This window comes from Pseudomonas sp. UF-293, assembly GCF_058245595.1.
The window spans coordinates 57,110-114,780 of the sequence record NZ_JBSICA010000007.1 but is presented as its reverse complement, the minus strand read 5'-3'; the positions used below and the strand labels follow the sequence as shown (position 1 = coordinate 114,780).

Genomic DNA, 57,671 nt, shown 5'->3' with positions numbered 1-57,671 from the left:
TGGCTAAGGGCGCCGGACAGGCCAAGAATCGTCAATGCCACAGGGGTCTAGCCTCTTTAGTCTGCATGCAGGCGCGATGCGCCTTGAAAATTGATGTGCCCTCGCGCGGAGCGAGTGACAGCTAAAGGGCGGGATTATAGCGTAAACATGACGGGAATTACCTTGTGCGAATTGCCACCTGCACGATTGGTCCGAATCAGCAGGTTGAACGACTCAATAGCCGTCCCTGCGCCAGTAAATACTCAGATTTGAATCGGTAATCTGCCGATAGACCGTGTAAGGCAGCGAAAGCGTATCGAACACGGCGGACAGCGGTAGATCGAGCAACACGAAGGGCGCCAGCATACCGGTAGGATCGGGCGGCGCATTCAAAGTGCAAAAATCAAAGGCCAGGCCACTGTAGATGCGCGGAATCGACTGGCAGTAGGTTTTCTTTCTGCGCAAGTCACGGGCAGCATCGGCGTCGTCCTGTAAAACGGTCGAGACACTGCCACAGCCTGAGAGAATCGAAGACATTAAACCCAGCGTCAGAATTTTTTTCAGGCTCAAGATTCGCCCTCCAAGATCGTCAGGCAAATTAGCATCGAGTCCGCGCAGGGCACAGTTCATGGCTTCTGGAGAAACTGTAAGACACGTCGCTGCGTTTTGTCCGTTACTGCCCGCAGACTCGGATCCGCAGGGGATCGAATCCATCGCAGGAAGCGGCCTGCTCGCGAACAGGCGTCACCCCGCGCTCGAGACCTCTTTCGGCAGACGCTGATCAATGACCCGATACAACGCACTGCCTGGCGGCCAGTTGCGCATGAACCGCGCGCGATCCCGGGCGTAGGCCGGGGCAAAGCTGCTGACAGAGCCGTGCTGGCACATCGAGTCGAGATCGATCAACGCCCAGCGATCCGTTTGCCAGAACAGGTTGTGGCCCTTGAAGTCGCCATGACTGATGCGCTCGGCGATCAACCGGGCAAACAGTTGGTCCAGTGCCTGCAACTCGGCTTCCGGTGCCTCGCCATTCGCCACGTAGGGCGTGAAGCGCTCGATGATGTCCGGCCCGGGCAGGTACTCGGTGATCAGATAGGCGCTGCGACGCAGCCACAAAAAACGCTTTTCCAGCACCGCCAGCGGTTTCGGCGTGGCGATCCCGAGGAAGGCCAGACGATTGCCTTCGCGCCACGAATGCCAGGCCCGACTCGGACGCCAGAAGCGCTTGAGCCAGTGGGCGAAGCCCTTGATGTTGTAGCGCTTGATTACCAGCGTGCGCCCTGCGGCCTGAACCCGGCCGACACTCGCGGCACCGCCGGTCTTGTACAGATGCCCCTGGTCAAGCAAGGCGTCGGCCTGTTCGAGCACCGGCAGCATGGCGGCTTCTTCTTCGCGCCGAACGGCGCGCAGGGCGAATGCGCCGCGCTGAACAGCAAACAAGGTGCAGTCGCGGCCGACCTTGATCAGATAATCCCTGAGTCGCCAGCTACGGACCTTGTCGATCTGCTTCTGCAAGGCCTCCAGAGGCAGCGCATGCTCGCTATTGCTCAACAGGTAATACACCAGCAATTCTTCGGTGAATGGCTCGAGTGACTTGGGCAACTGGGCGAAAAACACGCCGAGATTTTCCAGCACTTTCTGCCGGGACAATGGCTGCCCAGCCGTTTCCGCACGCACCCCGGCACCATCGATCAGATACAGCTGGCCGCCGTAACGCAGCAGATTGTCCAGGTGCAAGTCTTCCTGCCAGAGCCCTTTGCCGTGCAGCCTGCCAATGGCGTCGAGCGCTGCGGCCAGCACGGCAGTCTGCTCATCGGCCAACGCTGGCAGCGACTCGACTCTCGCCCAGGCATCACCAAGGCTTTCGGCATCTTCGAGAAATTCAAAGAGCAGCCAGCCGCCCTCGCCCTCTTCCAGCCCGTCAACCAACAGCAGCGGCGTGGTCAGGCCCTGCGCAGCGAGTAGCCGCACGCCATCCAGCTCACGCTGAAAATGCCGGGCAGCCTTGCTGCCGACCAACAACTTGGCCAGCACCGGCCGGCCGCGCCAGACCCCGGCGCCGACGTAGCGCTGCCCAGGCAGCACACGCAGCAGGCTCAGCAACTGCAAATCCGCAGCCCCGGCTGCATCCGCCAGAGTCACAGTCAGCGGCAACGAGGGTGAGCGCCCGGATCGGGCCAGTTCGGACAAGCGCATCAGCGGGTCTCCTTGTGGCTGCGCCGTGCCGTTAGCCGATCGAGCCAGCGGTCGAGCAGCGAACTGTCAGTCGGCTGATCAAGATAGGCCGCGAGCAACTGGCGCAAGTCCGCCTCGCTCCACTGCGGCGAGCGGCGCTGCAACGGCTCCAGATCCTTGACCCGATCACGCGCGCCGAACAGCAACGGCCGGGTCTTCTCCAGATCAATCAGTTGCGCCTCGAAACCGTCGCCGGTGGCGCGCAAAAAAATGTGTTTGGGATAAAAGCAGCCATGCACCTGACGCATGCCGTGCAGACGCCGCGCCAGCAATCCGCAAGCCTTGAGAATCGCCGAATGTTGCGCGGCGCTGAGTTGCGCCCAGCATTCAAGCAACGAATCCAGATCGCTCCAGCCGTCCAGTGCGCGGGTCAGCAAAATCGCGCGCACTTCCCCATCAACCTTGCGCTCACCAAAAAACGCGGCCTGCAATGCCGGGATGCCAAGCTTGCGATAGCGGCTGATATTGCGAAATTCCCGGGCGAAGCTCGGCTCGCCGAGCGGTGCATGCAAGGTGCGGGTCAGATAGTTGCTCTGGCGCTTGAGGTAATAGCCCTGGCCTTCCAGGTTCAGACGAAACACGCTGCTCCAGCCGCCGCCAGAAGTGTTGGGCTCATCCACTGCTTCCAGCTGTTTGGCCCACAGCGCGTCGAAAGTACCGAGACCGTGGTGTTCCAGCAGCGCACGGTCCTGCTCGGCAATGAAATCAGTCATTCACGTCCCTCAAAAAATCTCACCACGTGCCGAATCCGTTTCTTGTCGGCGACATCGAGCCGATCGCACTGGCGGTATTGCTTATAGAAACGCAGGCGCTGGGTATTGGACAGGTGATATTTGGCCAGCTTGTCGAGACAGGCCAGGTCCTTGGTGATCCGGTACTTCAGCCAGAAGCCGCGCCAGAACTCGCCGTTAGGGCAATCGATGAGAAAGATACGCGCCTGATCGTCAATCAACAGATTGCGCCATTTCAGGTCGTTATGGGTAAAGCGGTGATCATGCATTGTCCGGGTATAACCGGCCAACTGCCGGCTGACGCCGTCGACCCAGGCGCGATCCTTGAGTTTGGGATCCTTGCGCTCGGCCAGCGCCGACAGGTCTTCGGTGTTGGGCAATTCGCGGGTGATCATTGCACCACGGTCGTAAGCCGCGCCGCGCCGCTCCAGTCCCCAGGCGACCACCTCGGCGGTAGGGATGCCCCACTTGGCGAAGCGCTTGAGGTTCTGCCACTCCATCTTCACCCGCGGCTTGCCGAGGTAGCGGCGCAGGCCCTTACCGGCGCCGACGTAGCGCTTGACGTAATAGTTGACGCCGTCGCGCTGCACGCGAATTACCTCAGAGAGCGGGTCGCGGGTCAGGCGTTCGCCCTGCAAGGCAAATACGGCTTCGAGGCTGCCGAAATCTTCGGCGAGGCTGCTGTACTGCGGTTCAAGTGTCCAACCCGCCATCAGAGCGCATCCCCGTAACGCTGTTTACGTTCGTAGAGCTTGTCGGCCTTGCCTTGCAGCCAGCTCAGCAGCGGCGCCTCTTCTGTCAGAATCTGCCGCAGCGGTTGCTGGAAATAGCCCTTGAGGAAACGCAGTTTGTCGCGGCGGGTCAGGCCGATGTCCAGCGCGGAGAAATACAGCGCCGCCAGATCCTTGTTGCGCCAGCGTTGAGTGATCTTTGCGCGGGTCTGGGCTCGGTGCAGATCGATCACCGAGAGTTTGAAATCCTGCGGCGTGACCGGTTTGTCGGTGTGCAGCAGGAAGTGGCAAATGTAGCAGTCACGGTGATTGACCCCGGCGCGGTGCATCATGCCGGTCATCCGCGCGACCTCGGCAATCAGCGCGCGCTTGAGTGCTGGCTCCGGTGGCTGCCTGACCCAGTCAATGCTGAAGTCTTCGAGGCTGATGGTCGGCGCCAGCTCTTCGGTGACAATGAAAGAATGCTGATCCGCGGGATTGCTGCCCTTCTCACCATAGGCGACGGCAGTCATGGTCGGCACGCCGACTTCTTGCAGGCGCTGGATGGCTTTCCACTCTTGCCCGGCGCCGAGCACCGGCAGCTTGGCGGTCAGCAGGTTCTTGAAGATTTCGCCCCAGCCGATGCCACGGTGGATCTTGACGAAAAAGCCATGCCCGTCGACTTCCGTACGCAATGTCCGGCGCGCTTCCAGCTCGCGGTATACCTCGCCCTCCAAGCCTTCGACTGCGGCGAACGGGTCGCGTCCGGCCCAAAGGCTTTTGAACGGTTCAGCCAGCATCAACTTCATTAAGCGTGCTCCGCCAGAATCACATCCGCCGCGTGCTGCGGCATGCTGTAGAGGTCGGCCGTCTCGGCGAAGGCCAGACCGTTGCGGCTCCAGGCCGCACGTGCAGCGTCGTTGCTCAACATCTCGGTCAGGTATTGCGTCAGCTGCGCCTGCTCGAACGGCTCGTCCAGCACTCGCCCGGCATCGGCCTCGGCAATGTAATGGGCGTAACCGCAGACCGCGCTGACCAACACCGGCAAACCGGCCACCAGCGCTTCAAGCAGCACGGTGCCGGTGTTTTCGTTGTAGGCCGGGTGGATCAACAGATCGGCACCGAGCAGGAAACGCGGTATGTCGCTGCGCCCTTTGAGAAAGGTCACATTGTCGCCCAGGCCCAGTGTCGCACTCTGCATCTGGAACAATTTGGGGTCATCCTGGCCGATTACAAACAGCCGGGTGCGTTTGCGCAATTCGGCGGGCAACCCGGCTAGCGCTTTGAGGCTGCGATCGACACCCTTGGTCTTGAAGCCGGAGCCGATCTGCACCAGCAGCAGTTCGTCGTCCTTGAGATTGAATTCAGCGCGGAAACCGGCGCGGATCTCATCGGCATTCGCCGGACGCCGACGATCCTGGGCAATGCCCGGCGGCAGCAGGTGGAAACGCTCAAGCGGCGTGTCGTAGTACTTGATGAACAGTGGCTGCTGCACTTCGGAAATCATCAGCACTTCGGTCTTCGCGTCCTTGGCGAACACCGCACGCTCGTACTCGGCGAAATGGCGATAGCGGCCCCAGCGGCGATACAGCGAGTTGCGCAGGTTCTGCGCCTTGTCTTCGAAGCAGCCATCAGCCGCGTAGTACACGTCCAGGCCCGGCATCTTGTTGAAACCGATCAGGCGATCGACCGGACGTTTGGCCAGATCCGCTGCCATCCACGCGCTGAGTTTCTCGTTGCGACGGTGATTGAAGAACGCCTTGACCGGCGCCACCAGCACTTCGAAACCCGGCGGCACGTCGCCTTCCCAGATCAGCGTGTAGACGCGAATCCGATGGCCGCGCTTCTGGCATTCGAGGGCTATGCGCATGAAATCGCGCTGCAAGCCGCCGAACGGGAAATATTTGTACAGGACGAATGCCAATTGCATCAGCGCAGCTCCTCAGCCATTAACAACGTGCTCAGTCGGCTCGCGACACGCTCGGGGTTCACACGCGTGAAGCACAAAGGCTGCTCGCGTTTCAGGTCAAACTGACGGGCATCCTGCTCGGTCGGTTGATAGATACATTTTTTCTGCATGCAGGGCGCGCACGGGAAGTCGCTGGCCAGATGAATCTGCAACTTGCCGTAGGCGCCGGTGAGGCCCGGATTGGTCGGGCCGAACAGCGAGATGGTCGGCACGTCCAGCGCAGCGGCGAGATGGCCGAGTCCGGTATCCACCGCCACGCAAGCCTGCGCGCCGGCGAGAACTTTGCCAACGCCAGCCAGATTGAGTTTCGGCAGCACTTCGGCGTGTTTGAAGCCGGCCGCGATGCGTTCGGCGCGGGCCTTTTCCTGTGGGTTGCCCCACGGCAACTTCACGCCAACACCCAGGTAGCCGACCCGCTCGGTCAGCTCGCGCCAGTAGATTTCCGGCCAGTGCTTGGTGTCCCAAGTGGTGCCGTGGAGGAATACCACGTAGGCGTTCTTGCGCGGCAACTCGACCAGTCGCTCGACGTTGAGGCCGTAATCGCCAAGGCCTTTGGGCAGGTCGTAACCCAGGGCGATGGCGAATAACTGTCGTACGCGCTCGACGGCGTGTTGACCACGAGCGACGGCGAGTTTGCGATCGTAGAAGCGTGCAGCCATCGGCTCGCGAGCCGAGGTTTTATCGAGGCCGGCCACCGGGGCTTTGACGTAGCGGGTCAGCCAGGCACTTTTCAGCAGGCCTTGAGCGTCGATCACCAGATCGTATTTATTGGCGCGCACACTTTGCTTGAAGCGTTTCCACTCGCCGCTGGTGATAGTTTTCCACAGACTCTTGCGCCAGCGGCGGACCGCGACCGGAATCACTTTATCGACCGCCGGGTGCCAGCTCGGAATCTCGGCGAAACCCTCTTCCACCACCCAGTCGAACTTGATGCCCGGGATCGCGCGCGCAGCGTCGGTCAGCGCCGGCAACGCGTGAATCACGTCGCCCAGCGATGAAGTCTTGATCAGCAGTACCCGCAAGTTAATGAACCTCGACCACGGAGCCCTGCAACTTCTGCAAGGCATCGTTGACCGCGTCCGGCATCAACTGGCGCAGGCAGTTGTAATGGCCGAACCGGCAAGTACGATCGAAACACGGACTGCATTCGATGCCCAGACGCACGATCTCGACCTGCTCGGCCAGCGGCGGGGTGAAGCCCGGCGAGGTCGAGCCGTACACAGCGACCAGCGGACGATTCAGCGCCGCAGCGACATGCATCAGGCCGGAATCGTTGGACACCACGGAATCGGCACAGGACAGCAGGTCGATGGCCTCGGCCAGCGAGGTACCACCGCTGAGGTTGACCGACTCTTCGCGCAGGCCCGGGATCAGCCGGGCGCGAATGTCCTCGCCGACCGCGTGATCGTTTTTCGAGCCGAACAGCCACACCTGCCAGCCTTCGCGAATACGCGCTTCGGCGACCTTGGCGTAGTGCTCGGACGGCCAGCGCTTGGATTCGCCAAACTCGGCGCCGGGGCACAGGGCCAGGACCGGGCGGTCGAGGGTCAAACCGAATTTGGCCAGTGCCGCTTCGCGGGTCACCGGGTCGATTTGCAGACTCGGGCGCGGGTACGGCTTCGGCAATTCAGCGTTCGCTTCATAGGCCAACGCCATGAAACGCTCGATCATCAGCGGATAGCGTTCTTTGTCGAGGGTGCGCACGTCGTTGAGCAGACCGTAGCGGAATTCGCCGCGCCAGCCGGTGCGCTTGGGGATGCCGGCGAAAAACGGCACCAGTGCCGATTTCAGCGAATTGGGCAACAGGATCGCCTGATCGTACTGGCCGCGCAGGGACTTGCCGATGCGCCGGCGCGTCGCCAGTTCCAGCGCGCCATGGCCGAGCGGGAAGCTCAAGGCCTTGCGCACTTCGGGCATGCGCTCGAGGATCGGCCGGCTCCATTCGGGCGCCAGCACGTCGATTGCGCATTGCGGGTGGCGCTGTTTGAGACACTGAAACAGTGTCTGCGCCATCACCATGTCACCGACCCAACTGGGCCCAACGATCAGAATATTCATGTAGTTTCCAAAAACGAACCGGGGAGGCATTTACGCCTCCCCGCCTCGATAATTCTACAAACACTGTAGATCTACTGTGGGAGCGGGCTTGCCCGCGATGAGGTCTTCACATTCAACATTATTGTCGTCTGATACTCCGCTATCGCTGGCAAGCCAGCTCCCACAGGGTTTTGCATCTGTTTCAACATCTGCATTTCAGCGCAGATCACTGTGGGAGCGAGCCTGCTCGCGAATGGGCCAGTACATTCAAAACAAATGCTGACTGACACTCCACCTTCGCGAGCAGGCTCGCTCCCACCTGTTGAATCTCACTGCCTTCATTGGCGCCTTTCAGCTTAGCCCCAACTCCTTCCAGATCCGCAACACCTGTTGCCGCTCTTCGACAAACTGATCCCCGGTTATCACGCCTGCGTCTTTCTGCAAAGCCTGCCGATGGGCGGCGGAGCGGTAGGCCTTGTAGGCCTCGCGCAACAGACTGGCATCTTCGGCGGGCATCAGCCCTTCGTGCTCCAGCTCTTCCAGAATGCGGATGTTATCGGTCCAGCGCAGCAGCGGCGGATGGCTGTGCGACCACGCCAGGGCCGCGTATTGCACCATAAATTCAATATCGACGATACCTCCGGCGTCCTGCTTGAGGTCGAACGGCACGCCCGCGTCGAACGCATTCGCCGCCGTGCCGGCCGCGGTGCTGCGAGTGCCGAGGTTGTCGCGCATCTTCGTGCGCATCTCGCTAACTTCCTGTTGCAGTTTGGCCAGATCCCTCGGTTTGCCCAACACCTGCGCGCGGACTTTTTCGAAGGCCTGGCCAACATCCTGACTGCCCACCAGCACCCGCGCGCGCACCAGCGCCTGATGCTCCCATGTCCAGGCTTCATTTTCCTGATAGCGCGCGAATGCGCCGAGGGAACTCACCAGCAGCCCGGAAGCGCCGGAAGGACGCAGGCGCATATCCACTTCATACAGCTGGCCGGAGTTGGTCTGCGCCGTGAGCAGGTGAATGATCCGCTGCCCCAGGCGCGTGAAGAACTGCGCGCCATCGATGGATTTCGGCCCATCGGTTTCCGCCTGCGGATCGCCGTCATGGATGAACACCAGATCCAGGTCCGAACCATGCCCCAATTCGATACCACCGACTTTGCCATAACCGACAATGATGAAACCGGGATCGCACAGCGTGCCGTCGGTGCGCAGCGGCGTGCCGTACTTGGCCACAGTCTGCCGCCAGGCCAGGGCCAGCACTTGTTCGAGAATCGCCTCGGCCAGCCAGGTCAGATAATCGCTGACCTTCATCAGCGGCAGGCTGCCAGCGATTTCCGAAGCGGCGACACGCAAGCGGTGCGCCAGTTTGAAATGACGCAAGGCTTCCATTTGCTGCTCGAGGTCGTCCTCGGGAATGCGTGTCAGCCGCTCGCGCAACTCGGCCGCCAGTTCCGGCGCCAGCGGTGGCTTGAACAGCCGGCCTTCGTTGAGCAATTCGTCGAGCAGCAGCGGGAAACGCGTGATCTGCTCGGCAATCCACGGGCTCGCCGCACACAGGGTCAACAGGCGGCGCAGCGCACCGGGGTTTTCCGTGAGCAAAACCAGATACGCCGAGCGCCGCGCCACCGCTTCCACCAGCGGCAGCACGCGCTCGAGCACCAGATCAGGATTGTCATGCTCCACCGCCTGCGCGAGCAGTCGCGGAATAAATGCATCGAGACGCTCGCGCCCCAGCCGCTGCATCGCGCGCAATTGCGGACTGCCGCGCAAACCGGCCAGCGCCTTCAGCGCTTTGCCGGCATCGACGAAACCGCCCTCCTGCAACTGCCGGCACGCGGCCTCTTCGTCCTGTTCTTCCTCCCACAGCGGCAGCCATTCACCGCCAACCACCACTTCGCTTTCGCTGCCCTCATCCTCGTCGGGATCGGCGATCACCTGGGCGAAATGCCAGGCCACGCGCCCGCGCCAGTACATCAACTGTTCATGGAAGGCCGGCCAATCGGAGTAGCCAAGCATGAAAGCGATGCGCGCCTGATCCTGGGCGCTGTCCGGCAGCATTTGCGTCTGACGGTCGGCAATCGCTTGAATGGCATGTTCGGTGTAACGCAGAAACTCGTACCCTTCGCGCAACTCGCTGACCACCGCCGGCGGCAGATAGCCCTGCCCTTCCAGCGTGCTCAGCACCTTTAATAGAGGACGCTGTTGCAGGCTCAGGTCGCGGCCACCGTGGATCAACTGAAAGGCCTGAGCGATGAACTCGACCTCGCGGATGCCGCCGGAGCCGAGCTTGATGTTGTCGGCCATGCCCTTGCGCCGCACTTCCTGCTGGATCAGTTGCTTCATGGTGCGCAGTGCTTCGATCGCCGAAAAATCCAGGTAACGGCGGTAGACGAACGGCCGCAGCATGTCGAGCAACTGCGCGCCGGCGACCTGATCGCCAGCCACTACTCGCGCCTTGATCATCGCGTAGCGTTCCCAGTCGCGGCCCTGATCCTGGTAATACTGCTCCAGCGCGTTGAAGCTGAGCACCAGCGCACCGGACGATCCGTATGGGCGCAGGCGCATGTCAACGCGGAAAACGAAGCCGTCGACGGTCATCGGGTCGAGTGCCTTGATCAGACGCTGGCCGAGGCGAATGAAGAATTCCTGATTGTCCAGCGAGCGTTTCACGCCGACGGTTTCGCCGCCTTCGGGGTAGGCGAAGATCAGATCGATGTCGGAAGACAGATTCAGCTCGACCGCACCGAGCTTGCCCATGCCGAGGATGACCATCTGCTGCGGCTCACCGCTGCGCCGACCGGTCGGCGTGCCGAACTGCTCGCAATGACGGCTGTACAGCCATTGATAAGCCTGATCGATGGTCGCGTCAGCCATGTCCGAGAGGTCGCGGCAGGTCTGCACCAGATCGGCCTGGCGGGTCAGATCGCGCCAGATGATCCGCACCTGATGGCGTGCGCGCTGGCGGCGCAGGGCACGGCCAAGTTCGTCTTCGCTCTGCGCGTTGTTCGCGGCGGCGGCGATCTGTGCGCACAGTTCGCCGGGCGCAAACGCCCGATCAAGTTCGCCGGATGCCACCAGCGCCAGCAACATCAAAGGGTCACGAATGCTCTGTTCAATGACAAATTCGCTGGCGGCAGTGACGCGGGCGAATTGCGCCCAGCGCTCCGGCGTCCAGCTCGACAGGCCGTGATCGTCCTCGAGGGCGGCGACGGACGTACGGAACGACTGCTCGGATCGGCTGACCAACGGCAGGAGAATGGCGGGCAGTTCGGCAAGCACGGGCAGGGTCATGGTCTATCCTTGATCGGCGTATAAAGGGCCGCTTGTAGTGAATGATGAAAACCCGCTACGTGAAGGACTGTCGAACAAAAGTTAGAAATAGCTGAAATTTCTTCTTCTTTGGCATCCAGCATCAAACTTTCACCTTATTCGGATGGAAATCGACCCGCCTTAACGATTATTCTCACAACGCAGTCGGAGGCCACAAGCCTTTCATCTGTAGTTTTACTACTCGTCTATACATTCGAAAGGCTGAAATGCCGGAAGATTTGTAGTAAAACTACACGCCGCCGGAACAACCTGTCGGCAATCCAAGAATTTTAAATCGTCTGCCCACAAGGCCAGTCGCAAACTCAGGCAACCGATTCTGGAAGCCTTTCCGCCCTGGAGCAAGCCATGCAAGACCTCGATCCCGTCGAAACCCAGGAATGGCTGGACGCCCTGGAATCGGTTCTCGACAAAGAAGGCGAAGACCGTGCTCACTATCTGATGACCCGTATGGGCGAACTCGCGACCCGCAGCGGCTCGCAGCTCCCTTACGCGATCACCACGCCTTACCGCAACACGATCCCCGTTACCCACGAAGCACGCATGCCTGGCGACCTGTTCATGGAACGCCGCATTCGCTCGCTGGTACGCTGGAACGCGATGGCCATGGTAATGCGCACGAACCTGCGAGATTCGGACCTGGGTGGTCACATCTCCAGCTTCGCTTCCAGTGCGACCCTGTATGACATCGGCTTCAACTATTTCTTCCAGGCCCCGACCGACGAACACGGCGGCGACCTGATCTACTTCCAGGGCCACACCTCGCCAGGCGTTTACGCCCGTGCATTCATGGAAGGCCGCATCACCGAAGACCAGATGAACAACTTCCGTCAGGAAGTCGATGGTCAAGGCCTGTCTTCCTATCCGCACCCTTGGCTGATGCCTGACTTCTGGCAGTTCCCGACCGTATCGATGGGTCTGGGTCCGATCCAGGCGATCTACCAGGCGCGCTTCATGAAGTACCTGGAGCATCGCGGTTTCATCCAGCCGGGCAAACAGAAAGTCTGGTGCTTCCTGGGCGACGGCGAGTGCGACGAGCCGGAATCCCTGGGCGCGATCTCCCTGGCCGGCCGCGAGAAGCTGGACAACCTGATCTTCGTCATCAACTGCAACCTGCAGCGCCTCGACGGCCCGGTTCGCGGCAACGGCAAGATCATCCAGGAACTCGAAGGCGTGTTCCGTGGTGCTCAGTGGAACGTGACCAAAGTCATCTGGGGCCGTTTCTGGGACCCGCTGCTGGCCAAGGACGTCGACGGCATCCTGCAACGCCGCATGGACGAAGTCATCGACGGCGAGTACCAGAACTACAAAGCCAAAGACGGCGCGTTCGTTCGCGAGCACTTCTTCAACACGCCTGAACTCAAGGCAATGGTTGCCGATCTGTCCGACGACGAGATCTGGAAACTCAACCGTGGCGGCCACGACCCGTACAAGGTCTACGCGGCGTACCACGAAGCGGTCAACCACAAGGAACAACCGACCGTCATCCTCGCCAAGACCATCAAGGGTTATGGCACCGGTGCCGGCGAAGCGAAAAACACTGCGCACAACACCAAGAAAGTCGATGTCGACAGCCTGAAGTTGTTCCGCGACCGCTTCGACATCCCGGTCAAGGACGAAGAGCTGGAGAACCTGCCGTTCTTCAAGCCAGAGCCAAACAGCGCCGAAGGCCGCTACCTGGCCGAGCGTCGTGCCGCCCTGGGCGGTTTCGTGCCACAGCGCCGCGCGCAGAGCTTCAGCGTACCGACTCCGGATCTGGACACCCTCAAAGCCATCCTCGATGGCTCGGGCGACCGTGAAATTTCCACCACCATGGCTTTCGTGCGAATCCTCGCGCAACTGGTCAAGGACAAGGAAATCGGCCCGCGCATCGTTCCGATCATCCCGGACGAAGCCCGTACCTTCGGTATGGAAGGCATGTTCCGTCAGTTGGGTATCTACTCCTCGGTCGGCCAGCTCTACGAGCCAGTCGATAAAGACCAGGTGATGTTCTACAAGGAAGACCAGAAAGGTCAGATCCTTGAAGAAGGCATCAACGAAGCAGGCGCCATGAGCTCGTTCATCGCTGCCGGTACTTCGTACTCCAGCCACAACCAGCCGATGCTGCCGTTCTACATCTTCTACTCGATGTTCGGCTTCCAGCGTATCGGCGACCTGGCCTGGGCCGCTGGCGACAGCCGTACCCGTGGCTTCCTGATCGGCGGCACCGCCGGCCGTACCACCCTGAACGGTGAAGGCCTGCAGCACGAAGACGGTCACAGCCACCTGCTGGCCGCGACCATCCCGAACTGCCGCACCTACGATCCGACCTACGGCTACGAGCTGGCGGTGATCATTCAGGACGGCATGAAGAAGATGACCGAAGAGCAACAGGACATCTTCTACTACATCACCGTGATGAACGAGTCGTACCAGCAGCCAGCCATGCCGGCCGGTGCCGAAGAAGGCATCAAGAAAGGCATGTACCTGCTCGAGGAAGACACTCGCGATGCGGCGCATCACGTTCAGCTGATGGGCTCCGGTACCATCCTGCGCGAAGTGCGTGAAGCGGCGAAGATCCTGCGTGAAGAGTTCAACATCGGCGCTGACGTGTGGAGCGTTACCAGCTTCAACGAACTGCGTCGCGACGGCCTCGCCGTAGAGCGCAGCAACCGTCTCAAGCCTGGCCAGAAGCCGAAGCTGAGCTACGTCGAAGAGTGCCTGAACGGCCGCAAGGGTCCGGTCATTGCTTCTACCGACTACATGAAGCTGTTCGCCGAGCAGATCCGTCAGTGGGTACCGTCCAAGGAATTCAAGGTCCTGGGCACCGACGGTTTCGGCCGCAGCGACAGCCGCAAGAAACTGCGTCATTTCTTCGAAGTCGACCGTCATTTCGTGGTGTTGGCAGCCCTGGAAGCACTGGCTGACCGTGGTGATATCGAACCTAAAGTGGTGGCTGAAGCCATCACCAAGTTCGGCATCGACCCGGAAAAACGCAACCCACTGGACTGCTGAGGAGACATTTTGTGAGCGAACTCATTCGCGTACCTGACATCGGCAGCGGTGAAGGTGAAGTAATTGAACTGTTTGTGAAGGTCGGCGACCGCATCGAAGCCGACCAGAGCATCCTGACCCTGGAATCGGACAAGGCCAGCATGGAAGTGCCGGCCCCGAAAGCCGGCGTCATCAAAAGTCTGAAAGTGAAGCTGGGCGACCGTCTGAAAGAAGGCGACGAACTGCTCGAGCTGGAAGTCGAGGGCGCTGCTGAAGCGGCCCCTGCGCCGGCCGCTGCTCCTGCGAAAGCCGAAGAGAAACCGGCTGCCGCCCCTGCTGCTGCCGCGCCTGCCGCTGCCCCTGCTGCCGCTTCGGTTCAGCAAGTGCACGTGCCGGACATCGGTTCGTCGGGCAAGGCACAGATCATCGAAATCCAGGTCAAGGTCGGCGATAGCGTCGAAGCCGATCAATCGCTGATCACCCTGGAATCCGACAAGGCGAGCATGGAAATCCCGTCGCCTGCCGCTGGCGTGGTCAAGGCCATCAGCGTCAAGCTCAACGACGAAGTCGGCACTGGCGACCTGATTCTGGATCTGGAAGTGGCGGGTGCTGCGGCCCCGGCTGCCGCCGCTCCGGCTCAGGCTGCTGCGCCTGCTGCTGCCGCTGCGCCAGCCCCGGCTGCTGCTCCGGCTGCACCGGCCGCTGACAGCGTTCAGGACATCCATGTCCCGGACATCGGTTCGGCCGGCAAGGCGAAGATCATCGAAGTACTGGTCAAGGCCGGCGATACCGTCGAAGCCGATCAGTCGCTGATCACTCTGGAATCCGACAAGGCCAGCATGGAAATTCCATCGCCTGCCGCCGGCGTGGTCGAAAGCGTTTCGATCAAGCTGGATGATGAAGTCGGCACCGGCGACCTGATTCTCAAGCTCAAAGTCAAAGGCGCGACACCTGCTGCTGCCCCGGCTCCGGCTGCTGCACCAAGCGCGCCGGCACCTGCTGCTGCTGCTCCAGCCGCCGCTGCACCTGCTGCCGCTCCAGCCGCAGCGCCGGCTGCTACACCAGCGAAACCGGGCGCCAAAGTTCACGCCGGCCCTGCCGTGCGTCAACTGGCCCGTGAGTTCGGCGTCGAGCTTAGCGCCGTTGGCGCCAGCGGTCCGCACGGTCGCATCCTCAAGGAAGACGTGCAGGTTTACGTCAAGGCGATGATGCAGAAGGCCAAGGAAGCACCGGCCGCTGCTGGCGGCGCTACCGGTGGTGCGGGGATCCCGCCGATCCCGGTGGTCGATTTCAGCCGTTTCGGCGAAATCGAAGAAGTGCCGATGACTCGCCTGATGCAGGTCGGCGCTGCCAACCTGCACCGCAGCTGGCTGAACGTGCCACACGTCACGCAATTCGACTCGGCGGACATCACCGAGCTGGAGGCCTTCCGCGTTGCACAGAAAGCCGTGGCCGAGAAGGCTGGCGTCAAGTTGACCATCCTGCCGCTGCTGCTCAAGACCTGCGCGCATTTGCTCAAGGAGCTGCCGGACTTCAACAGTTCGCTGGCGCCAAGCGGCAAGGCAATTATCCGCAAGAAGTATGTGAACATCGGCTTCGCCGTCGACACTCCGGATGGCCTGCTGGTGCCGGTCATCAAGAACGTCGACCAGAAGAGCCTGCTGCAACTCGCTGCCGAAGCGGCTTCGCTGGCTGAAAAAGCCCGCACCAAGAAGCTGTCCTCGGACGAGATGCAAGGCGCCTGCTTCACCATTTCCAGCCTCGGCCACATTGGCGGCACCGGCTTCACGCCGATCGTCAACGCGCCGGAAGTGGCGATCCTCGGTGTGTCCAAAGCAACCATCCAGCCAGTCTGGGACGGCAAAGCGTTCCAGCCGAAGCTGATGTTGCCATTGTCGCTGTCCTACGATCACCGCGTGATCAACGGCGCGGCAGCCGCACGCTTTACCCAGCGTCTGGGCAGCCTGTTGGGCGACATCCGCACCATCCTGCTGTAACCCAAAAGGCCCTCCGGCAACGGAGGGCCTTTTGCTGCACCCTTTCGAGCGCCACACGCTCGTACCTCAACCCCGTCAATTGACGGGGCTTTTTTTTGCCTGAAATAAACCGGGCCGCGCCCCTTTCCTACAACCCGTGCTGACATCGGCCACAGGCCTGGTCCACTTAACGCCAATATTTTCCGCCGCCGGCCAACTAACCTCTGCTCAGGAAAGTTGCATCAACGCACCCCGCTTATTTAATTCTTGTTTATTCAAATCTCGAACGGAATCGATCATGTTCAAACCGACTATCGGCCCCATTGTGGGGCACACCACAACTAACGAAGTACGCATTTTCATTCGCGGCGAACAACAGGACAAAAAACGTGTATTCGCCGGAGTTCGTGCTCGCAAAGCCGGCGCGGAAAAATGGTCCAACAGCGTATTTGCACTTTTGAATCCGGCCAATGACATGTCGGGTGTACTGGTATTGCAGGATCTCGAAGCCGATTGTGAATACGAATACCAGGCCGGTTGCTTAAGCCCGATGAATCCGGTGCATACCATCGACACGGTGGTCGAGTTTCCATTGCAATGGCCGCGTCAGCTCTACCGCTTTCGCACCCGAACTGCGCATGGTAACCAGCCCCGAGGCTTCATCGTCGGTTCGTGCCGCTATCTGCGGATCACCGCAGGCATTGTTTCCCTGCCGCAACTGGGCGATCGGATCTTTGGCTCGATCAGTCAACTGATCGAAAACAGTCAGGTACCGGTCAGTGCGGTAATCATGACCGGCGATCAAGTTTATGTAGACGACTTGAATATCATTGCACCGGACCGCGAAGCCAAAGACATTCTGAAGAAGTATCGAACAGCATTCTCGCAACCGAATATTCAAAAACTGATGTCCAATACATCGACTTATATGATGCTGGACGATCATGAGATCGAAGATAACTGGCCCGCCAATGCCAAAGCTGCGGATATGGACTTATATCGCAACGCCATGGCGGCTTATGAACTTTATCAAGCCAGCCACAGCCCGGTTTATGCATGTAATGAGGAGGGCCAGATAGACCGGGATACCTTGAAGCATTACTGGTATCAGTTTGGCGACAGCGATATCGCCTGGTTCGTTACCGACAGTCGCACCCGGCGCAACCTGTCGAAGGATGACCGCCGCATTCTCGACATCGAGCAGGAACAGACGCTGCTGGAATGGCTGCTCCACACCCCGGCACGGGTGAAGTTCGTGGTGACCAGTGTGATGTTCTATCCCGATCGCAAACTCAATGGCGACGACGCCTGGAAGGCGTTCCCCGAACAGCGCCTGCGTCTGCTCGAAACCATTCGCACCCATCGGATCAAAAACGTCGTGTTCGTCTCCGGCGACGTCCATGGCTCGCTGACCAGTCGCTTGACTCACAGCGCAGATGCCGATTTCGAAGTGCGTACCATCGTGTCGTCACCGCTGCACAACAGCAAACTGTTGCCGTATGCCAAAGCCTCGACATTCATCCTCGATCAACCGTTGGCGCGTACTGCGGCCGGGGATTATCGGCACGAGCTGACCAGTGCCGTGGTGAGTCAGGACAATTTTGCTCATGTGGTCGTGGAGGCAGATCAGATATTGGTCAATTACCATGACCGCGATGGCAGGAAGCTGCAGTCGATCAGTATGAAGTTGCGCTGAAACACCCGAGGATCGCAGCCTTCGGCAGCTCCTACACCAGGCGCATTACCCTGTCGGGGCGGCGTGAAGCTGCGATCTTTTGCTCATTTCAGTCATGCACTGGAGAAATGTTCACTGCAGCCGACATATTCTTATAGCACTTGGCCTTCATCTCTCTTGTCAGTCGGTGCCGCAATGATGCAACCTTGCCGCAGCCAACAGACAAGAGGGCGAGAGCCCGGCGCATTCAGCATATTTCCAAGCGAGTTCCCTTCATGAAGAGCCAACCCGATGCCGCCAGCCGTATGGCGGCCGAGGTAGTGACGCAGTTGCCTGTGCCCTCGCGGCTCGGCATGCTGCGTTTCGAGCGCTTGAATGAAGCCAGTTGGGCGATGCTGTTTCTCGATCCCAACTGCGAGCGCCAGTTCGGCCAGCCGGCCGTCGAGCTCTGCGCTCTGGTCGGCTCGCCCTACGCCAGCCTGATGGAGCCCGAAGCGCGCTATCAACTGCACGACGCGATCCAGCAGCAGTTGAGCAAAGGCGCGCATTACGTGGTGCGCTACACCCTGCACACCGCCGCCGGCGCGTTGAACATCCTCGAGCTCGGCGAAGCCTACAAACAGCACAACCGGCATTTGCTGCGCGGCTACCTGCTGGCGGTCGACGAGGTGTTCGACGAAACCCAGGCGCTGCCATCGGTCGACCTGGAAACCCAGAATTCGCGCCTGCAAATCGCCCTTGAGCTGAACCAGCGTGCCCAGCAGGAACAACTGCAGCATCTGGAACGCGTGCGCGCCCAGCAGGATCTGATTCTGCTGCTCGCACGCCAGCGCTACAGCACGCACAACTCGCTGCAGGAAGCCGCCGAGCTGATCACCCGCTGCGCCTGCGACATCTACGAGATCGACTGCGCCAGCCTGTGGAACCTCGAAGGCCAGCGCTTGCTGCCGATCTCCGCCTATCATCGTGCGACCCAGGAATACCTGCTGCCGGAGCCGATCGATATCAGCGGCTTCCCCGATTACATGGAAGCGCTGCACAGCAGCCGCGCCATCGATGCGCACAATGCCATGCACGACCCGCGCACCCGCGAGATGGCCGAGGCGATGCGTCCGCGTGACGTTAATGCCATGCTCGACGCCAGCATTCGCGTCGACGGGCAAGTGGTCGGCGTGTTGTGTCTGGAACAGACCGGCGTGACCCGCGCCTGGCAGTCCGACGAAATCGCCTTTGCCGGTGAACTGGCCGACCAGTTCGCGCAAGTGATCAACAACCACAACCGTCGCACCGCCACCAGCGCCCTGCACCTGTTTCAGCGCGCGGTCGAGCAAAGCGCCAACGCCTTTTTGCTGGTCAACTGCGACGGTGTGGTCGAGTACGTCAACCCGAGCTTCACCGCGATCACTCAATACACCACCGAGGAAGTCCACGGTCAGCGCCTGTCGGAATTGCCAGCGCTGGAAAACCTCAGCGAGCTGCTATTCGACGCGCCCTCGGCGCTGGCCCAGAGCAATAGCTGGCAGGGTGAATTCAAGAGCCGCCGGAAAAACCTCGAACCCTACTGGGGGCAGTTGTCGATTTCCAAGGTCTATGGCGACAACCGTGAGCTGACGCATTACATCGGCATCTACGAAGACATCACCCAGACCAAACTGGCGCAGCAACGTATCGAGCGCCTGGCCTATACCGACAACCTGACCAACCTCGGCAATCGTCCGGCATTCATCCGCAATCTCGATGAGCGTTTTGCCCGTGACAGCGATGCGCCGATCAGTCTGTTGCTGGTCGACATCGACAACTTCAAGCGGATCAACGACAGCCTCGGCCACCAGACCGGCGACAAACTGTTGATCAGCCTCGCCCGGCGCCTGCGCAACAGCCTCAGCCCGAGTGGCAGCCTGGCACGTTTTGCCAGTAACGAATTCGCCGTGTTGCTCGACGACACCGATCTTGAAGCCGGGCAGCAGATTGCCAGTCAGTTGCTGATGACCCTCGACAAGCCGATGTTCGTCGACAACCAGCTGATCAGCGTCACCGGCTCCGTGGGCCTGGCCTGCGCGCCGCTGCACGGGCGCGACCCGCAGACCCTGATGCGCAACGCCGGCCTGGCGCTGCACAAGGCCAAGGCCAACGGCAAACACCAGTTGCAGGTGTTCACCGAAGCGCTGAACGCCGAAGCCAGCTACAAACTGTTTGTCGAGAACAACCTGCGCCGCGCCCTCACGCAGAACGAACTGGACGTGTTCTACCAGCCGAAACTGTGCCTGCGCAGTGGACGTCTGCTGGGTATGGAGGCGCTGTTGCGCTGGAACCACCCGGAGCGCGGCATGATCCGCCCAGACCAGTTCATCAGCGTCGCCGAAGAGACCGGCCTGATCATTCCGATCGGCAAGTGGATTGCCCGACAGGCGTGCCGCATGAGCAAGTCCCTGACCGCCGCCGGCCTGGGCAATCTGCAAGTGGCAATCAATCTGTCGCCGAAACAGTTCTCCGATCCGGATCTGGTCGCCTCGATCGCCAACATCCTCAAGGAAGAAGCGCTGCCGGCCAATCTGCTCGAACTGGAGCTGACCGAAGGCCTGTTGCTGGAAGCCACCGAAGACACGCATTTGCAGCTCGACCAGCTCAAGCGCCTCGGCCTGACCCTGGCCATGGATGACTTCGGCACCGGTTATTCATCGCTGAGCTATCTGAAGAAATTCCCGATCGACATCATCAAGATCGATCGCAGCTTCATCCATGAAATTCCGGACAACCAGGACGACATGGAAATCACCTCTGCAGTCATCGCCATGGCCCACAACCTCAAACTCAAGGTCGTCGCCGAAGGCATCGAAACCGCCGAGCAACTGGCGTTCCTGCGCCGGCATCGTTGCGACGTCGGCCAGGGTTATCTGTTCGACCGACCGATTCCGGGCGATGAGCTGATCAAAGCGCTCAAGCGCTACCCGCGCGGCCCGCTCTGTCTCTAACCCCGCTACCCCATTCTCGCCATAACATGCCGTCCCCTGTAGGAGCTGCCGAAGGCTGCGATCTTTTGATCTGGTTTTTAAAAAGCAAAATCAAAAGATCGCAGCCTTCGGCAGCTCCTACATTGGGTAGTGATTAACTCGGCATCATTCGGCACACTGGCGGTCTGACTTTTTACCTCCAACCTGACTGAGAGGAACGCTCATGGTTCTGCGCTCGGAAATTCTGGTGAACAAAAACGTGCTTCCAACCAAAGAACAAGCCCTGCCCGGCCGCGAAACCCCGATGACCCTGCCGGAAAAACACTTCGTCTTCGAAGACACCCCGCTGCTCGGTCCATTCTTTCAGGACGTCGACTTCGCGATTTTCGGTCTGGGTTGTTTCTGGGGCGCGGAACGACGCTTCTGGCAGCGCGAAGGCGTGGTCAGCACAGTCGTCGGTTACGCCGGCGGTTTCACCCCGAACCCCACGTATGAAGAAGTCTGCTCGGGCCTGACCGGCCACGCCGAAGTGGTATTGGTGGTGTATGACAAGGCCCAAGTCAGTTACGAAGAACTGCTGGCGATGTTCTGGGAACTGCACAACCCGACTCAGGGCATGCGTCAGGGCAACGACATCGGCACCCAGTACCGCTCGGTGATCTACGCGACCACCCCGGAGCAACTGGATGCGGCACTGAAGAGCAAAGACGTGTATCAGGCTGAACTGGCCAAGGCCGGTCTGGGTGAAATCAGCACCGAGATCGACCAGGCCCCGACCGTGTACTTTGCCGAGGCGTATCACCAGCAGTATCTGGCGAAGAACCCTGAAGGTTACTGCGGGATTGGCGGCACCGGCGTGTGCATGCCAGCGAGCCTGGCGGGTAACTGACCCTTTAAAGCAAAAGATCGCAGCCTTCGGCAGCTCCTACAGGAGATCAGTGATCGTCCGCACATTGGTGGACGACGCCGAACTGGGTAGGAGCTGCCGCAGGCTGCGATCTTTTGATCTTGCCGTTGATCAACTCTCGGCAATCAACCAGTCCATCTGCCACCCGCCCTGGGTCTGCCCCAGCTTCTTCGACAACCACGGCAGCAACTCACGCAATTCTTCCTCCAGCCCCCACGGCGGATTGGCGATCGCCAGCCCGGAACCGTTCAGGCTGTTCGGCGTGTCCAGCGGATGCACCAGCAGCTCCACACGCAGCAACTTCGGTGCACCCGTGCCTGCCAGGTCCTGATAGAAACGCCGCAGTGCACGCTGATCCTTGACCGGATACCAGATCGCAGCCACGGTCTGGCGCATGCGGCCGATGGCTTCTTTCATAGATGCCGCACAACGTTGCATCTCATCGAGCTGCTCGAACGGCGGATCGATCAGCATAACCGCGCGCTTCTCCTGCACCGGCAACATTGCCCGCGCCACATGCCAGCCCTCGCCCAGATGCACTTTCACCCGCCGATCGCCAGCCATGTTGTCCTTGAGCAGCACGCCGTCTTCCGGGTGTTTCTCGTTGAGCATCACGCGATCCTGCGGCCGCGTCAGACGCCGCGCCAGCTCCGGCGACCCCGGGTAATAGCGCAACTGGCCATCCGGGTTCATCTCGTGCAGCACCTTCATGTAGTCGGCAGTCAGCGCCGGCAGGTCCGGCTGATCCCACAACCGCGCAATGCCTTCCAGGTACTCGCCGGTACGATTGGCCTGATCGCCCTGCAAGTCATACAGGCCAATGCCGGCGTGCGTGTCGAGATAGGCAAACGGCTGCTCCTTGCGCGACATCAGGGCGATGAGGCGGGTCAAGGTCAGGTGTTTGAACACATCGGCGTGATTGCCGGCATGGAAGGCGTGACGATAATTCATGGCTGCTCCTGCGAGGGCCGCAAAGTTTACCTTTTACCGGGCGGCAAGTCAGGGGTTCGCAGCCGAGCGGGCCTCAACATCAAAAGATCGCAGCCTTCGGCAGCTCCTACACGGGATAGGCGCTCACTCTGCCGAAGGCTGCGATCTTTTGATCTTCAGGCGGGCAAGCTGCGCAGGCGCTTGCCGATGACGTCCAGCACATCACAGCCATCGCGCAGTGGAATCGCGCACAGCAATGCAAAGTCGCTGAGGATCACGGAGTCGCATTCGATCGAGCCGCGCATGCACATGTTTTCCAGGACCTGGACCACGGCGCGGATGCGATAGTTGGCAGCGTCCATGAGGATGTCGAGGGGCACGTGGGTGTCGATGAACAGGCTGGGCATGTCGCTGCAATTGCCGGTGAGGGCCATGAAGCGGTTGTCGGGGTGAGGGGTGATTTTTTCGTAGGGTGAATCAGTATGCATATTGGTCATTTTCCGGGTCCCATGATTGATAAATGTGAGCCGCCATCACACCTTCCTACGGGTTAGGGTGGCAGCTGTGCGCAGGAGTAGGAACCGAGCAATCATGGACCTCGGCCACGCCGAAGCGTGCCCCACGCACAGCCGCCGCGACGATCTTACGGACTTGAACCAAGTGCCGCAAAAAGCCAACGAACTGTAACGTCATGAATGCGGGAATCCTTCACCCTGCCACCGCTCTCGTAGTGACAACGAAAAGACTATCCCTGCAACCCACCGCGCACCAGTTCATGAAAACCGCCGCAATTCGAAGGAAACGTCCGAAGCGTTTGCCCCGAAATTTCACTCTGCCTCTGCCAGCAAAAACTCCAGAAGCGCCGATCGTGACGAATCTTCCGACATCGATAATTTGAAAAACTGCCCGACCTTGCAGCGCAGGACCGTCTCGGGAAACGCCTCGAACACGGCCGGCTGCTCCTCGCTCAGCCACTGCAGAACATTGGCGATGCGTACGCTCGCATCAGTCTGCGCCAACAGCGATTGCGGCACGCTCCACCACGGAAAAACTCGCCCCGAAACCAGCGCACGGCCCCCGATTTCAATGGCTTGGCCATTGATCAGGGCTCGCGAAACGACCGGCAGCAATTGCGCGGAAATGACCTCATCAGACTGCAAAAGAGGCAGCAAAAAACGACCATCCCAAAAGCGCAAAAACACCGCTTTACCGTCCGGCATCAACACCTGAGTGAGGCTGCGAAAATGCTCGACCAGCACTTCCAGATCCGCCGAAGACACCACCAACCATCCCCAATCCCGGGATTCTGTTTCCGCCACCCAATGTAAAAACTCACTGCCTTCAGCGACAATTCCCACATAGGGCATCACCGCGTCCCACTCGGCATAAATGGTCTCGGCCCAGACCGGATGAGCTGTGCCCCGCCAGGCCTGGAAAGCATCGGCGTCACTGGCGCGGCTGAAGATTGCGAACAGCTGCTCCGACACATGCAGCGGCTGCCGCGCCAGCCATTGTTCGGGCGTCAATTGTTCAGGCTGCACAGACACCGTCCTTGCACCGTTCACACTCTTCGCAGAAAGGCGCATCACCTTTGAGACTCATGATCTGTGCGGCGGTGAGAACCGCCGCCGGCGCAGCGGCCAGTTTCTCTTGCAAGCCCGGCACCACCGGCGCCGCGCTCATCGCCGCCATCGGCGCGCCGCCCACGACGATCGGCACGCTGCTGAAAATTCCGCCGGGGCCGATGTTGATCCACTGCCCGCCGGCCTGAATCGTCGCGCTCGCGCCGCCGTCGATGACCACTTGCTGACCAGCACTGATATGGATCTGCGCCGAGGCGCTGGTGGCTTGATTGTTTACCCGAACCTGCTGGTCGCCGAGCACGGACAAATGGTCATCCTGCCTGACTTCGGTCTGGCGCTGGCCGTAGGTGATGCGTTGCTCGTCGGCCTTGAGTTCATGCCGGGCGGTGCCGGTGACCACCACACTCCGATGGTTGTCGACCTGCAACTGCTGGTCGTTGAGCACATGCTGGGTCCAGTTGCGCTGGGCACGCAGGTAGATTTCCTCGGCGCCCTTTTTGTCCTCGATGCGCAGTTCGTTATAACCGCCACCGCCGGGACTGCTCTGGCTGCGGAAAACGCTCCGAGTCTTGTCCGCCGGCAGATCCAGCGGCACCGGGGTCGCCGCATTTGGCAGGCATCCCATGACCAGCGGCTTGTCGGCATCGCCATCAATGAAGCCGACCAGCACTTCCATGCCGACGCGCGGAATCAATACGCTGCCGTAGTGATCGTGAGCCCAGCCGGTCGCGACACGCAGCCAGCAACTGGAGTGCTCGTTGAGTTCGCCATCGCGATCCCAGGCCAGTTGCACTTTGACCCGGCCATATTCATCACAATGGATCTCCAGATCTTTCGGTCCGGTGACCACGGCGGGTTGATAACCGGAGATGCGCGGCTTTTCCGGCGCCAGCGCCGGACGGAAGATCACGTCCCACGGCGTGGCCACGAAAGTATTGCGGTAGCCCTGGAAGGATTCGCCATCGCTGGTCACCGACTCTTCCAGCACCTGCGGCTGGCGGCCGCGATGTTCGACGGTGGTGAGCAACCACAGATCATTCCAGTCGCTGCGCGGATGCCCGGTGAGTTGCAGGAAATGTCCGCAGACCAGCGAGGATTCGTCGCTGGTGCCTTCGGCTTGACGGTAATCGGCGACATGGCGTTCAAGCGCGCGGCGCGTCAGGCCTTTGCCGGTTTCGCGATCATTGAATTGGCCGGGAAAGTGATAGTCCTCCAGCACTGGACGCTGCTCGCCGTCACTGCGACTTTCCAGAGACAGACGCGGTTTTTCGAAGTTGTAGTCGCGCCGCGTGACGACGCTGGTGCGGGTTTCCACGCGCACGTTGAAGCGTTGAATCGCCTGCGCGCCAGCCGACATGCCGCTGCCCGGCAGATACAACGTCGGCTCGGGCAGCTTGGGGAACACGGTCTGGTCATCGCCGAAGACCAACAGGTGACCCTGGGGGCTGTGCTGAAAGTGGTAATGAATGCCGACTTCGGCGCACAGGCGCTGGATGAAGGCCAGATCGCTTTCCGCGTATTGCACGCAGTACTCGCGCTCGGGGTATTCGCTGCCCAAGCGAAATTCAAAGGCATCGCGCAGGATCGAATGGTCCTTGAGAACCTGAGTGACAATTTGCGGCACGCTCTGATGCTGGAAAATTCGCTGGTTGATGCGATGCCCCAGATACGTCAGACGCGGGACGAGGCTGAGGTGATAGCGTGTCAGACGTTTCCCGGAATCGCCCTGCCCGACCTGATAAATCTGGCCATGAATACCGCAACCCTGAGCATCGAAACTCAGAAACGCCTGCCCGTGCAGCAGGCTTTCCAGATCCAGGTCCGGCCGCTCGCTGACCAGTTCCAGCTCGAAGCGAAATGGCTGGCTGATGGCTTCCCGGCCCGTGAACTCAAGAACTTTGAGGTCATGCTGGGCGCCTTCGAGGGTCAACGTGAAACGCGGTTGATTGGCAGGCGCGAACATCCGATGTCTCTCTGCAGTGTGAGGGCGGGCGATTCTGCATGAGGGACAAGGGGTGCTGAGCAGGTGACGGGAAATTCAGATTTGCCCTACGTGGTTTGCTGAAAGCGCCTTTGTAATTCGGCCGTTCAACTACAGACAATTCAATCAAACCTGCCACCCACCCTGTGGGAGCGAGCCTGCTCGCGAAGGCGGTGTACCGGTCGAGGCATTTGTTGGTCGAGCAACCGCCTTCGCGAGCAGGCTCGCTCCCACATTGGATCTGCACAGTCTTAAGGGAAAACCACAGGCAATAAAAAACGGCCCGCTTCCTCTAGGAAACGGGCCGTTTTCATGTGAGCCGAAGCTCAGTCCATCACTTGTTCAGATGGAAGTCTTTTTCCGCTGCCTCGAAGCGCTCAACCATCCCGCGAGTCGGCTCACCCGCCTTGCTGACAAAGTAGATGGCCAGGCTGGCGAAGATGAAGCCCGGAATGATTTCGTACAGACCCAGCAGTTCGAAATGCTTCCAGACCACCACGGTGATCGCGCCGACCAGAATACCGGCCAGTGCGCCGTTGCGGGTCATGTCTTTCCAGACTACCGAGATCAGCACCACCGGACCGAATGCAGCACCGAAACCGGCCCAGGCGTAGGACACCAGGCCCAGTACGCGGTTTTCCGGGTTGGCAGCCAGCGCGATAGCAATCAGCGCTACCAGCAGCACCATGGCACGACCGACCCAGACCAGCTCCAGTTGCGAAGCGGACTTGCGCAGGAAGGCTTTATAGAAGTCTTCGGTCAGGGCGCTCGAGCACACCAGCAACTGGCAGCTCAGGGTGCTCATTACCGCAGCCAGAATGGCCGACAGCAGCACACCGGCAACCCATGGGTTGAAGAGAATTTTCGCAAGTTCAATGAACACGCGTTCCGGGTTCTCGGTGACCGGGCCGGCCACTTCCGGGTGCGCCGAGAAGTAAGCGATACCGAAGAAGCCCACCGCCACGGTGCCGCCCAGGCACAGGATCATCCAGGCCATGGAAATGCGACGCGCCTTGGCGATCGACTTCACCGAATCCGCCGCCATGAAACGCGCGAGGATATGCGGCTGACCGAAGTAGCCCAAGCCCCAACCCATCAGCGAAATGATGCCGATGAAGGTGGTGCCTTTGAGCATGTCGAAGTTGCTCGGATCTTGCGCTTCGATGGCCAGGAACGTGGTGTCGACGCCGCCGGTCGCCAGCAGAACGATGATCGGCGTAAGGATCAGCGCGAAGATCATCAGCGTGGCTTGTACGGTGTCGGTCCAGCTCACCGCGAGGAAACCGCCGATGAAGGTGTAGGCAATCGTTGCCGCCGCACCGGCCCACAGCGCCGTTTCGTAGGTCATGCCGAACGTGCTTTCGAACAGGCGGGCACCGGCGACGATGCCGGAAGCGCAGTAGATGGTAAAGAACACCAGAATCACGATCGCCGAGATGATCCGCAGCAAGCCGCTTTTATCTTCGAAACGGCTGGAAAAGTAATCCGGCAGAGTCAGGGCATCGCCGTTGTGCTCGGTCTGCACGCGCAGACGACCGGCAACGAACAGCCAGTTCAGGTAGGCGCCGATAACCAGACCAATGGCGATCCAGCTTTCGGAAAGGCCGGACATGTAAATGGCGCCCGGCAGGCCCATCAGCAACCAGCCGCTCATGTCGGAGGCACCGGCAGATAGCGCGGTGACGACGCTGCCGAGGCTGCGACCGCCGAGAATATAGTCAGAAAGATTGTTGGTGGAGCGATAGGCCATCAAGCCGATCAGCACCATTGCTGCGATGTAGATCACGAATGTGATCAGGGTTGGATTGCTTACGCTCATTGAGTTACGCCCTGGCTTTGTTTTTATGTAGCGGCGGTGGTGAACCGCTCGCAAACGACGACGTTTGGCAGACGATCCGGGATCCCGCGCATTTAAGACTGATGTTTCCCCAGGAAAGCCATCAGCCGATGCACCGGGTTATTCCCGGTTGCACCTTGGCGGCGAATGCTATGCAACAAAGCAAATAAGGTGCAACCAGTTTCGCGAGAATTAGTTGCACCCAGTCGGATAAATCGACGATCACCCCGTTTTTGCTCCCTTTTGTGGCAGTCATGGCCCTTTGCTAAAAGCAAAAGCACCAAGCAGGAGCAGCACTTTCGTACCAGAAATTATTTCCTGACGAGCTGCGTATTATTCCGGCAAAAAAAGGGTTGCACCCGGTTGCACCTCATTCAGCGCACGGCTAATCTTGCGGCCAGCTGATGCCACGCAACTGTGGCAACCATGAGGATAAAAATATGGCTACCACCACCCTTGGGGTCAAACTCGATGACCCGACCCGCGAGCGCCTGAAGGCTGCCGCAACCTCGATTGATCGCACGCCGCACTGGCTGATCAAGCAGGCAATTTTCAATTACCTGGAAAAACTCGAGGGTGGTGCAACCCTGACCGAGTTGAACGGTTTGACCGCCAAAGACGCCGATGACGCGGGCGAAGTGCAGACCGATCACGCTCACCAATGCTTCCTCGAATTCGCTGAAAGCATTCTGCCGCAATCGGTTCTGCGCGCTTCGATCACCGCCGCTTACCGCCGTCCTGAGCCGGAAGTGGTGCCGATGCTGATCGAGCAGGCACGCCTGCCGGCACCGATGGCCGAAGCCACCAACAAACTCGCCGCGACCATCGCCGAAAAACTGCGTAACCAGAAAAGTGCCGGCGGTCGTGCGGGCATTGTTCAGGGCCTGTTGCAGGAGTTTTCCCTGTCGTCCCAGGAAGGCGTGGCGCTGATGTGCCTGGCCGAAGCGCTGCTGCGCATCCCGGACAAAGGCACCCGCGATGCGCTGATCCGCGACAAGATCAGCACCGGCAACTGGCATCCGCACCTGGGCAACAGCCCATCGCTGTTCGTCAACGCTGCGACCTGGGGCCTGCTGCTGACTGGCAAACTGGTTTCCACCCACAACGAAGCCGGCCTGACCTCGTCGCTGAGCCGCATCATCGGCAAGAGCGGCGAGCCGATGATCCGCAAGGGCGTCGACATGGCCATGCGCCTGATGGGCGAGCAGTTCGTGACCGGCGAAACCATCGCCGAAGCGCTGGCCAACGCGAGCAAGTTCGAAGCCAAGGGCTTCCGTTACTCCTACGACATGCTCGGTGAAGCGGCACTCACCGAAGTTGACGCGCAGAAATACCTGGCCTCGTACGAACAAGCGATTCACTCGATCGGCAAAGCCTCCCACGGCCGTGGGATTTATGAAGGCCCGGGCATTTCCATCAAGCTCTCGGCACTGCACCCGCGTTACAGCCGTGCGCAATACGAGCGTGTGATGGACGAGCTGTACCCGCGCCTGCTGTCGCTGACTCTGCTGGCCAAGCAATACGACATCGGCCTGAACATCGACGCCGAAGAAGCCGACCGCCTCGAGCTGTCGCTGGACCTGCTTGAGCGCCTGTGCTTCGAGCCGCAGCTGACTGGCTGGAACGGCATCGGTTTCGTAATCCAGGCCTACCAGAAGCGTTGCCCGTACGTGATCGACTACGTGATCGATCTCGCCCGCCGTAGCCGTCATCGCCTGATGATCCGCCTGGTGAAAGGCGCGTACTGGGACAGCGAAATCAAGCGCGCCCAGGTCGAAGGCCTGGAAGGCTATCCGGTCTACACCCGCAAGGTTTACACCGACGTTTCCTACATTGCTTGCGCACGCAAACTGCTGTCGGTGCCGGAAGTCATCTATCCGCAGTTCGCCACCCACAACGCCCATACCCTGTCGGCCATTTACCACATCGCCGGTCAGAACTATTACCCGGGCCAGTACGAATTCCAGTGCCTGCACGGCATGGGCGAACCGCTCTACGAGCAGGTTGTCGGCAAGGTTGCCGAAGGCAAGCTGAACCGTCCGTGCCGCGTGTACGCTCCGGTCGGCACTCACGAAACCCTGCTGGCTTACCTCGTACGTCGCTTGCTGGAAAACGGCGCGAACACTTCGTTCGTCAACCGTATCGCCGACCAGTCGATTTCGATTCAGGAACTGGTGGCCGATCCGGTTGCGCAGATCGAGCAGATGGCCACCGTCGAAGGCGGTTTTGGCCTGCCGCACCCGCGCATTCCGCTGCCGCGTGATCTGTACGGTGCCGAGCGCGCCAACTCCAGCGGCATCGACATGGCCAACGAACATCGTCTGGCCTCGCTGTCCTGCGCTTTGCTCGCCACTGCACACAACGACTGGAAAGCCGCGCCAATGCTCGGTTGCGCCTCCAGCAACGAAACGCCGGCAGCCGTTCTGAACCCATCCGATCACCGCGATGTGGTCGGTCACGTTCAAGAAGCTACCGTCGAAGACGTCGACAACGCCATTCAATGCGCGCTGAACGCTGCGCCGATCTGGCAGGCCACGCCGCCGGCCGAACGCGCTGCAATTCTGGAACGTGCCGCTGACTTGATGGAAGGCGAGATCCAGCCGCTGATGGGCCTGCTGGCTCGCGAAGCTGGCAAGACCTACGCCAACGCCATCGCCGAAGTCCGCGAAGCCGTCGACTTCCTGCGTTATTACGCAGTGCAGGCGCGCAACGATTTCAGCAACGACGCCCACCGCCCCCTCGGTCCGGTGGTGTGCATCAGCCCGTGGAACTTCCCGCTGGCGATCTTCAGCGGCCAGGTCGCTGCCGCACTGGCTGCCGGTAACCCGGTACTGGCCAAACCGGCCGAACAGACTCCGCTGGTCGCCGCTCAAGCCGTGCGTCTGATGCTCGAAGCCGGCATCCCGGAAGGCGTGCTGCAACTGCTGCCGGGTCGCGGTGAAACCGTCGGTGCCGGTCTGGTCGGTGACGAACGCGTCAAAGGCGTGATGTTCACTGGCTCCACCGAAGTTGCCCGTCTGCTGCAACGCAACATCGCCGGTCGCCTCGACAGCCAGGGTCGTCCAATTCCGCTGATCGCCGAAACCGGGGGTCAGAACGCGATGATCGTCGACTCCTCGGCACTGACCGAACAAGTGGTGATCGACGTGGTGTCGTCGGCCTTCGACAGCGCCGGTCAGCGTTGCTCGGCACTGCGCGTGCTGTGCCTGCAGGAAGATTCCGCCGATCGCGTCATCGAAATGCTCAAGGGTGCGATGGCCGAAAGCCGTCTCGGCAACCCCGAGCGTCTGTCCGTGGACATCGGCCCGGTGATCGACGCCGAAGCCAAGGCCGGCATCGACAAGCACATCCAGGGCATGCGCGATAAAGGTCGCAATGTTTACCAGGTGGCGATTGCCGACAGCGAAGAGGTCAAGCGCGGCACCTTCGTCATGCCGACCCTGATCGAGCTGGAAAGCTTCGACGAACTGCAACGCGAAATCTTCGGCCCGGTACTGCACGTGGTGCGCTACAAGCGCAAAGAGCTGGATCAGCTGATCGGTCAGATCAACGCCTCCGGTTACGGCCTGACGCTGGGCGTGCACACGCGCATCGACGAGACCATCGCCAAGGTGATCGACAACGTCAACGCCGGTAACGTCTACGTCAACCGCAACATCGTCGGTGCCGTGGTCGGCGTGCAGCCATTCGGCGGCGAAGGCCTGTCGGGTACCGGCCCGAAAGCCGGTGGCCCGCTGTATCTGTACCGCTTGCTGTCGACGCGTCCTGCCGACGCCATCGAACAATCCTTCGCCCGTGGTGACGCCATCGTCGCCCCGGACGTGCGCTTGCGCGATGCCATGAGCCAATCGTTGAACGCCCTGAAAGCCTGGGCCGACAACAACAAGTTCGCCGACCTGAGCACTCTGTGCGTGCAATACGCGGCGCAATCGCAGAGCGGCATCACCCGCGTGCTGGCTGGCCCGACCGGCGAGAAAAACAGTTACGCGATCCTGCCGCGCGAGCACGTGCTGTGCCTGGCGGAAGTTGAAGGTGATCTGCTGACGCAACTGGCCGCAATACTGGCGGTCGGTGGTTCGGCGGTGTGGCCGGAAACCGAGCTGACCAAGGCCTTGTTTGCCCGTCTGCCGAAGGAAGTCCAGGCGCGGATCAAGCGCGTTGCCGACTGGAACAAGGACGAAGTCGTGTTCGATGCCGTGCTGCATCACGGCCACTCCGACCAGTTGCGCGGCGTCTGCCAGCAGATCGCCCAGCGTGGCGGCGCGATCGTTGGCGTTCAGGGCCTGTCCCAGGGCGAAACCAACATTGCGCTGGAGCGTCTGGTGATCGAGCGGGCACTGAGCGTCAACACCGCTGCGGCGGGGGGTAATGCCAGTCTGATGACCATCGGTTAAACCGCTGTAAATCCAGGCAACCGCGAAAGTCGCCTGGTACGCAATACCCTGTGGGAGCGAGCCTGCTCGCGAAGACGGCGTTTCAGTCGACATTAATGTTGCCTGACCCACCGCTTTCGCGAGCAGGCTCGCTCCCACAGAAGATCAAAAGATCGCAGCCTTCGGCAGCTCCTACATGGAAACGCATTCCAAATGTTGGAGCTGCCGAAGGCTGCAATCTTTTGCTTCTGCATCACTCTCATCAATCATCCTATCCAGCCTCTATTCCCCCACCTTAGACTCGGTCCAACCCCAATTTCCAGGTAGGCCGCCATGTCCGAGACGCTGCTCAGTTCCCGCAATCTGGCTTTCGAGCTGTACGAAGTCCTCGATGCCGAGGGCCTGACCCGGCGCGAGCGCTTTGCCGAGCACAATCGCGAGACCTTCGACGCCGCCATCGGCACCGCGCGCAACATCGCCGAAAAGTTTTTCGCCCCGCACAACCGCAAGGGCGATGAAAACGAGCCGCGCTATGAAGATGGCCAGGCCATTCTGATCCCCGAAGTGAAACCGGCGGTGGATGCCTTTCTCGAGGCAGGATTTCTTAACGCCGCACGCAGTTTCGAGGCCGGCGGCATGCAATTGCCGACCCTGCTGTCGCAAGCCTGCTTCGCGCACTTTCAGTCCGCCAACGCCGCATCGACCTCGTACCCGTTCCTGACCATGGGCGCGGCCAACCTGATCGAGAGCTTCGGCAGCGAAGAGCAGAAACAGCGCTTCCTGCAACCAATGATCGACGGACGCTTCTTCGGCACCATGGCCCTGACCGAGCCGCATGCCGGTTCGTCGCTGTCGGATATCCGCACCCGCGCCGAGCCCGCATCCGACGGCACCTATCGCCTGAAGGGCAACAAGATCTTCATTTCCGGCGGCGACCATCCCCTGTCGGAAAACATCGTGCACATGGTCCTCGCCAAACTGCCGGACGCACCGCCGGGGGTGAAAGGTATTTCGCTGTTTATCGTGCCGAAGTTTCTGGTCAAGGACGACGGCAGCCTCGGCCAGCGCAACGACGTGCTGCTCGCCGGATTGTTCCACAAGATGGGCTGGCGCGGCACGACATCGACGGCGCTGAACTTCGGCGATAACGGTGAGTGCGTCGGCTATCTGGTGGGTAAACCGCACCACGGCTTGAGCTATATGTTCCAGATGATGAACGAGGCGCGGATCGGCGTCGGCATGGGCGCGGTGATGCTCGGCTATGCCGGTTACCTGTATTCGCTGGAGTACGCCCGCGAACGTCCGCAAGGCCGGGTGCCGGACAGCAAGGATCCGACGACGGCGCCGGTGGCGATCATTAGGCACGCGGATGTCAGACGCATGCTGCTGACGCAGAAATCCTACGTCGAAGGGGCATTTGACCTCGGCCTATATGCCGCGCGGTTGTTCGATGACACCACCACGCTGGAAACCGAAGCCGAGCGCAAGCAGGCGCATGAGCTGCTGGACCTGCTGACGCCAATCGTCAAATCCTGGCCTTCGGAGTTCTGCCTGAAGGCCAACGAACTGGCGATCCAGATCCTTGGCGGCCACGGCTACACCCGTGAGTACCCGGTGGAGCAGTACTACCGCGACAACCGTCTGAACCCGATCCACGAAGGCACCCACGGCATCCAGTCGCTGGATTTGCTCGGGCGCAAACTGGCGCAGAACGGTGGCGCCGGTCTCAAGCAGCTGATTCGATTGATCGCCAACACGGCCCAACGTGCCACTGCGTACGACTCGCTGGATGCACTGCGTGAACCGCTGGAAAAACTCGTTGCCCGCCTGCAGACCGTGACCATCGGTCTGCTCACCGATCTGGCCCAAGGCAAGGTCAACAGCAGCCTGGCGAACTCGGCGCTGTACCTGAAAGTGTTCGGCCACGCGGTGATCGGCTGGCGCTGGCTGGAACAGGCGATTCGCGCCGAAGAAGGCCTGGCCAAAGGTAATGCGGCGGATATCGACTTCTATAAGGGCAAGTTGCAGGCGGCGCGGTATTTCCTGACATGGGAAGTGCCGGGTTGCCAGCATAAGCTGGACTTGCTGGAGGCGCGGGATGATACGTGTCTGGCGATGCAGGACGCGTGGTTCTAAACGCAAAAGATCGCAGCCTTCGGCAGCTCCTACAGAAACGCATTGCAATGTAGGAGCTGCCGAAGGCTGCGATCTTTTGATCTTGATCCTTTAGCTCAACTTGAACCCACCCATCTGCCGCGCCAGATCATCCGCCAGCCGCTGCAACATCTGACAATCCTCACGACACGCACGAACCTCCCCCGCCGTTGCCCGCGCCAGATCGGAAATCCCCTGCACGTTGCGGTTGATTTCTTCGGTCACCGCCGACTGCTCTTCGGTCGCTGTCGCCACCTGATGGTTCATATCGCTGATGCGCTCGACCTGGCCGGTGATTGCCGTCAGCGAGGCGCCGGTCCGCTGGCTCGATTCAACCCCGGTGCCGGTCGCGGCCTGGCCGGTGCGCATCGAAGACACGGCGTTCTCCGCACCTTGCTTGAGGCTGCCGATCATCAGTTGAATTTCGTCGGTCGAGGCCTGGGTTCGGCGCGCGAGGGTGCGCACTTCATCGGCGACCACCGCGAAGCCGCGGCCCATATCGCCAGCGCGGGCAGCTTCGATCGCGGCGTTGAGTGCCAGCAGATTGGTCTGCTCGGAAACGCCACGGATCACCGCCAGCACCGAATCGATCGACGCCACTTGTTGCGCCAGCTCACCCACCGCCCCCGCCGCCACGCCGATGTCATCGGACATGCTTTCGATATGACGGATCGAGCCGCCGACCACTTCCCGCGCCTGTAGCGCTTCATCACGGGCAGTTTGCGAGGCAAGCGCGGCATTGCCGGCGTTCTGCGCAATTTCCTGCACGGTCAGGCCCATTTCGTGGACGGCCGTGGCAACCATATCGGTCATTTCCTGCTGCCGGCCCGAACGCTCGGCGGTGTTGTCCACTACCTTCGCCACTTGCCCTACGGCAGTGCGCAGGCGTTCGCTGGTGGTCAGCACTTCGCCGATCATCGCGCGCTGGCTGTCGAGGAAACGGTTGAAGCCACGCGCCAGGTCACCCAACTCATCGGCACGGCTGGAATCTAACCGGTGAGTCAAATCTCCACCACCGCTACCGATGGCCACCAGCGCCCGTGTTACTTGTCGAATCGGTCGCACCAGCCCCTGCGCCAGCCACACCACCAACGCCAGGCAGACCAAAGCCACCACCAGACCGATGGCGCCACTCATCCACATCGCTTTCCGTGCTTCGGCGTAAATCTGCGACTGCGGCACTTCGGCCACCAGCGTCCAGCCGAGATCGCGCAACGGCAGGCTGAAGGCGAGGAAATCTTCACCGTCGCGTTCGAAGCTGCTGTTCACCGCATCCTTGTGCCCCATCAGCGCTTGCGCCGCGTTGGCGCCGATCTGCTCGGTCAAGGTGCGTTTGCCGCTGAACTGCGCCTCAGGATGGACCTGAATCAAACCGTCGGAACGCACGAGATAGACCTTGCCGCGTTCACCGAAACTGAAATTGTGGATCAGCTCCGACAGCTCTTTCATGCTCAGCCCGAGCCCGGCGACACCGACAACTTTGCCGGCCTGCTCGACCTTCAGATCGATGAACAGGGCCAGCTCACCCGTGGCGCCGTCGTTGTCGATATTGAGGGTGCGCGGCTGATTGCTGTCGAGAAAGGAATAGAACCAGGCGTCGGCCGGTTTCGCGCGACTGAGGGTGCGGTCCAGGCCTTTCTCGGTGATGTAGTGGTTGGATTCAGTGCCGATGATCAGCGCGGTGAAGGCTCTGTGTTCGGCGCGAATGCTTTCCAGATATTGCGCGAAGAGCGCGGTTTTGCTGCTGTCTTCGCCGGATGCCAGCCAGTCACGCACCATGGTGTTGCTGGCGATGTCCTTGGCGGCGGTGAGCGGTTGTACGAGGATCCGCTCGATGTCGTTGCGCGTCGCTTCAATGCTCGACGGCAGCGCTTGTTCGACCAGATAGCTCTGGGCAAGGCGGTTGACCACCAGGGTATAAATGCCAACCACAATCACGATGCTGATCAGCAGGGCCGCGCCCATGCCGAGAATCAACTGCCACTGAATACTGCGTCGCCACCATTGCATGGAGCACCCCCAAGGAATAAGTGGCCGAAACACTGCAACAGCCGTGCCGATTGTATACAAGCCAACCGACAATCTATTCCCTGGTTGTGCGCAACCCCATCAGCCCTGACTGATGGTCTTGGCAATGGTCTCGACCGTGGCGCTGACTTGCTCTTGATAACGCTCGAGTTCTTCTTTGTGCTGCTTCTTCATTTCGATCTGCTGCGAGCACAGATTCATCGCCGCCAGCACCAGCAAACGGTCGCCGATCAGGGTCGGGTATTTGCGCTTGGTGTCTTCCAGCGCTGCCTTGAGCATCATCGCCGCGTCCAGCAGGGTCTGTTCTTCCCCGGCCGGTGCCTTGATCGAATAGTCCTCGCCGAGAATGGAGATGACTTTTACCCCTGCTGTGCCGTGGTTCATGCGCTGACAGGACCGGCATTGACGCGATCAACCAGCGCCTGGATGCGCGCGGCGGTGGCGCCGTGTTTTTCTTCCTGCTCCATCAGGTTCAGTTGCAGGTTTTCGTTTTCATCCTTGGCCTGGGCCAGTTCCGTGGAAAGGGTCTGGTTGGTCTGCAGCAAGCTCTGGTTCTGTTGCACCAGGTCACTGACGAGCTGTTCCAATTGGCTGAGGGATGCTTCCAACATTTTGATCTTCCAAGCGTTTTTCAAAGGGCGCGTACGATAAAGAAAAGTCACCACGGATGCCAGGGTTAAACCGGCGCAAGGCCTTGATTTTCCTGGGTGGCGAAGCTTCTCGCGAGTTTAAAAGACTGTGATTGGTCGATCTGGTTCCTGCACTTCGTCGCTCAAGCCTGTCTGCGACAAATACGCACACCACCTCAAGACTTTAGTCGTATGACCGATAAGTCACCCATACAGCAGTCTCAGCCCGCATGGATGCGGCCCTTTTCGGTATCCGCCCATGTCCCTTCGCAATATGAATATCGCCCCACGGGCGTTCACCGGCTTCGCCCTGATCGGCGGCCTGATGTTGATTCTCGGTGTGTTTGCGCTGAACCAGATGAGCAAGATCCGCGCGGCCGGCGAAGACATCGCCACCGCCAGCGTGCCCTCGATCAAGGCCCTCGACGAATTCACCCAACTGACCCTGCGCCTGCGCGTGCTTTCTTACCGCCTGCTGATCAACCGCGAACCCGACGTGCAGCAGAAAACCATCGAACTGTTCGACCTGCGCAACCGCCAGATCGCCGATGCGCAGCGCACGTACGAGCCGCTGATCGAAGGCCCGCAGGAACGCGCGGCGTACGAGCAGTATGTGCAATTGCTGGCCCAGTACCGCCAGCTCGAAGAGCGCATGAAAACCCTGTCGCGCAACAATCAGATCGACGAGTTGCGACAGATGCTCAACAGCGACTTGCTGAGCAATTCCGAAGCGGTGAACACCGCGCTGGCACGCTTGCTGGAGATCAACACCCAACAGATCGCCGAAACCGATCAGGACGCCAAGGATCAGTATTCGCTGTCGTTCAATCTGGTGGTGACTCTGCTGGTGATCGCCAGCGGCCTGACCCTGCTGTTCGCCTGGTTGCTCACCGTGAGCATTACCAAGCCGATTTCCAAGGCACTGGACGCTGCGGAAACCATCGCCGAAGGCAATCTGACCCAGCCGATCCATGTCGATGGCGAAGATGAAGCCGGGCGCTTGTTGGCGGCAATGGCCAAAATGCAATCGAAGCTGCGCGACACCCTGCAGCGCATCTCTGGTTCGGCCACGCAACTGGCCTCCGCCGCTGAAGAACTCAACAGTGTCACCGACGAAAGTGCTCGCGGCCTGACCCAGCAGAACAACGAAATCGAGCAGGCCGCCACTGCGGTCAATGAGATGACCAGCGCCGTCGAAGAAGTCGCGCGCAACGCAGTCAGCACCTCGGAAGCCTCGAAAAACGCCACCACTTCGGCGGGCGACGGTCGCGATCTGGTCCAGGAAACTGTCAGCGCCATCGAACGCATGAGCGCCGATGTGCAGAGCACCGCGTCCTTGATCGGCGATCTGGCCAATGAATCCCGTGACATCGGCAAGGTGCTCGACGTGATCCGTGGGCTGGCCGATCAGACCAACCTGCTGGCATTGAACGCAGCGATCGAAGCGGCCCGTGCCGGCGAGGCCGGCCGTGGCTTTGCCGTGGTGGCCGACGAAGTGCGTGCCCTGGCCCATCGCACCCAGCAGTCGACCAGCGAAATCGAACGGATGATCGGCAGCATCCAGAGCGGCACCGAACACGCCGTGGATTCGATGCGCAACAGCACCGAGCGCGCCGAATCGACCTTGAATATTGCCCGTGGCGCCGGGGTGTCGCTGGACACGATCAACAGCGCCATCGTCGAAATCAACGAGCGCAACCTGGTCATCGCCAGCGCCGCCGAAGAGCAGGCGCAGGTGGCGCGGGAAGTCGACCGCAATCTGGTGAACATCCGCGATCTGTCGGTGCAATCGGCGACCGGGGCGAATCAGACCAGCGCAGCGAGCAATGAGCTGTCGCGCCTGGCGCTGGATCTGAACAACATGGTCGGGCGGTTCAGCCTCTGACCTGATCCTTGATCATTCCCACGCTCTGCGTGGGAATGATCACCAAGCGCAAAAGCTTTTTGACAGCATCACATTTCAACAGGTTAGAATCGCTGGCACGCAGACTGCATGGTCAGTTTGCGCCCCCGTCTTTACGCTTCTGGAGTACTGCCTTTGAATGCGACGACCATCAACAGCCTGTTCTTGATCGGCGCGTTGCTGGTAGGCGCAAGCATTCTTGTCAGCTCGCTTTCTTCACGTCTCGGCATTCCGATTCTGGTCATCATTCTCGCAGTCGGCATGGCGGCGGGGGTCGATGGTGGCGGGATCATTTTCGATAACTACCCCACGGCCTATCTGGTCGGCAACCTCGCTCTGGCGGTGATCCTGCTCGACGGCGGTTTGCGCACGCGGGTGTCGAGTTTCCGCGTGGCGTTATGGCCGGCGCTGTCGCTGGCCACGGTCGGGGTGTTGATCACCACCGGGCTGACCGGCATGGCCGCGGCGTGGCTGTTCGACCTCAATCTGATTCAGGGCCTGCTGATCGGCGCCATCGTCGGTTCGACCGACGCCGCTGCGGTGTTCTCGCTGCTCGGCGGTAAAGGCCTCAACGAACGGGTCAGCGCCAGTCTGGAAATCGAATCGGGCAGCAACGACCCGATGGCGGTGTTCCTCACCGTGACCCTGATCGACATGCTCGCCAGCGGCGAAACCGGCCTGCACTGGAGCCTGCTGACCCACCTGATCCGCGAGTTCGGCATCGGTGGTGTGATTGGTCTGGGCGGCGGCTGGGTGATGTTGCAACTGGTCAATCGCATCAATCTCGCCGCCGGCCTCTATCCAATCCTGATCATCGCCGGTGGTCTGGTAGTGTTCGCGCTGACCAACGCCTTGCATGGCAGCGGCTTCCTCGCCGTTTATCTGTGCGGTCTGGTGATCGGCAACCGCCCGGTGCGCAGCCGCCACGGCATTCTGCACATGCTCGACGGCATGGCGTGGCTGGCGCAGATCGGCATGTTCCTGGTGCTGGGCCTGCTGGTCACGCCACACGATCTGCTGCCGATCGCCCTGCCCGCCCTCGGTCTGGCACTGTGGATGATCCTGTTCGCGCGGCCGCTGTCGGTGATGGTCGGCCTACTGCCGTTCAAGGCTTTCCATGGTCGTGAAAAAGCCTTTATTTCCTGGGTCGGTCTGCGCGGCGCGGTGCCGATCATTCTCGCGGTATTCCCGCTGATGGCCGGCCTGCCGCAAGCGCAGCTGTATTTCAATCTGGCCTTCTTCATCGTGTTGGTGTCGCTGCTGGTGCAAGGCACGAGCCTGCCGTGGGTGGCCAAGCTGCTCAAGGTGACGGTGCCGCCGGAACCCGCGCCGATATCCCGGGCGGCACTGGAAGTGCACGTGACCAGCGAGTGGGAGCTGTTCGTTTACAAGCTCGGCGCCGAGAAATGGTGCATCGGCTCGCCTCTGCGCGAATTGAAAATGCCCGAAGGCACACGCATCGCGGCGCTGTTTCGTGGCCAGCAACTGCTCCATCCGTCGGGTAGTACGGTGCTGGAAGTCGATGATTTGCTGTGTGTTATTGGCCACGAACACAACCTGCCGGCCCTCGGCAAACTGTTCAGCCAGGCACCGCAACGCGGCCTCGATCTGCGCTTCTTCGGCGACTTCGTGCTCGAAGGAGATGCCCAGCTTAAAGCGGTTGCAGCGCTGTATGGCTTGCCGGCCGAAGGCATCGATCCGGACATGACCTTAGGCGCGTTCATTGCGCAAAAAGTCGGGGGTGCTCCCATCGTCGGTGACCAGGTGGAATGGAACAACACTCACTGGACGGTGGCGGTCATGGACGGGAACAAGATCGGCAAAGTGGGCGTCAGATTCCCCGAAGGAAGTCGCCCGGGCCCCGGACTCTTCCTCTAAACTGCCTCCACTCTCACTTGCTTGACCGGTCTCTATGCCTACCCTGCGCTCCTTTTTCGCCGCGGCCCTGCTGGGCCTCAGTCTCGTTGTCGGCCCGCTGCATGCTGCCGAACCACCGTCCAGCGATGCCGTACAGGCCAGTCTCGACAAGCTGGCCGACAGCAAACTGCCGGACGCCGACAAGAAGACCCTGCAGACCGTCCTGCAGAACACCCTCAATCAGCTCAACAACCAGCGTGATTACGAACAGAAGCTGATCGACCTCAAGCGTCAGCTGGCCAACGCGCCCAAGCAGACGATTGAAAACACCCGCGAACTCAGCCGCCTCAAGGCCACCGCACCGGTACCGGTAGCGCAGCGCTTTCCGAAAGAGTCGATCCAGCAACTGGAGCAGATCCTTACCGATCGTTCGACCCAGCAAAGCGATCTGCAAAAAGCCCTGGCCGAAGCCAACAGCCTGATCATCACCGCGCAGACTCGCCCCGAGCGCGCTCAGGCGGAAATTTCCGCCAGCCAGACGCGCATCCAGCAGATCAACACCATCCTCAAATCCGGCAAAGACACCGGCAAGACGGTCACCGCCGAACAGCGCGACCAGCTGAATGCCGAACTGGCCGCACTCAATGCGCTGATTCCGCTGCGCCGCCAGGAACTGGCCGGCAACACCCAGTTGCAGGATCTGGGCAACGCTCAACACGACCTGCTCTCGGAGAAATCCGACCGCCTCGACCGCGAGATCCAGGAACTGCAAACCCTGATCAACCAGAAACGTCTGGCGCAGTCGCAGGAAACCGTTACCCAGCAATCGATCGAAGCGCAGAAGGCCGGCGGCAGCAGCCTGCTGGCGAGCGAGAGCGCGACCAACCTCAAGCTTTCCGACTATTTACTCAAGAGCACCGACCGTCTCAACGAAGTCACGCAGCAGAACCTGCAGACCAAACAGCAACTCGACACCCTGACCCAGAGCGATTCGGCACTGGATGAGCAAATCAACGTGCTCAAGGGCAGCCTGCTGCTATCAAAAATTCTCTATAAACAGAAGCAGGCGCTGCCGCACTTGAAGGTCGACCGCGACCTCGCCGACCAGATTGCCGATATTCGCCTGTATCAGTTCGATGTCAGCCAGCAGCGGGAGCTGCTGAGCAATCCGGCGACCTACGTCGACAATTTGCTCGCCACCCAGCCGCCGGAGCAGGTCACGCCGCAATTGCGCAAAAGCCTGCTGGATCTGGCCAACACCCGCGCTGATCTGCTCGAGCGGCTGAACCGCGAATTGAGCGCGATGCTCAACGAATCGATCACCCTGCAGCTCAACCAGAAACAACTGCTGAGCACCGCGCAAAGCCTGCGCGCGACCCTCGACGAGCAGATGTTCTGGATCCCCAGCAACAAGCCGCTGGACGTGGAATGGATGCGCGGCGTGCCCGAGCGCCTCGAACGGCAGGTCAACACCTTGCCTTGGGCGTCGAGCCTGAGCGAGCTGACTGACGGCCTGACCCAGCGCCCGCTGCTGTTCCTGCCTCTGGCGCTGCTGATCGGCGCCCTGTTGTGGCGACGCAAGGCCCTGTACGGACGACTCAACAAGGTTCACCAGGACATCGGCCACTTCAAGCGCGACAGCCAATGGCACACACCGCAGGCAATTCTGATCAATATCCTGTTAGCCATGCCGGTGGCGTTGGGTCTGGCGCTGTGCGGTCTGGCCTTGCAGATCGACGCACGCGGGCAGAACGCCAACATGGGCGCGGCGCTGTTGCAGATGGGTCAAGCCTGGCTGGTGTTCTACACCGCATACCGGATTCTTGCGCCGGGTGGCGTGGCGGAATTGCATTTCCGCTGGGAAAAACCGCAGGTCGAGTTCCTTCAGGGCTGGGTGCGTCGACTCGGCCTGGTAGTAATGGCGCTGGTCGCCGTGGTGGCCGTCGCCGAGTTGCAACCGGCGGCGCTCGCCGATGACGTGCTCGGCATGCCGGTGGTGCTGACCTGCTACGCCTTGATGGCGTGGCTGCTCAGTCGCCTGCTGATCAGCAGCCCGACGCACCAGAATGCCTCGCTGTTCCGCAAAGCCGTCGGTGTGATGTTCACGCTGCTGCCGATCGCCCTGTTTGTTGCGGTGTGCTTCGGCTACTACTACACCGCGCTGAAGCTCAGCGACCGCTTGATCAATACCCTGTACCTGCTGATGTTCTGGCTGGTGATCGAGGCCACCTTCGTACGAGGCCTGAGCGTCGCGGCGCGGCGCCTGGCTTACCAGCGCGCACTGGCCAAACGGCAGGCGGCGAAAGAGGCCGGCGACGGCGAAGCGGTGATCGAAGAGCCGACGCTGGATATCGAAAAAGTCAACGAACAGTCCCTGCGCCTGATCCGTCTGGCCCTGCTCGGCGGCTTCATCGCGGCGCTGTACTGGGTCTGGTCGGACCTGATTTCGGTGTTCTCGTATCTGGACAACATCACCCTCTACGAATACACCAGCGGCACCGGCGCCAACATGAGCATGGTGCCGATCAGCATCGGCGACATGCTCGGCGCGCTGATCATCATCGGCATCACCTTCGCGCTGGCGCGCAACTTGCCCGGCCTGCTCGAAGTGTTCGTGCTGTCCAAGCTCAATCTGGCCCAGGGCAGCGCTTATGCGACAACGACGCTGCTGTCCTACGTGATTGCCGGCGTCGGTTTCGTCACCACGCTATCGACCCTCGGCGTCAGTTGGGACAAGTTGCAGTGGCTGGTGGCGGCGCTGTCGGTAGGCCTGGGGTTCGGTATGCAGGAGATCTTCGCCAACTTCATCTCCGGCATCATGATCCTCTTCGAACGCCCGGTGCGGATTGGCGACACCATCACCATCGGCAACCTCTCGGGCACGGTAAGCAAGATCCGCATCCGCGCCACGACCATCACCGACTTCGACCGCAAGGACATCATTGTCCCGAACAAGACATTCATCACCGGGCAACTGATCAACTGGTCGCTGACCGACACCATCACCCGCGTCACGCTGAAACTGGGCGTCGATTACGGCTCGGATCTGGATCTGGTCAAGGAACTGCTGCTCAAAGCGGCCCGGGAAAACCCGCGTGTGCTCAAAGAACCAGAGCCGCACGTGTACTTCCTCAACTTCGGCGAAAGTACCCTCGACCACGAACTGCGCATGCATGTGCGCGATCTTGGCGACCGCAACCCGGTGCTGGATGAGGTCAACCGCTTCATCAATCGCGAGTTCAAGAAGCAGCACATCAACATCTCGTTCCGGCAGATGGAGGTTTATCTGAAGAACCTTCACGGCCAGGAATACAAGATGGTGCCGGTGGAACCCGAGAACAAAACCATCGTGCCGATCGTCGACGGGCAGAAACCGTCGCAGGAACCGCCACCGAGCAAACTCGACTAACCGACATGGTCCCAGCAGAATGCTCGGACATTCTGCTGGAGCCGGCCCGTGAAAGCCCTCGACGAACTGACTTTCGACAACCGCTTCGCCCGCCTGGGCGACGCGTTCTCCGCGCACGTGCTGCCCGAGCCGATCGACAATCCGCGTCTGGTGGTCGCCAGCCCGGCCGCCCTGGCCCTGCTCGATCTCGATGCGGCCAGCGCCGACACCGAAGAGTTCGCGCAACTGTTTGGCGGCCACAAACTGTGGGCCGACGCCGAGCCACGGGCGATGGTGTATTCCGGCCATCAGTTCGGCGGTTATACCCCGCAACTGGGCGACGGTCGCGGTCTGCTGCTGGGCGAGGTGTACAACAACGCCGGCGAGCATTGGGACTTGCACCTCAAGGGCGCCGGGCAGACGCCGTTTTCACGCATGGGCGATGGCCGCGCCGTGTTGCGTTCCTCGATCCGTGAGTTTCTCGCTTCCGAAGCGCTATACGCGCTGAACATCCCGTCTTCGCGGGCCGCCTGCGTGATTGGCTCCGATACGCCGGTCTGGCGGGAAAAGCAGGAACGCGCGGCGATGGTGTTGCGTCTGGCGCCGAGCCATATCCGCTTCGGCCATTTCGAATACTTCTACTACACCAAGCGCCCCGAGCAGCAGAAACAGCTTGGCGAGCATGTGCTGGCGATGCACTTTCCCGAGTGTCTGGAACAACCGGAACCGTATCTGGCGATGTTTCGCGAGATCGTCGAGCGCAACGCGGAGCTGATCGCCAAGTGGCAGGCCTACGGCTTCTGTCACGGCGTGATGAACACCGACAACATGTCGATCCTCGGCATCACCTTCGACTTCGGCCCGTTTGCCTTCCTCGATGACTTCGACGCGCATTTCATTTGCAACCACTCCGATGATCAGGGCCGCTACTCGTTCAGTAATCAGGTGCCGGTGGGCCAGTGGAACCTCAGCGCGCTCGCCCAAGCGCTGACGCCGTTCATCAGCGTCGAGGCCCTGCGCGAAACCCTCGGCTTGTACCTGCCGCTGTTCCAGGCGCACTACCTCGACCTGATGCGCCGCCGCTTCGGCTTCACCACCGCCGAGGACGACGATCAGCAACTGCTGGAAAACCTGCTGCAACTGATGCAGAACAGCGGCGTCGACTACACGCTGTTCTTCCGCCGCCTCGGTGAAGAGTCAGCCGAACAGGCCATCGCCCACCTGCGCGATGACTTTGTCGATATCAAAGGGTTCGATGCCTGGGGCGAGCGCTACGTCGCCCGGGTCGGCCGCGACGGCAATGCCGATCAGGCACAACGCCGCGCACGGATGCATGCGGTAAATCCGCTGTACATCCTGCGCAATTACCTTGCGCAAAAAGCCATCGACGCGGCCGAGCAAGGCGATTATTCCGAGGTGCGCCGGTTGCATGCGGTGCTGAGCAGACCGTTCGACGAGCAGCCGGGAATGGAAAGTTACGCCGAGCGACCACCGGAGTGGGGCAAGCATTTGGAGATCAGTTGTTCGTCGTGAGTCGATTCAGATAAACACTTCGATCGGTACATTGAAACGTTCAGCGAGCCAGCGGATCTGCCGCAGGTTGAGCTTTCGCTTGCCGCTCAAAATTTCTGACACGACGGATTGAGTACCCACGCCAGGGAGGTCGCTCTGAGTAAGGCCGTGTTCGCGCATCATATAGCCGAGCACTTCTTCACCGCTCGCTTCAGCCATCGGATGATGGGTGCGATCCCATTCCTCGATCCAGTCACCGATGATGTCCAAAAGGCTCATCAATGGATGCGACTCATCTTCCCCGGTTATTTCGAGTATTTCATCGACCGCCCGCACCAAGGCGTCATAATCCTCTTCGCTCTTCGGCTTTCGAACCAGCGGAGCGACATATTCCCAGTGCTCGGCCACTGTCTTGATCAAAATGCTCATACCTTCCCTTCCTTCCATTTGCCCCGATCATATTCGCGATGATCCAGAACATATTTTATGTACAACCTCTGCGATCGATAACTGACGAAAGCTATCAGTCGCAGCTTGTTGCCGCCCAGGTCAAAGACATGAAACTGGCCCACCTTGTCGATCGCAGGAAATATCGATTTCATCGCCGAGAAGTCCTTGGGACAGCTTCTCTTTGCCAGTCGAAACCACTGCGCCAGTGCGCTCGCGGATTGTGGCCATTTTTCCTTGGCCTCTCTGATGGGTTTTTCGCTAAACACATGCATGCAACATCCTTATCGCATTCTGCTATGGGAAGTTAATCGAAGGGCGCGATTATCGCAATGTGCGATAGAAGCAGACAGACCGACGGTGCGTCCGGTAAATCTCAGCCTAGGTCTAACCTCGAATGGTGCACGATTGAAAATATGAGCAAACGTCTCCACCTACCTGTCATCAGCTCTCTTTTGGATTCCGCTCATGACCACCCCACTCCTCATCCCCTGCCCCACCTGCAACGGCCTCAACCGCATCCCCGCCGAGCGCCTGGCTGACCAGCCCAAATGCGGGCGCTGCAAGTCTGCGGTGCTGCTGAGCAAACCCTTCGAACTCAAACAAGGCGATTACGCCAGTCAGATCAAGGGCGATCTGCCGTTGCTGGTGGATGTCTGGGCGGACTGGTGCGGGCCGTGCAAGTCGTTTGCGCCGGTGTTCGAACAGGCTGCGGCGCAATTGGCGGGCAAGTGTCGGCTGGCCAAGCTCGACAGCGAGGCGAACCAGCAGTTGTCGGCGCAGTTGGGGATTCGCTCGATTCCGAGTCTGATTCTGTTTAAAAACGGCAGGGAAGTGGCGCGGCAGAGCGGTGCGTTTCCATTGCCACAGCTGATGGCGTGGCTGCACAGCCACGGCATCTGACCCAACACAGACCGCCCTGTGGGAGCGAGCCTGCTCGCGAAGGCGGTCGATCATTCGACGCTGATGTTGAATGTGCCGGCCTCTTCGCGAGCAGGCTCGCTCCCACAGGAGATTTGCGTGTGAGTCGGGGAATCAGTGGTCTTCCAGCAGATTGTGCAGTTCCACAAACTGCTGCGTCAGCTTGTGCCGTGGATCGAGGTGAATCAGTGGCATGCTGGCCTGGTGCGACTCGCGCATGCGCACCGAACTGCTCAGATACACCGGCAGCACCGGCAAGCCTTCGGCAATCAGCTCATCGAGCATCTGCTGTGGCAGGCTGGCCCGCGCCTGAAACTGATTGACCACAATGCCTTCGACTTCCAGGCCTTCGTTGTGGTCGTCCTTCAATTCCTCGATCTCGGCGATCAGCCCGTACAGCGCCTGACGCGAGAAGCTGTCGCAGTCGAAGGGAATCAACACGCGATCGGCCGCGATCAGCGCCGATACCGCATAGAAATTCAATGCCGGCGGGGTATCCAGATAAATCCGGTCGTAGTCTTCGGACAACTCATCCAGCAACTTCCGCAGCTTGTTGATCTTGTGCTTGGCCTCAAGCTTGGGCTGCAGGTCAGCCAGTTCGGCGGTGGCGGTGATGATGTGCAGGTTGTCGAAAGGGGTTTCGTAGATGTCCGCCTGATTCTTTTTCGAGAACGGCCCGGACGACAGCGTCTGTTTGAAGAAGTCGGCGATGCCCATCGGAATGTCATCGCCGGTGAGCCCGGTCAGATACTGAGTGGAATTGGCCTGAGCATCGAGGTCGACCAACAACGTGCGATAACCCTCGCTGGCGCTGACCGCCGCCAGATTGCAGGCAATGCTCGATTTGCCCACGCCACCTTTCTGATTGAACACCACGCGCCGCATGACCAAACCTCCGTGTATCAAAGAATGACCGAGTGTAGTTGCCGGTGACCGCGCTTCGCTACCTTCACCGACATGGACTACGTCGTCAGGTGTAAATATCGGCGCCCACGCATGGAAAAAACCGCGAGCCATCACAGAGGCACCTGACAGACTCACCGCGTCAAACCGGGATAATGGCCAAGTGATAGCCACTCCAGCGAACCGCTCGGTACATTTTGTTGGGCAAAATGTAACCAACATTTGCTACACACCCGTCGCACCGGGATAATGCGCGCCACCCGGCGCCCTGCGCCAAGCCAAGCCTGCTGCGGCGCTGGCGACTCAACGCGTCAACGAAAGCCCGCAGGGGCGGGATGAATGTCCGTGATCAACTTCAACATCGCCCAATGGCGCGCGTGGGCCCCGGGGCTCGACAGCGTGGACGCCTGGCAGGCCTGGAGCCGACAACCGGTCGTGCTGCAGAGCAGTGATGCCGCGCCCGATGTGTCGTTTCTGCCGGCCATGCAACGCCGGCGCCTCAGCCGCCTGGCGCGGATGGCGTTCAGTGTTGGCTGGCCGCTGGCCGACGGACGGGACCATCTGCCGCTGGTGTTCGTCTCCCGGCACGGCGAAACCCCACGCACCTTTGAAATCCTCCGCGATCTGGCCACCGAACAGCCGTTGTCACCGACCCAATTCAGCCTATCGGTGCATAACGCAATCATCGGCCTGTGGTCGATCATGCGCGGCGAAACCAGCGAAATGACTGCCCTCGCCGCCGCTGGCGACGGTCTGGAGCACGGCATGCTTGAAGCAGCCGCACTGCTCGAAGAAGGCGCCCCGGCGGTGCTGCTGGTGATCACCGAAGAACAACCGCCCGAGGCCTATTCGCAGTGGGTCGACGACGTGCCATTCCCCTACGCGCTGGGTCTGTTGCTCACGCCCGGTACCGACTGGCGGCTGACCCTGAACAGCAGCACCGAAACCCGGTCCAAGGCGCACTGGCCGCACGCACTCAACCTGCTGCGAACCCTGCTCGGCCAACAACCTGATTGCCAACATGCGTGGAAAAATCGTGTATGGACCTGGCATCGCAACCCGTGACCGCCAAACACCGCGACGCCTACTACTGGCGCCTGCTGGCCACTGCTGCGAGCTTCGCTTTGTTCGGGCTAGGAGGGCTGTGTCTGCGCCTGCTGGTATTTCCGCTGCTCGGCTGCCTGCCCGGTGACGCGCTGGTCCATCGCCTGCGCGCGCGACGTACGGTCAGTCGGTTGTTCTGGTTCTTCGTGCGATTCATGGCCCGCACTGGCGTGCTGACCTATGACATCGAGGGCGCCGAACGCCTCGGTCGACCGGGGCAGATGATCATCGCCAACCACCCGTCGCTGATCGATGTGGTGTTTCTCATCGGCCTGGTGCGCCACGCCAACTGTGTGGTGAAGAAAACCCTTTGGGAAAACCCGTTCACCCGTGGCCCGCTGCGCCGCACCGAGTACATCAGCAACGACGGCAGCATGGACATGCTCGACGCCGCCGCACAGTCGTTGCAGGACGGCCAGACCCTGATCATCTTTCCCGAAGGCACCCGCACCCAGCCGGGGCAGGCGCCGGCCTTTCATCGGGGGGCGGCGGCGATTGCCCTGCGCGGTGCGAAAATCGTTACCCCGGTGATCATCAAGGTCAGCCCGACCACGCTGACCAAAGCCGAGCCGTGGTATCGCATCCCCCATCGCCGCGTGCACTTCAGTTTTCGCGTCGGGGCCGATATAGACCCACAGACCTTCGCCGCGCAAGGCCCCGCACCGCAGGCCTCGCGCAAGCTCAACGATTATTTGCATGACTATTTCATTAAGGAGCTCGCCGCAGATGAGCGAACTGAACACCGCTAGCCTGGTGCGTGACATCAAATTGCTGATCATCGACGCCTTGGGCCTCGAAGACATCAGCCCCGAGGACATCGGCGACGAGCAGACATTGTTCGGCGAAGGCCTCGGCCTGGATTCCGTGGACGCACTGGAACTGGGCCTGGCGATCCAGAAAAAGTACGGCATCAAGATCGACGCCGATGCCAAAGACACCCGCAACCATTTCACCAACGTGGCCAGCCTTGCGGCGTTCGTCACGGCAAAACAGGCAGCTTGAGACCGGACCATGCAAACTCGTGACGATATTTTCAACACCCTGCGCGATGCCCTGGTCGAGCTGTTCGAACTGGATCCGGCCCGTGTAAGCATGGACGCCAATCTGTATCAGGATCTGGAAATCGACAGCATCGACGCCGTCGACCTGATCGATCACATCAAACGCCAGACCGGCAAGAAAATCGCCGCCGAAGAATTCAAATCGGTGCGCACCGTCGGTGACGTGGTCGAGGCGGTGTTCCGTCTGGTTCAACCGGCCGCATGAGCCGACTGATCGGCCTGGGCCTGCTGCTGGCCGGTCTGCTGTACCCCTTTGCGGTGTATTTCGGCATGGAGCATTTCGCCCCGTGGCAATTTGCGCTGCTGCTGGGCAGCCTGTGGCTGGCGCGTGTCCTGACCGGCGAGCGCAAGCCTGGCAGCCTGTGGATGGCGTGCGTGGCGATCGGGTTCTGCCTGCTGCTGGCGGTGTTCGACAGCCCGCAACTGCTGCGCTGGTACCCGGTGCTGATCAGCGCGTTCATGCTGGTGCTGTTCGGCGCAAGCCTGAAATACGGCCCGCCAATGGTCGAGCGCCTGGCGCGCTTGCGCGAGCCGGAACTGCCGGAGGTTGCCGTTCGCTACACGCGCAAGGTGACGCTGGCATGGAGCGTGTTTTTCTTTTGCAACGGTTTGTGCGCCGCCCTCCTCACTCTGTGGGCGCCGCTGGATTGGTGGATGTTGTACACCGGCCTGATCTCCTACGGATTGATCGGCCTGATGTTTGCCATTGAATGGCTGATACGACAACGGGTAAGAGGCCGTACATGAATTGGATAAAACTTGAGCAGCTGTTGCTCAAGGCGTTGCCGGCACGGGCGATCTGCCAGGCGCCGGCACTCGATCACACGCAACTGCGAGCGCAGGCCTTGAGCGTCGCCGCCGGTCTGCAAAGCCGAGGCGTGAACAGGCTGGCCGTGCATCTGGGAGATGCCGCCGACCTCGCCATCGCCCTGCTCGGTGCCTGGCGTGCCGGCGTCAGCGTATTGCTGCCGGCGGATCTGCAAGCGCAGACGCGTCAGCGCTGGTCGCAGGAAGTCGATCTATGGCTGACCGATCAACCCGGCGATGCCCAGTTGCACGACTTCACTCAGCCCGGCCTGCCCGGTGCAGAACTGGATCTTGATCAGTGTCGACTGAGCCTGTGCACTTCCGGCTCCAGCGGCGAACCCAAGCGCATCGACAAGACCCTGCGCCAATTGGCCAACGAGGTCGAAGCGCTGGAGCAGTTGTGGGGCGCAGACCTCGGTGAAGCCTGCATCATCGGCAGTGTCGCCACGCAACACATCTACGGTCTGCTGTTTCGCGTGTTGTGGCCATTGTGCGCCGGGCGCCCGTTCGTACGCCGGCAACTGGCTTTTTCCGAAGACCTGCAGCGCGCCAGCCGCGAACACCCGGCCTTTGCCTGGGTCGCCAGCCCGGCGCTGCTCAAGCGCATGGGTGACAACCTCGACTGGCCGGCCCTGAGCGCGGTGCGCCGGGTGTTTTCCTCCGGAGGCGCGTTGCCGCCCGAAGCGGCGCAAAGCCTGCAACAACGCTTGCAGCAATGGCCGACGGAAATCCTCGGCAGCTCGGAAACCGGCGGCATCGCCTGGCGCCAGGGCGAGTCGTTGTGGCAACCGTTCGCTGGCGTTGAGCTGAGCCAGGACAGCGACGGCGCCCTGCTGATCGCCTCGCCTTACCTGCCTGCCGGCCATGTCGAACACAGTGCCGACGCCGCGCGCATTGCCGCCGATGGTCGCTTCGAACTGCTGGGGCGACTGGACCGCATCGTCAAACTGGAAGAAAAACGCATCTCGCTGCCGATGCTTGAGCAGGCCTTGGCAGCCCATGACTGGGTCGCCGAAGCGCGCCTCGGTGTGGTCCAGGAAAACCGCGCCTCGCTCGGTGCGCTGCTGGTGCTCAGCGAGTCGGGCCTGTTCGCCCTGCGCGAGCACGGCCGGCGTGGCCTGACCGAAACCCTGCGCAAACATCTGAGCCAACATTGCGAAGCCCTCGCCCTGCCCCGGCGCTGGCGCCTGCTGCGGCAAATGCCGTTGAACAGCCAGGGCAAACTGGCGCAAGCCGACGTTGAAGCGTTGCTGCTCGCCGCACGGCCGAAAGCTCCCGAAGTGCTGGAGCAAAGCGCAAGCGACGGCGAGTGGAGCCTGCAACTCAGCGTGCCGCCGGATCTGGCCTATTTCAGCGGGCACTTTCCCAAGGCGCCGGTTTTGCCCGGCGTGGTGCAGGTGGAGTGGGCGCTGAATCTGGGTCGGCAGTTGCTGAAGCTGGACGGCGCGTTTGCCGGAATGGAGGTATTGAAGTTCCAGCAACTGGTGCGCCCGGGTGATGAAATCCAGCTGCATCTGCGTTTCGATGCCGAGCGCGGCAAGTTGTATTTCGCTTATCGCAATGACCTGGCGACCTGTTCCAGTGGACGCATTTTGCTGGATGTTGGTCATGGTTGATTTCGGTGAGTGCTGCGCACTCAATCGCGAGCAGGCTCACTCCTACAGGGAACGCGATTTCATGTGGGAGCGAGCCTGCTCGCGAAGCAGTCACTGCGGTCTTCCAGTGGAGAAGCGGTATGCATAACCCCTGCGCCGTAATCCCGGTGTACAACCACGAAACCGCGATCACCACCGTGGTCGATGCCCTGCTCACACAAGGTCTGCCGTGCATTCTGGTGGACGATGCCAGCGAGCCGTCCTGCGCGCGGGTGCTCGACACCCTGGCCGAGCGCGACGGGGTTTTCCTGGTGCGTCTCACAGTCAATCAGGGCAAGGGCGGTGCGGTGATGACCGGCCTGCGCGAAGCCTCGCGTCTGGGCTACAGCCATGCCTTGCAGGTCGATGCCGACGGCCAGCACGATCTGCACGACGTCGCGCGCTTCGTCGGCGAATCCCGCGCCCATCCCGAGGCGATGATCTGCGGCTATCCGCTGTTCGACGAGAGCGTGCCGAAAGGGCGTTTGTACGCGCGCTACCTGACCCACGTGATGGTGTGGATCAACACCCTGTCGTTGCAGATTCGCGATTCGATGTGCGGCTTCCGCGTTTATCCACTGGCGCCGACTCTGGCCGTGATCGACTCGGCCAAAGTCGGCAAGCGCATGGATTTCGACTCGGACATTCTCGTCCGTCTGGCCTGGCGCAATCAGCCGATGCGCTGGCTGCAGACCAGCGTGCATTACCCGCTGGACGGCGTGTCGCACTTTCGCCTGTTCCACGACAACGCGCTGATCTCCAGCATGCACACGCGGCTGTTCTTCGGCATGTTGCTGCGTTGGCCGCTGATCCTCTGGCGGCGGTGGAAACCATGAGCGAAGAAGTCGACAAGAAGCACTGGGCCGACCGCGAAGAGCGCGGCAGTTTCCTGCTGATGAAATTCACCGCGTTCGCCGCCAAAGTCCTCGGCCGCCGCCTGCTCAGTCCGTTGCTGTACGGCATCGTGCTGTATTTCTTCCTGTTCGGCCGCATCGCCCGGCGCAGTGCCTGGCAGTACCAGCAGCGGCTGGCCGAGTGGAGCCGGCGCGACGACTTGCGCCCGAGCCACTGGCGGGTGTTCGGCCAGTTCATGACCTTTGCCGATTCGCTGCTCGACAAGCTCGACGTGTGGAACGGCAAGCTGAGCATCGAGCAGATCGAAATCATCGACCCGGCGCTGCTGCGCAAGCAGTTACGCGGCAGTCGCGGGCAACTGCTGGTCGGCGCGCATCTGGGCAATCTCGAAGTCTGCCGCGCGCTGGCGGAAATCGGCGAAAAGGTCACCATGAACGTTCTGGTGCACACCAAGCACGCCGAGCAATTCAACCGCCTGCTCGGCGAGGCCGGGGCGACCAATCTGCGCCTGATCCAGGTCAGCGAACTCGACCCGGTGATCATGCTGCAACTGCACGAACGGCTGGAACGCGGCGAGTGGCTGGCGATTGCCGGTGACCGCGTGCCGCTGCACGGCGGGCGCAGCGTGACGGTGGATTTTCTCGGCCATCCGGCGCCATTTCCGCAAGGCCCGTGGTTGCTGGCCGGCCTGCTCAAGTGCCCGGTCAATCTGCTGATGTGCCTCAAGCAAGCCGACGGCCACTATCGTCTGACCCTCGAACCGTTCGCCGACGCGGTGGTGTGGACACGCCGCGAGCGCGAGCAGGTCATTCATCAGTGGGCCACTCGCTACGCGCAGCGCCTGAGTCACTATTGCCTCGAAGCCCCGCAGCAATGGTTCAACTTTTACCCTTTCTGGAAGACCGATGACAACGCCAACCCATGAGCCGGTAATTTTCGGCGAACGCCCTTTGCGCATCGAAGACGTGCTGGCCCTGGCCAACCGTCAGGCACCCGTGCAGTTGCAGGCTGACGCCGACTATCGCGAGCGCATCGCCAAGGGCGCGCGGTTTCTCGATTCGCTGCTGGACAAGGAAGGCGTGATCTACGGCGTCACCACCGGTTACGGCGATTCCTGCGTGGTCGCGGTGCCGCTGCATCATGTCGAAGCCTTGCCGCGTCATCTCTACACCTTTCACGGTTGCGGCCTTGGCAAGCTGCTCGACGCGCAGGCGACCCGCGCGGTGCTGGCGGCGCGTTTGCAGTCGTTGTGTCACGGCGTTTCCGGGGTGCGCGTCGAACTGCTCGAACGTCTGCACGCGTTTCTTGAATACGACATCCTGCCGCTGATTCCCGAAGAAGGCTCGGTGGGTGCCAGCGGCGATCTGACGCCGCTGTCCTATGTCGCCGCAACCCTGTCCGGCGAGCGCGAAGTGATGTTCCGTGGCGAACGCCGTCAGGCTGCCGACGTGCATCGCGAGCTGGGCTGGACGCCGCTGGTGCTGCGCCCGAAAGAAGCGCTGGCGCTGATGAACGGCACAGCGGTGATGACCGGCCTCGCCTGCCTCGCCTTCGCTCGCGCCGATTATCTGCTGCAACTGGCCACGCGCATCACCGCGCTCAATGTCGTCGCGCTGGAAGGCAATCCGGAGCACTTCGACGAACGCCTGTTCGCCGCCAAACCGCACCCAGGACAAATGCAAGTCGCCGCGTGGCTGCGCAAGGATCTGGCGATCGACGCGCCGACCGCGCCACTGCATCGCCTGCAGGATCGTTATTCGCTGCGTTGCGCGCCGCATGTGCTCGGTGTGCTGGCCGACAGCCTGAACTGGCTGCGCGGCTTCATCGAAACCGAGCTGAACAGCGCCAACGACAACCCGATCATCGACGCCGAAGCCGAGCGCGTTCTGCATGGCGGGCACTTCTACGGCGGGCACATTGCCTTTGCCATGGACAGCCTGAAAAACCTCGTGGCCAACGTCGCCGATCTGCTCGATCGGCAACTGGCGTTGCTGGTCGACGAGCGCTACAACCACGGCTTGCCGAGCAACCTCTCCGGCGCACCCGCCGATCGGGTAATGATCAATCACGGCTTCAAGGCGGTGCAGATCGGCACCAGCGCCTGGACCGCTGAAGCGCTGAAAAACACCATGCCGGCCAGCGTGTTCTCGCGCTCCACCGAGTGCCACAACCAGGACAAGGTGAGCATGGGCACCATCGCCGCCCGTGATGCGATTCGCGTGCTGGAGCTGACCGAACAGGTCGCCGCCGCCACGCTGCTCGCCGCCAACCAGGGCGTGTGGCTGCGCGCTCAAGCCGCCGATGCGCGCCCGCTGCCGCCGGCACTGGCGGCGATGCACGAGGAACTCGGCAAAGACTTCCCGCCGGTCATCGAAGACCGTGCACTGGAAGGCGAACTGCGCTTGTGCCTGCAACGCATCGCCGCGCAACACTGGAGGCTGCATGCGTAGTGCCGGAGTGCTTCACGCCGATACCGAGATTCTGGTGCCGTTTTTCGACGTCGACACCATGCACGTGGTCTGGCACGGCCATTACGTCAAATACCTCGAAGTGGCGCGCTGTGCGCTGCTGGACAAGATCGGCCATAACTACACACATATGGTCGAGTCAGGTTACGCCTGGCCGATCATCGATCTGCAACTTCGCTACGTGCGCGGTGCGGTGTTCGGCCAGCGGCTGAACGTGCGAGCCAGTCTGGTCGAGTGGGAAAACCGTCTGAAGATCAATTATCTGATCACCGACCTGCAGACCGGCGAACGCCTGACCCGCGCCAGCTCAGTGCAGGTCGCTGTCGAAGTCAGCAGCCGCGAGATGCAACTGGCTTCACCAAAAGTCTTCACCGATGCCGTGGAAAGGATGCTGCGATGAATGTGTTTTTCAGAAGCCTCGGCGCACTGACGCTGCTGGCCGTGTCGTCATGGGCCAATGCCTTCGACCTGCAACAACTCAGTGAACAACTGGCGAAACCGGACGTTATCCACGGCGAGTTCATTCAGGAAAAACACCTGCGCGCCCTGCCGCAGCCGCTGATCAGCAGGGGCAGCTTCGTTCTCGCCAAAAATCACGGCCTGCTGTGGCTGTTGAAAACCCCGCTGCAGCAGGACTACCGCATCACCGCCAAGGGCATCGCCCGCCGTGATACCAACGGCTGGCAACTGTTGCCGAACAAGAGCGCCGGCGCCGAGCAGAACCGTTTGTTCCTCGCCGTGCTGCAAGGTGACAGCAGCGGTTTGCAGCGCGATTTCGAACTGGCCCTGAGCGGCACGGCTCAGCAGTGGCAACTGACCCTGATGCCGCGTTCGGTGCTGCTCAAGCAAGTGTTCAAGCAAATCAACATCGACGGCGGCGCCCTGGTGCAAAGCATCGAACTGCTGGAAACCCAGGGCGACAGCACCCTGCTGCGCATGCAGGACAGCACGGCCGAGCAACCCCTGAGCGAAGCGGAGCAACATGACTTTGCCGAGTGAACGCAGGCTGCCCTGGCTGTTTCTGAGCCTGCTGCTGGCCGTCGTCGCGCTGGCCGCCTGGCAATGGCGCGACGGTGCGCCGCTGTCGGCCAATCTCATGGAACTGGTGCCCGGCACCAATCCCGATGCGCTGGAATCGCGCGCCGAGCAGCGCATGCAGGAGCCGCTCAACCGCGAAATGCTGGTGCTGGTCGGCCACGCCGATCGCCAGCAAGCGCTGACCATGGCCCAGCAACTGGGCGAACAATGGCAGGCCAGCGGTCTGTTCGAAACCGTGCAGTGGAACCTGCAAGCCGACTTGCCGGCGCTGCGCAAGCAATTGCTGCAAGGGCGTTTGGCGATGCTCTCGGCGGATGACCGGCAACTGCTCAGCGAACATCCCGAGGTTTTCATCCAGCAGCGGGTGCAAGCGCTGTTCGACCCGTTCAACGGCTTTACCCTGGTGCCGAGCCAGGACGACTGGCTGGGCCTGACCGGACGCATCCAGAACGGCCAGCCGAAACACGGCGCGGTGCAACTGGACATCGGCAGCGGCGCATTGGTCGCCGATGCCGACGGCAAGAGCTGGGTGATGCTGCGTGCGCGTACCACCGGCAACGCCTTCGACATGAACCTGCCGCTGCAAGTGGCAGAGCTGCTCCAGCGCAGCCGCGAGCAAGCGGCGCAAAGCGACGTGCAGTTGCTCGCCGCCAGTGGCCTGCTCTACGCCGCCAACGGCCAGCAACAGGCCACTCGCGAAATGACCTGGGTCGGCGGCGGCGCCACGGTCGGGATTTTGCTGTTGCTGCTGTTGGCGTTTCGTCGCTGGCGCGTGCTGCTGGCGTTTG

General features: G+C 61.0%; 46 protein-coding genes and 2 pseudogenes (2 of these 48 running past the window's edge). 25 read left to right on the top strand and 23 right to left on the bottom strand.

What is annotated here, in order from left to right; genetic code table 11:
• From AC4IHP_RS10540 to AC4IHP_RS10490, 11 genes are all read right to left on the bottom strand, one after another.
• On the bottom strand, positions 1–41 hold the 5' portion of the coding sequence (locus AC4IHP_RS10540) for a carbamoyltransferase family protein (RefSeq protein ID WP_490831652.1). 1,714 nt of this gene lie to the left of the window's left edge; 41 of the gene's 1,755 nt are visible here — the first part of the coding sequence; the start codon lies at positions 39–41; its stop codon lies beyond the left edge, outside the window.
• A 172-nt stretch (positions 42–213) separates the two neighbouring features.
• The gene (locus AC4IHP_RS10535) at positions 214–516 is read right to left on the bottom strand and encodes a YceK/YidQ family lipoprotein (protein ID WP_460125234.1); all 303 of its coding nucleotides are present in this window, start codon (positions 514–516) and stop codon (positions 214–216) included.
• Positions 517–723: 207 nt separating this feature from the next.
• Complete coding sequence (locus tag AC4IHP_RS10530) at positions 724–2,175, bottom strand: lipopolysaccharide kinase InaA family protein (protein WP_490831651.1); 1,452 nt, start codon at positions 2,173–2,175, stop codon at positions 724–726.
• Complete coding sequence (locus AC4IHP_RS10525; protein WP_490831650.1) at positions 2,175–2,927, bottom strand: lipopolysaccharide kinase InaA family protein; 753 nt, start codon at positions 2,925–2,927, stop codon at positions 2,175–2,177. Before AC4IHP_RS10525 ends, AC4IHP_RS10530 begins: the two co-directional genes overlap by 1 nt.
• Complete coding sequence (locus AC4IHP_RS10520; RefSeq protein ID WP_490831649.1) at positions 2,924–3,658, bottom strand: lipopolysaccharide kinase InaA family protein; 735 nt, start codon at positions 3,656–3,658, stop codon at positions 2,924–2,926. The genes AC4IHP_RS10525 and AC4IHP_RS10520 overlap by 4 nt, the downstream gene beginning before the upstream one ends.
• The gene (rfaP, locus tag AC4IHP_RS10515; RefSeq protein ID WP_490831648.1) at positions 3,658–4,464 is read right to left on the bottom strand and encodes a lipopolysaccharide core heptose(I) kinase RfaP; all 807 of its coding nucleotides are present in this window, start codon (positions 4,462–4,464) and stop codon (positions 3,658–3,660) included. Before rfaP ends, AC4IHP_RS10520 begins: the two co-directional genes overlap by 1 nt.
• Positions 4,464–5,585, bottom strand: coding sequence for a glycosyltransferase family 4 protein (locus AC4IHP_RS10510; protein ID WP_460123289.1), 1,122 nt, complete (start codon positions 5,583–5,585; stop codon positions 4,464–4,466). The genes rfaP and AC4IHP_RS10510 overlap by 1 nt, the downstream gene beginning before the upstream one ends.
• Positions 5,585–6,646 carry a lipopolysaccharide heptosyltransferase I gene (gene waaC / locus AC4IHP_RS10505; RefSeq protein ID WP_490831647.1) on the bottom strand — a complete coding sequence of 354 codons (1,062 nt, stop codon included), beginning with the start codon at positions 6,644–6,646 and terminating at the stop codon, positions 5,585–5,587. Before waaC ends, AC4IHP_RS10510 begins: the two co-directional genes overlap by 1 nt.
• 1 nt (position 6,647) lies before the next feature.
• Complete coding sequence (gene waaF, locus AC4IHP_RS10500; protein WP_122881210.1) at positions 6,648–7,682, bottom strand: lipopolysaccharide heptosyltransferase II; 1,035 nt, start codon at positions 7,680–7,682, stop codon at positions 6,648–6,650.
• Between the two features lie 330 nt (positions 7,683–8,012).
• Positions 8,013–10,952, bottom strand: a complete 2,940-nt coding sequence (glnE, locus tag AC4IHP_RS10495) for a bifunctional [glutamate--ammonia ligase]-adenylyl-L-tyrosine phosphorylase/[glutamate--ammonia-ligase] adenylyltransferase (RefSeq protein WP_490831646.1) — start codon at positions 10,950–10,952, stop codon at positions 8,013–8,015.
• On the bottom strand, positions 10,949–11,074 hold the full coding sequence (locus AC4IHP_RS10490; RefSeq protein WP_301291621.1) for a hypothetical protein: 126 nt from the start codon (positions 11,072–11,074) through the stop codon (positions 10,949–10,951). Before AC4IHP_RS10490 ends, glnE begins: the two co-directional genes overlap by 4 nt.
• A 262-nt stretch (positions 11,075–11,336) precedes the next feature.
• Between AC4IHP_RS10490 and aceE the strand changes: the two genes are divergently transcribed.
• The 5 genes from aceE (at position 11,337) to msrA (ending at position 21,452) form a co-directional block, all read left to right on the top strand.
• Entirely contained in the window at positions 11,337–13,982 is a 2,646-nt protein-coding gene (gene aceE, locus AC4IHP_RS10485; RefSeq protein ID WP_460123278.1) for a pyruvate dehydrogenase (acetyl-transferring), homodimeric type, read from the top strand.
• A gap of 11 nt (positions 13,983–13,993) precedes the next feature.
• Positions 13,994–15,958: a dihydrolipoyllysine-residue acetyltransferase gene (gene aceF, locus AC4IHP_RS10480; RefSeq protein ID WP_460123275.1), complete on the top strand. Its 1,965-nt coding sequence runs from the start codon at positions 13,994–13,996 to the stop codon at positions 15,956–15,958.
• 277 nt (positions 15,959–16,235) lie between these two features.
• Positions 16,236–17,633, top strand: coding sequence for an alkaline phosphatase D family protein (locus tag AC4IHP_RS10475; RefSeq protein ID WP_490831703.1), 1,398 nt, complete (start codon positions 16,236–16,238; stop codon positions 17,631–17,633).
• Between the two features lie 254 nt (positions 17,634–17,887).
• Positions 17,888–20,584: a putative bifunctional diguanylate cyclase/phosphodiesterase gene (locus AC4IHP_RS10470; protein WP_490831645.1), complete on the top strand. Its 2,697-nt coding sequence runs from the start codon at positions 17,888–17,890 to the stop codon at positions 20,582–20,584.
• 202 nt (positions 20,585–20,786) lie between these two features.
• Positions 20,787–21,452 carry a peptide-methionine (S)-S-oxide reductase MsrA gene (gene msrA, locus AC4IHP_RS10465; protein ID WP_110602670.1) on the top strand — a complete coding sequence of 222 codons (666 nt, stop codon included), beginning with the start codon at positions 20,787–20,789 and terminating at the stop codon, positions 21,450–21,452.
• Positions 21,453–21,581: 129 nt separating this feature from the next.
• Here the strand turns inward: msrA and AC4IHP_RS10460 are convergent, their stop codons facing one another.
• The 5 genes from AC4IHP_RS10460 to putP all read right to left on the bottom strand — a co-directional run bounded on the left by AC4IHP_RS10460 (position 21,582) and on the right by putP (position 27,783).
• Positions 21,582–22,421 (bottom strand): 23S rRNA (adenine(2030)-N(6))-methyltransferase RlmJ, encoded by an 840-nt coding sequence (locus tag AC4IHP_RS10460; protein ID WP_016772007.1) that lies wholly within the window; start codon positions 22,419–22,421, stop codon positions 21,582–21,584.
• 155 nt (positions 22,422–22,576) lie between these two features.
• Positions 22,577–22,897 (bottom strand): hypothetical protein, encoded by a 321-nt coding sequence (locus AC4IHP_RS10455; protein ID WP_325715862.1) that lies wholly within the window; start codon positions 22,895–22,897, stop codon positions 22,577–22,579.
• Positions 22,898–23,227: 330 nt separating this feature from the next.
• Positions 23,228–23,941, bottom strand: a complete 714-nt coding sequence (locus tag AC4IHP_RS10450; RefSeq protein WP_490831644.1) for a DUF4123 domain-containing protein — start codon at positions 23,939–23,941, stop codon at positions 23,228–23,230.
• The gene (locus AC4IHP_RS10445; RefSeq protein WP_490831643.1) at positions 23,931–25,946 is read right to left on the bottom strand and encodes a type VI secretion system Vgr family protein; all 2,016 of its coding nucleotides are present in this window, start codon (positions 25,944–25,946) and stop codon (positions 23,931–23,933) included. Before AC4IHP_RS10445 ends, AC4IHP_RS10450 begins: the two co-directional genes overlap by 11 nt.
• A 352-nt stretch (positions 25,947–26,298) precedes the next feature.
• Complete coding sequence (gene putP, locus AC4IHP_RS10440; RefSeq protein ID WP_460123255.1) at positions 26,299–27,783, bottom strand: sodium/proline symporter PutP; 1,485 nt, start codon at positions 27,781–27,783, stop codon at positions 26,299–26,301.
• Positions 27,784–28,241: 458 nt separating this feature from the next.
• On the opposite strand from putP, the gene putA reads away from it, so the two are divergent.
• Positions 28,242–32,195 (top strand): trifunctional transcriptional regulator/proline dehydrogenase/L-glutamate gamma-semialdehyde dehydrogenase, encoded by a 3,954-nt coding sequence (putA, locus tag AC4IHP_RS10435; RefSeq protein ID WP_490831642.1) that lies wholly within the window; start codon positions 28,242–28,244, stop codon positions 32,193–32,195.
• Positions 32,196–32,507: 312 nt separating this feature from the next.
• A complete protein-coding gene (locus AC4IHP_RS10430; protein WP_490831641.1) occupies positions 32,508–34,310 on the top strand; it encodes an acyl-CoA dehydrogenase in 1,803 nt (600 codons plus the stop codon).
• A gap of 90 nt (positions 34,311–34,400) precedes the next feature.
• Here AC4IHP_RS10430 and AC4IHP_RS10425 read toward each other — a convergent pair whose 3' ends face one another.
• From AC4IHP_RS10425 to AC4IHP_RS10410, 4 genes and pseudogenes are all read right to left on the bottom strand, one after another.
• Positions 34,401–35,132 carry a methyl-accepting chemotaxis protein gene (locus AC4IHP_RS10425; protein WP_490831702.1) on the bottom strand — a complete coding sequence of 244 codons (732 nt, stop codon included), beginning with the start codon at positions 35,130–35,132 and terminating at the stop codon, positions 34,401–34,403.
• A gap of 135 nt (positions 35,133–35,267) precedes the next feature.
• Positions 35,268–36,293 (bottom strand): annotated as a pseudogene (locus AC4IHP_RS10420) (cache domain-containing protein); the annotation flags it as partial.
• A gap of 144 nt (positions 36,294–36,437) precedes the next feature.
• The gene (locus tag AC4IHP_RS10415) at positions 36,438–36,740 is read right to left on the bottom strand and encodes a cell division protein ZapA (protein ID WP_039756738.1); all 303 of its coding nucleotides are present in this window, start codon (positions 36,738–36,740) and stop codon (positions 36,438–36,440) included.
• A complete protein-coding gene (locus tag AC4IHP_RS10410; protein WP_471878529.1) occupies positions 36,737–36,967 on the bottom strand; it encodes a hypothetical protein in 231 nt (76 codons plus the stop codon). Before AC4IHP_RS10410 ends, AC4IHP_RS10415 begins: the two co-directional genes overlap by 4 nt.
• A gap of 277 nt (positions 36,968–37,244) precedes the next feature.
• On the opposite strand from AC4IHP_RS10410, the pseudogene AC4IHP_RS10405 reads away from it, so the two are divergent.
• From AC4IHP_RS10405 to selO, 5 genes and pseudogenes are all read left to right on the top strand, one after another.
• A pseudogene (locus AC4IHP_RS10405) lies at positions 37,245–37,967 on the top strand (MCP four helix bundle domain-containing protein); the annotation flags it as partial.
• A gap of 30 nt (positions 37,968–37,997) precedes the next feature.
• Complete coding sequence (locus AC4IHP_RS10400) at positions 37,998–38,870, top strand: methyl-accepting chemotaxis protein (RefSeq protein ID WP_490831701.1); 873 nt, start codon at positions 37,998–38,000, stop codon at positions 38,868–38,870.
• Between the two features lie 153 nt (positions 38,871–39,023).
• Entirely contained in the window at positions 39,024–40,766 is a 1,743-nt protein-coding gene (locus AC4IHP_RS10395; RefSeq protein ID WP_024011302.1) for a potassium/proton antiporter, read from the top strand.
• Between the two features lie 34 nt (positions 40,767–40,800).
• Positions 40,801–44,154, top strand: coding sequence for a mechanosensitive channel MscK (gene mscK / locus AC4IHP_RS10390; RefSeq protein WP_130899561.1), 3,354 nt, complete (start codon positions 40,801–40,803; stop codon positions 44,152–44,154).
• A gap of 48 nt (positions 44,155–44,202) precedes the next feature.
• Complete coding sequence (gene selO / locus AC4IHP_RS10385; protein WP_490831640.1) at positions 44,203–45,666, top strand: protein adenylyltransferase SelO; 1,464 nt, start codon at positions 44,203–44,205, stop codon at positions 45,664–45,666.
• Positions 45,667–45,672: 6 nt separating this feature from the next.
• Here selO and AC4IHP_RS10380 read toward each other — a convergent pair whose 3' ends face one another.
• Together AC4IHP_RS10380 and AC4IHP_RS10375 are read right to left on the bottom strand one after the other, a co-directional pair.
• The gene (locus tag AC4IHP_RS10380) at positions 45,673–46,074 is read right to left on the bottom strand and encodes a helix-turn-helix domain-containing protein (protein ID WP_123419853.1); all 402 of its coding nucleotides are present in this window, start codon (positions 46,072–46,074) and stop codon (positions 45,673–45,675) included.
• The gene (locus AC4IHP_RS10375; RefSeq protein ID WP_071174172.1) at positions 46,071–46,367 is read right to left on the bottom strand and encodes a type II toxin-antitoxin system HigB family toxin; all 297 of its coding nucleotides are present in this window, start codon (positions 46,365–46,367) and stop codon (positions 46,071–46,073) included. Before AC4IHP_RS10375 ends, AC4IHP_RS10380 begins: the two co-directional genes overlap by 4 nt.
• A gap of 193 nt (positions 46,368–46,560) precedes the next feature.
• Here AC4IHP_RS10375 and trxC point away from each other — a divergent pair, with 193 nt between their 5' ends.
• The gene (gene trxC, locus AC4IHP_RS10370) at positions 46,561–46,995 is read left to right on the top strand and encodes a thioredoxin TrxC (RefSeq protein ID WP_490831639.1); all 435 of its coding nucleotides are present in this window, start codon (positions 46,561–46,563) and stop codon (positions 46,993–46,995) included.
• A gap of 132 nt (positions 46,996–47,127) precedes the next feature.
• On the opposite strand, the gene AC4IHP_RS10365 is transcribed toward trxC, so the two are convergent.
• A complete protein-coding gene (locus AC4IHP_RS10365) occupies positions 47,128–47,898 on the bottom strand; it encodes a ParA family protein (protein ID WP_024011296.1) in 771 nt (256 codons plus the stop codon).
• 357 nt (positions 47,899–48,255) lie between these two features.
• On the opposite strand from AC4IHP_RS10365, the gene AC4IHP_RS10360 reads away from it, so the two are divergent.
• The 12 genes from AC4IHP_RS10360 to AC4IHP_RS10305 form a co-directional block, all read left to right on the top strand.
• The gene (locus AC4IHP_RS10360) at positions 48,256–48,981 is read left to right on the top strand and encodes a beta-ketoacyl synthase chain length factor (RefSeq protein WP_490831638.1); all 726 of its coding nucleotides are present in this window, start codon (positions 48,256–48,258) and stop codon (positions 48,979–48,981) included.
• The gene (locus AC4IHP_RS10355) at positions 48,957–49,769 is read left to right on the top strand and encodes a lysophospholipid acyltransferase family protein (RefSeq protein WP_041477597.1); all 813 of its coding nucleotides are present in this window, start codon (positions 48,957–48,959) and stop codon (positions 49,767–49,769) included. The genes AC4IHP_RS10360 and AC4IHP_RS10355 overlap by 25 nt, the downstream gene beginning before the upstream one ends.
• On the top strand, positions 49,747–50,022 hold the full coding sequence (locus AC4IHP_RS10350) for a phosphopantetheine-binding protein (protein ID WP_039756723.1): 276 nt from the start codon (positions 49,747–49,749) through the stop codon (positions 50,020–50,022). The genes AC4IHP_RS10355 and AC4IHP_RS10350 overlap by 23 nt, the downstream gene beginning before the upstream one ends.
• Positions 50,023–50,031: 9 nt before the next feature.
• Complete coding sequence (locus AC4IHP_RS10345) at positions 50,032–50,286, top strand: acyl carrier protein (protein ID WP_016772026.1); 255 nt, start codon at positions 50,032–50,034, stop codon at positions 50,284–50,286.
• Positions 50,283–50,828 carry a COG4648 family protein gene (locus AC4IHP_RS10340; RefSeq protein ID WP_460123223.1) on the top strand — a complete coding sequence of 182 codons (546 nt, stop codon included), beginning with the start codon at positions 50,283–50,285 and terminating at the stop codon, positions 50,826–50,828. Before AC4IHP_RS10345 ends, AC4IHP_RS10340 begins: the two co-directional genes overlap by 4 nt.
• Positions 50,825–52,504, top strand: coding sequence for an ApeI family dehydratase (locus tag AC4IHP_RS10335; RefSeq protein ID WP_490831637.1), 1,680 nt, complete (start codon positions 50,825–50,827; stop codon positions 52,502–52,504). The genes AC4IHP_RS10340 and AC4IHP_RS10335 overlap by 4 nt, the downstream gene beginning before the upstream one ends.
• A gap of 119 nt (positions 52,505–52,623) precedes the next feature.
• On the top strand, positions 52,624–53,358 hold the full coding sequence (locus AC4IHP_RS10330; RefSeq protein WP_460123218.1) for a glycosyltransferase family 2 protein: 735 nt from the start codon (positions 52,624–52,626) through the stop codon (positions 53,356–53,358).
• On the top strand, positions 53,355–54,302 hold the full coding sequence (locus AC4IHP_RS10325) for a lysophospholipid acyltransferase family protein (protein WP_460123215.1): 948 nt from the start codon (positions 53,355–53,357) through the stop codon (positions 54,300–54,302). The genes AC4IHP_RS10330 and AC4IHP_RS10325 overlap by 4 nt, the downstream gene beginning before the upstream one ends.
• Positions 54,283–55,827 (top strand): HAL/PAL/TAL family ammonia-lyase, encoded by a 1,545-nt coding sequence (locus tag AC4IHP_RS10320; RefSeq protein WP_490831636.1) that lies wholly within the window; start codon positions 54,283–54,285, stop codon positions 55,825–55,827. Before AC4IHP_RS10325 ends, AC4IHP_RS10320 begins: the two co-directional genes overlap by 20 nt.
• Positions 55,820–56,245, top strand: coding sequence for an acyl-CoA thioesterase (locus AC4IHP_RS10315; protein ID WP_039756713.1), 426 nt, complete (start codon positions 55,820–55,822; stop codon positions 56,243–56,245). Before AC4IHP_RS10320 ends, AC4IHP_RS10315 begins: the two co-directional genes overlap by 8 nt.
• Entirely contained in the window at positions 56,242–56,844 is a 603-nt protein-coding gene (locus AC4IHP_RS10310; protein ID WP_490831635.1) for an outer membrane lipoprotein carrier protein LolA, read from the top strand. The genes AC4IHP_RS10315 and AC4IHP_RS10310 overlap by 4 nt, the downstream gene beginning before the upstream one ends.
• A protein-coding gene (locus tag AC4IHP_RS10305; RefSeq protein WP_490831634.1) for an MMPL family transporter crosses the window boundary here: on the top strand, positions 56,828–57,671 show its beginning. Its footprint extends 1,487 nt past the window's final position; 844 of the gene's 2,331 nt are visible here — the first part of the coding sequence; it begins with the start codon at positions 56,828–56,830; its stop codon lies off the right edge, out of view. Before AC4IHP_RS10310 ends, AC4IHP_RS10305 begins: the two co-directional genes overlap by 17 nt.

Excerpts from the sequence above, each read along its gene's own strand:
- AC4IHP_RS10535 (WP_460125234.1), bottom strand. The coding sequence starts at position 516 with ATGTCTTCGATTCTCTCAGGCTGTGGCAGTGTCTCGACCGTTTTACAG.
- AC4IHP_RS10530 (WP_490831651.1), bottom strand. The coding sequence starts at position 2,175 with ATGCGCTTGTCCGAACTGGCCCGATCCGGGCGCTCACCCTCGTTGCCG.
- AC4IHP_RS10525 (WP_490831650.1), bottom strand. The coding sequence starts at position 2,927 with ATGACTGATTTCATTGCCGAGCAGGACCGTGCGCTGCTGGAACACCAC.
- AC4IHP_RS10520 (WP_490831649.1), bottom strand. The coding sequence starts at position 3,658 with ATGGCGGGTTGGACACTTGAACCGCAGTACAGCAGCCTCGCCGAAGAT.
- rfaP (WP_490831648.1), bottom strand. The coding sequence starts at position 4,464 with ATGAAGTTGATGCTGGCTGAACCGTTCAAAAGCCTTTGGGCCGGACGC.
- AC4IHP_RS10510 (WP_460123289.1), bottom strand. The coding sequence starts at position 5,585 with ATGCAATTGGCATTCGTCCTGTACAAATATTTCCCGTTCGGCGGCTTG.
- waaF (WP_122881210.1), bottom strand. The coding sequence starts at position 7,682 with ATGAATATTCTGATCGTTGGGCCCAGTTGGGTCGGTGACATGGTGATG.
- glnE (WP_490831646.1), bottom strand. The coding sequence starts at position 10,952 with ATGACCCTGCCCGTGCTTGCCGAACTGCCCGCCATTCTCCTGCCGTTG.
- AC4IHP_RS10490 (WP_301291621.1), bottom strand. The coding sequence starts at position 11,074 with ATGCTGGATGCCAAAGAAGAAGAAATTTCAGCTATTTCTAACTTTTGT.
- aceE (WP_460123278.1), top strand. The coding sequence starts at position 11,337 with ATGCAAGACCTCGATCCCGTCGAAACCCAGGAATGGCTGGACGCCCTG.
- AC4IHP_RS10475 (WP_490831703.1), top strand. The coding sequence starts at position 16,236 with ATGTTCAAACCGACTATCGGCCCCATTGTGGGGCACACCACAACTAAC.
- AC4IHP_RS10470 (WP_490831645.1), top strand. The coding sequence starts at position 17,888 with ATGAAGAGCCAACCCGATGCCGCCAGCCGTATGGCGGCCGAGGTAGTG.
- msrA (WP_110602670.1), top strand. The coding sequence starts at position 20,787 with ATGGTTCTGCGCTCGGAAATTCTGGTGAACAAAAACGTGCTTCCAACC.
- AC4IHP_RS10460 (WP_016772007.1), bottom strand. The coding sequence starts at position 22,421 with ATGAATTATCGTCACGCCTTCCATGCCGGCAATCACGCCGATGTGTTC.
- AC4IHP_RS10455 (WP_325715862.1), bottom strand. The coding sequence starts at position 22,897 with ATGACCAATATGCATACTGATTCACCCTACGAAAAAATCACCCCTCAC.
- AC4IHP_RS10445 (WP_490831643.1), bottom strand. The coding sequence starts at position 25,946 with ATGTTCGCGCCTGCCAATCAACCGCGTTTCACGTTGACCCTCGAAGGC.
- putP (WP_460123255.1), bottom strand. The coding sequence starts at position 27,783 with ATGAGCGTAAGCAATCCAACCCTGATCACATTCGTGATCTACATCGCA.
- putA (WP_490831642.1), top strand. The coding sequence starts at position 28,242 with ATGGCTACCACCACCCTTGGGGTCAAACTCGATGACCCGACCCGCGAG.
- AC4IHP_RS10430 (WP_490831641.1), top strand. The coding sequence starts at position 32,508 with ATGTCCGAGACGCTGCTCAGTTCCCGCAATCTGGCTTTCGAGCTGTAC.
- AC4IHP_RS10425 (WP_490831702.1), bottom strand. The coding sequence starts at position 35,132 with ATGGTTGCCACGGCCGTCCACGAAATGGGCCTGACCGTGCAGGAAATT.
- AC4IHP_RS10415 (WP_039756738.1), bottom strand. The coding sequence starts at position 36,740 with ATGAACCACGGCACAGCAGGGGTAAAAGTCATCTCCATTCTCGGCGAG.
- AC4IHP_RS10410 (WP_471878529.1), bottom strand. The coding sequence starts at position 36,967 with ATGTTGGAAGCATCCCTCAGCCAATTGGAACAGCTCGTCAGTGACCTG.
- AC4IHP_RS10400 (WP_490831701.1), top strand. The coding sequence starts at position 37,998 with ATGGCCAAAATGCAATCGAAGCTGCGCGACACCCTGCAGCGCATCTCT.
- mscK (WP_130899561.1), top strand. The coding sequence starts at position 40,801 with ATGCCTACCCTGCGCTCCTTTTTCGCCGCGGCCCTGCTGGGCCTCAGT.
- AC4IHP_RS10380 (WP_123419853.1), bottom strand. The coding sequence starts at position 46,074 with ATGAGCATTTTGATCAAGACAGTGGCCGAGCACTGGGAATATGTCGCT.
- AC4IHP_RS10375 (WP_071174172.1), bottom strand. The coding sequence starts at position 46,367 with ATGCATGTGTTTAGCGAAAAACCCATCAGAGAGGCCAAGGAAAAATGG.
- trxC (WP_490831639.1), top strand. The coding sequence starts at position 46,561 with ATGACCACCCCACTCCTCATCCCCTGCCCCACCTGCAACGGCCTCAAC.
- AC4IHP_RS10365 (WP_024011296.1), bottom strand. The coding sequence starts at position 47,898 with ATGCGGCGCGTGGTGTTCAATCAGAAAGGTGGCGTGGGCAAATCGAGC.
- AC4IHP_RS10360 (WP_490831638.1), top strand. The coding sequence starts at position 48,256 with ATGTCCGTGATCAACTTCAACATCGCCCAATGGCGCGCGTGGGCCCCG.
- AC4IHP_RS10355 (WP_041477597.1), top strand. The coding sequence starts at position 48,957 with ATGGACCTGGCATCGCAACCCGTGACCGCCAAACACCGCGACGCCTAC.
- AC4IHP_RS10350 (WP_039756723.1), top strand. The coding sequence starts at position 49,747 with ATGAGCGAACTGAACACCGCTAGCCTGGTGCGTGACATCAAATTGCTG.
- AC4IHP_RS10345 (WP_016772026.1), top strand. The coding sequence starts at position 50,032 with ATGCAAACTCGTGACGATATTTTCAACACCCTGCGCGATGCCCTGGTC.
- AC4IHP_RS10340 (WP_460123223.1), top strand. The coding sequence starts at position 50,283 with ATGAGCCGACTGATCGGCCTGGGCCTGCTGCTGGCCGGTCTGCTGTAC.
- AC4IHP_RS10335 (WP_490831637.1), top strand. The coding sequence starts at position 50,825 with ATGAATTGGATAAAACTTGAGCAGCTGTTGCTCAAGGCGTTGCCGGCA.
- AC4IHP_RS10330 (WP_460123218.1), top strand. The coding sequence starts at position 52,624 with ATGCATAACCCCTGCGCCGTAATCCCGGTGTACAACCACGAAACCGCG.
- AC4IHP_RS10325 (WP_460123215.1), top strand. The coding sequence starts at position 53,355 with ATGAGCGAAGAAGTCGACAAGAAGCACTGGGCCGACCGCGAAGAGCGC.
- AC4IHP_RS10320 (WP_490831636.1), top strand. The coding sequence starts at position 54,283 with ATGACAACGCCAACCCATGAGCCGGTAATTTTCGGCGAACGCCCTTTG.
- AC4IHP_RS10315 (WP_039756713.1), top strand. The coding sequence starts at position 55,820 with ATGCGTAGTGCCGGAGTGCTTCACGCCGATACCGAGATTCTGGTGCCG.
- AC4IHP_RS10310 (WP_490831635.1), top strand. The coding sequence starts at position 56,242 with ATGAATGTGTTTTTCAGAAGCCTCGGCGCACTGACGCTGCTGGCCGTG.